The sequence below is a fragment of the Micromonospora sp. NPDC047707 genome (assembly GCF_040704235.1).
GTDB lineage: Bacteria > Actinomycetota > Actinomycetes > Mycobacteriales > Micromonosporaceae > Micromonospora.
In genome coordinates this window covers 1-55,473 of sequence record NZ_JBEYSU010000032.1, presented here as the reverse complement: position 1 = coordinate 55,473, position 55,473 = coordinate 1, and the positions used below count along the sequence as shown (strand labels likewise).

At 73.8% G+C, this 55,473-nt stretch carries 58 protein-coding genes (1 of these 58 only partly in view); 17 read left to right on the top strand and 41 right to left on the bottom strand.

The window, feature by feature from the left end:
- The 3 genes in view from AB0873_RS26025 to AB0873_RS26015 are tightly spaced (at most 3 nt apart) and all read right to left on the bottom strand, a layout consistent with a single transcriptional unit that may run on beyond the window.
- Window positions 1–727: the 5' portion of a carbohydrate ABC transporter permease gene (locus AB0873_RS26025; RefSeq protein WP_366602836.1), read on the bottom strand. It extends 95 nt beyond the left edge of the window; only the first 727 of its 822 coding nucleotides appear in the window; the start codon lies at window positions 725–727; its stop codon lies off the left edge, out of view.
- Window positions 724–1,668: a sugar ABC transporter permease gene (locus AB0873_RS26020; RefSeq protein WP_366602834.1), complete on the bottom strand. Its 945-nt coding sequence runs from the start codon at window positions 1,666–1,668 to the stop codon at window positions 724–726. The genes AB0873_RS26025 and AB0873_RS26020 overlap by 4 nt, the downstream gene beginning before the upstream one ends.
- A 3-nt stretch (window positions 1,669–1,671) precedes the next feature.
- The gene (locus AB0873_RS26015; RefSeq protein WP_155331926.1) at window positions 1,672–2,970 is read right to left on the bottom strand and encodes an extracellular solute-binding protein; all 1,299 of its coding nucleotides are present in this window, start codon (window positions 2,968–2,970) and stop codon (window positions 1,672–1,674) included.
- Window positions 2,971–3,183: 213 nt separating this feature from the next.
- Here AB0873_RS26015 and AB0873_RS26010 point away from each other — a divergent pair, with 213 nt between their 5' ends.
- Entirely contained in the window at window positions 3,184–4,206 is a 1,023-nt protein-coding gene (locus tag AB0873_RS26010) for a LacI family DNA-binding transcriptional regulator (protein ID WP_155331925.1), read from the top strand.
- A 53-nt stretch (window positions 4,207–4,259) separates the two neighbouring features.
- Here AB0873_RS26010 and AB0873_RS26005 read toward each other — a convergent pair whose 3' ends face one another.
- From AB0873_RS26005 to AB0873_RS25970, 8 genes are all read right to left on the bottom strand, one after another.
- Window positions 4,260–5,510, bottom strand: coding sequence for a serine hydrolase (locus tag AB0873_RS26005; protein WP_366602832.1), 1,251 nt, complete (start codon window positions 5,508–5,510; stop codon window positions 4,260–4,262).
- A 78-nt stretch (window positions 5,511–5,588) separates the two neighbouring features.
- Window positions 5,589–6,527 (bottom strand): TerC family protein, encoded by a 939-nt coding sequence (locus tag AB0873_RS26000; RefSeq protein ID WP_366602856.1) that lies wholly within the window; start codon window positions 6,525–6,527, stop codon window positions 5,589–5,591.
- Between the two features lie 213 nt (window positions 6,528–6,740).
- On the bottom strand, window positions 6,741–7,019 hold the full coding sequence (locus AB0873_RS25995; protein WP_366602830.1) for a hypothetical protein: 279 nt from the start codon (window positions 7,017–7,019) through the stop codon (window positions 6,741–6,743).
- Window positions 7,020–7,086: 67 nt separating this feature from the next.
- The gene (locus tag AB0873_RS25990; RefSeq protein ID WP_366602855.1) at window positions 7,087–8,460 is read right to left on the bottom strand and encodes a PLP-dependent aminotransferase family protein; all 1,374 of its coding nucleotides are present in this window, start codon (window positions 8,458–8,460) and stop codon (window positions 7,087–7,089) included.
- A complete protein-coding gene (locus AB0873_RS25985) occupies window positions 8,403–9,536 on the bottom strand; it encodes an alpha-hydroxy acid oxidase (protein ID WP_366602828.1) in 1,134 nt (377 codons plus the stop codon). Before AB0873_RS25985 ends, AB0873_RS25990 begins: the two co-directional genes overlap by 58 nt.
- Window positions 9,529–10,500, bottom strand: a complete 972-nt coding sequence (locus AB0873_RS25980; RefSeq protein ID WP_366602827.1) for an alpha/beta hydrolase — start codon at window positions 10,498–10,500, stop codon at window positions 9,529–9,531. Before AB0873_RS25980 ends, AB0873_RS25985 begins: the two co-directional genes overlap by 8 nt.
- The gene (locus AB0873_RS25975) at window positions 10,497–11,723 is read right to left on the bottom strand and encodes a cytochrome P450 (protein ID WP_366602825.1); all 1,227 of its coding nucleotides are present in this window, start codon (window positions 11,721–11,723) and stop codon (window positions 10,497–10,499) included. Before AB0873_RS25975 ends, AB0873_RS25980 begins: the two co-directional genes overlap by 4 nt.
- 63 nt (window positions 11,724–11,786) lie before the next feature.
- Window positions 11,787–13,085 carry an SGNH/GDSL hydrolase family protein gene (locus AB0873_RS25970; RefSeq protein ID WP_366602823.1) on the bottom strand — a complete coding sequence of 433 codons (1,299 nt, stop codon included), beginning with the start codon at window positions 13,083–13,085 and terminating at the stop codon, window positions 11,787–11,789.
- A 261-nt stretch (window positions 13,086–13,346) separates the two neighbouring features.
- Between AB0873_RS25970 and AB0873_RS25965 the strand changes: the two genes are divergently transcribed.
- Complete coding sequence (locus AB0873_RS25965) at window positions 13,347–14,918, top strand: AMP-binding protein (RefSeq protein WP_366602821.1); 1,572 nt, start codon at window positions 13,347–13,349, stop codon at window positions 14,916–14,918.
- A complete protein-coding gene (locus tag AB0873_RS25960) occupies window positions 14,915–16,129 on the top strand; it encodes an MFS transporter (protein WP_366602819.1) in 1,215 nt (404 codons plus the stop codon). The genes AB0873_RS25965 and AB0873_RS25960 overlap by 4 nt, the downstream gene beginning before the upstream one ends.
- A gap of 168 nt (window positions 16,130–16,297) precedes the next feature.
- Here the strand turns inward: AB0873_RS25960 and AB0873_RS25955 are convergent, their stop codons facing one another.
- Window positions 16,298–16,825 carry a hypothetical protein gene (locus tag AB0873_RS25955; RefSeq protein ID WP_366602817.1) on the bottom strand — a complete coding sequence of 176 codons (528 nt, stop codon included), beginning with the start codon at window positions 16,823–16,825 and terminating at the stop codon, window positions 16,298–16,300.
- A gap of 150 nt (window positions 16,826–16,975) precedes the next feature.
- Between AB0873_RS25955 and AB0873_RS25950 the strand changes: the two genes are divergently transcribed.
- The gene (locus tag AB0873_RS25950) at window positions 16,976–17,362 is read left to right on the top strand and encodes a VOC family protein (RefSeq protein ID WP_155331027.1); all 387 of its coding nucleotides are present in this window, start codon (window positions 16,976–16,978) and stop codon (window positions 17,360–17,362) included.
- A gap of 128 nt (window positions 17,363–17,490) precedes the next feature.
- Here the strand turns inward: AB0873_RS25950 and AB0873_RS25945 are convergent, their stop codons facing one another.
- Window positions 17,491–17,925 carry a VOC family protein gene (locus AB0873_RS25945; protein WP_155331028.1) on the bottom strand — a complete coding sequence of 145 codons (435 nt, stop codon included), beginning with the start codon at window positions 17,923–17,925 and terminating at the stop codon, window positions 17,491–17,493.
- Between the two features lie 118 nt (window positions 17,926–18,043).
- On the opposite strand from AB0873_RS25945, the gene AB0873_RS25940 reads away from it, so the two are divergent.
- Both AB0873_RS25940 and AB0873_RS25935 read left to right on the top strand, forming a co-directional pair.
- Entirely contained in the window at window positions 18,044–18,265 is a 222-nt protein-coding gene (locus AB0873_RS25940; RefSeq protein WP_366602853.1) for a VOC family protein, read from the top strand.
- Window positions 18,266–18,273: 8 nt separating this feature from the next.
- Window positions 18,274–18,564 (top strand): DUF1905 domain-containing protein, encoded by a 291-nt coding sequence (locus AB0873_RS25935; protein WP_155334109.1) that lies wholly within the window; start codon window positions 18,274–18,276, stop codon window positions 18,562–18,564.
- 190 nt (window positions 18,565–18,754) lie between these two features.
- Here AB0873_RS25935 and AB0873_RS25930 read toward each other — a convergent pair whose 3' ends face one another.
- The gene (locus AB0873_RS25930) at window positions 18,755–19,453 is read right to left on the bottom strand and encodes a methyltransferase domain-containing protein (protein WP_155331030.1); all 699 of its coding nucleotides are present in this window, start codon (window positions 19,451–19,453) and stop codon (window positions 18,755–18,757) included.
- Between the two features lie 512 nt (window positions 19,454–19,965).
- On the opposite strand from AB0873_RS25930, the gene AB0873_RS25925 reads away from it, so the two are divergent.
- Window positions 19,966–20,334 carry a VOC family protein gene (locus AB0873_RS25925; RefSeq protein WP_366602851.1) on the top strand — a complete coding sequence of 123 codons (369 nt, stop codon included), beginning with the start codon at window positions 19,966–19,968 and terminating at the stop codon, window positions 20,332–20,334.
- 166 nt (window positions 20,335–20,500) lie between these two features.
- Here AB0873_RS25925 and AB0873_RS25920 read toward each other — a convergent pair whose 3' ends face one another.
- Complete coding sequence (locus AB0873_RS25920) at window positions 20,501–21,454, bottom strand: alpha/beta fold hydrolase (protein ID WP_366602814.1); 954 nt, start codon at window positions 21,452–21,454, stop codon at window positions 20,501–20,503.
- A 112-nt stretch (window positions 21,455–21,566) separates the two neighbouring features.
- Here AB0873_RS25920 and AB0873_RS25915 point away from each other — a divergent pair, with 112 nt between their 5' ends.
- Window positions 21,567–21,968, top strand: coding sequence for an MmcQ/YjbR family DNA-binding protein (locus tag AB0873_RS25915; protein ID WP_366602813.1), 402 nt, complete (start codon window positions 21,567–21,569; stop codon window positions 21,966–21,968).
- Window positions 21,969–21,993: 25 nt separating this feature from the next.
- The gene (locus tag AB0873_RS25910; protein WP_366602811.1) at window positions 21,994–22,635 is read left to right on the top strand and encodes an HAD family hydrolase; all 642 of its coding nucleotides are present in this window, start codon (window positions 21,994–21,996) and stop codon (window positions 22,633–22,635) included.
- A gap of 61 nt (window positions 22,636–22,696) precedes the next feature.
- On the opposite strand, the gene AB0873_RS25905 is transcribed toward AB0873_RS25910, so the two are convergent.
- Window positions 22,697–23,164, bottom strand: coding sequence for a dethiobiotin synthetase (locus AB0873_RS25905; protein WP_366602809.1), 468 nt, complete (start codon window positions 23,162–23,164; stop codon window positions 22,697–22,699).
- Between the two features lie 60 nt (window positions 23,165–23,224).
- Between AB0873_RS25905 and AB0873_RS25900 the strand changes: the two genes are divergently transcribed.
- Entirely contained in the window at window positions 23,225–23,968 is a 744-nt protein-coding gene (locus AB0873_RS25900) for an SGNH/GDSL hydrolase family protein (protein ID WP_366602807.1), read from the top strand.
- A 28-nt stretch (window positions 23,969–23,996) separates the two neighbouring features.
- Here the strand turns inward: AB0873_RS25900 and AB0873_RS25895 are convergent, their stop codons facing one another.
- The 12 genes from AB0873_RS25895 to AB0873_RS25840 all read right to left on the bottom strand — a co-directional run bounded on the left by AB0873_RS25895 (window position 23,997) and on the right by AB0873_RS25840 (window position 35,245).
- A complete protein-coding gene (locus AB0873_RS25895; protein WP_366602805.1) occupies window positions 23,997–25,355 on the bottom strand; it encodes a hypothetical protein in 1,359 nt (452 codons plus the stop codon).
- Window positions 25,356–25,358: 3 nt separating this feature from the next.
- Window positions 25,359–26,330, bottom strand: coding sequence for a transketolase C-terminal domain-containing protein (locus AB0873_RS25890; protein WP_366602803.1), 972 nt, complete (start codon window positions 26,328–26,330; stop codon window positions 25,359–25,361).
- Complete coding sequence (locus AB0873_RS25885; protein ID WP_155334201.1) at window positions 26,331–27,332, bottom strand: thiamine pyrophosphate-dependent dehydrogenase E1 component subunit alpha; 1,002 nt, start codon at window positions 27,330–27,332, stop codon at window positions 26,331–26,333.
- A complete protein-coding gene (locus AB0873_RS25880; protein WP_366602801.1) occupies window positions 27,293–28,084 on the bottom strand; it encodes a DUF3050 domain-containing protein in 792 nt (263 codons plus the stop codon). Before AB0873_RS25880 ends, AB0873_RS25885 begins: the two co-directional genes overlap by 40 nt.
- 3 nt (window positions 28,085–28,087) lie before the next feature.
- Complete coding sequence (locus AB0873_RS25875; RefSeq protein ID WP_366602799.1) at window positions 28,088–29,017, bottom strand: phytanoyl-CoA dioxygenase family protein; 930 nt, start codon at window positions 29,015–29,017, stop codon at window positions 28,088–28,090.
- The gene (gene hppD / locus AB0873_RS25870) at window positions 29,014–30,126 is read right to left on the bottom strand and encodes a 4-hydroxyphenylpyruvate dioxygenase (protein ID WP_366602797.1); all 1,113 of its coding nucleotides are present in this window, start codon (window positions 30,124–30,126) and stop codon (window positions 29,014–29,016) included. The genes AB0873_RS25875 and hppD overlap by 4 nt, the downstream gene beginning before the upstream one ends.
- Window positions 30,127–30,197: 71 nt before the next feature.
- Window positions 30,198–31,436: a beta-ketoacyl-[acyl-carrier-protein] synthase family protein gene (locus tag AB0873_RS25865; RefSeq protein WP_155331903.1), complete on the bottom strand. Its 1,239-nt coding sequence runs from the start codon at window positions 31,434–31,436 to the stop codon at window positions 30,198–30,200.
- A 55-nt stretch (window positions 31,437–31,491) separates the two neighbouring features.
- Window positions 31,492–33,108, bottom strand: coding sequence for a class I adenylate-forming enzyme family protein (locus tag AB0873_RS25860; protein WP_366602795.1), 1,617 nt, complete (start codon window positions 33,106–33,108; stop codon window positions 31,492–31,494).
- The gene (locus AB0873_RS25855; RefSeq protein ID WP_366602793.1) at window positions 33,105–33,665 is read right to left on the bottom strand and encodes a beta-ketoacyl synthase chain length factor; all 561 of its coding nucleotides are present in this window, start codon (window positions 33,663–33,665) and stop codon (window positions 33,105–33,107) included. Before AB0873_RS25855 ends, AB0873_RS25860 begins: the two co-directional genes overlap by 4 nt.
- Window positions 33,662–34,741, bottom strand: coding sequence for a beta-ketoacyl synthase N-terminal-like domain-containing protein (locus AB0873_RS25850; RefSeq protein WP_366602791.1), 1,080 nt, complete (start codon window positions 34,739–34,741; stop codon window positions 33,662–33,664). Before AB0873_RS25850 ends, AB0873_RS25855 begins: the two co-directional genes overlap by 4 nt.
- Entirely contained in the window at window positions 34,734–34,979 is a 246-nt protein-coding gene (locus AB0873_RS25845; protein WP_155331900.1) for an acyl carrier protein, read from the bottom strand. Before AB0873_RS25845 ends, AB0873_RS25850 begins: the two co-directional genes overlap by 8 nt.
- The gene (locus tag AB0873_RS25840) at window positions 34,979–35,245 is read right to left on the bottom strand and encodes an acyl carrier protein (RefSeq protein ID WP_155331899.1); all 267 of its coding nucleotides are present in this window, start codon (window positions 35,243–35,245) and stop codon (window positions 34,979–34,981) included. The genes AB0873_RS25845 and AB0873_RS25840 overlap by 1 nt, the downstream gene beginning before the upstream one ends.
- Before the next feature lie 15 nt (window positions 35,246–35,260).
- On the opposite strand from AB0873_RS25840, the gene AB0873_RS25835 reads away from it, so the two are divergent.
- Window positions 35,261–36,010, top strand: a complete 750-nt coding sequence (locus tag AB0873_RS25835; RefSeq protein ID WP_366602789.1) for a 4'-phosphopantetheinyl transferase superfamily protein — start codon at window positions 35,261–35,263, stop codon at window positions 36,008–36,010.
- Here AB0873_RS25835 and AB0873_RS25830 read toward each other — a convergent pair.
- The 10 genes from AB0873_RS25830 to AB0873_RS25785 form a co-directional block, all read right to left on the bottom strand.
- Window positions 35,938–37,338, bottom strand: a complete 1,401-nt coding sequence (locus AB0873_RS25830; RefSeq protein WP_366602787.1) for a class I adenylate-forming enzyme family protein — start codon at window positions 37,336–37,338, stop codon at window positions 35,938–35,940. The two genes, AB0873_RS25835 and AB0873_RS25830, sit on opposite strands and share 73 nt — an antisense overlap.
- Before the next feature lie 306 nt (window positions 37,339–37,644).
- Window positions 37,645–37,977 carry an antibiotic biosynthesis monooxygenase family protein gene (locus AB0873_RS25825; protein WP_155331896.1) on the bottom strand — a complete coding sequence of 111 codons (333 nt, stop codon included), beginning with the start codon at window positions 37,975–37,977 and terminating at the stop codon, window positions 37,645–37,647.
- Window positions 37,974–39,218, bottom strand: a complete 1,245-nt coding sequence (locus AB0873_RS25820) for a beta-ketoacyl synthase N-terminal-like domain-containing protein (RefSeq protein WP_366602785.1) — start codon at window positions 39,216–39,218, stop codon at window positions 37,974–37,976. Before AB0873_RS25820 ends, AB0873_RS25825 begins: the two co-directional genes overlap by 4 nt.
- Window positions 39,215–40,477 (bottom strand): beta-ketoacyl-[acyl-carrier-protein] synthase family protein, encoded by a 1,263-nt coding sequence (locus tag AB0873_RS25815; protein ID WP_366602783.1) that lies wholly within the window; start codon window positions 40,475–40,477, stop codon window positions 39,215–39,217. The genes AB0873_RS25820 and AB0873_RS25815 overlap by 4 nt, the downstream gene beginning before the upstream one ends.
- Window positions 40,474–40,878, bottom strand: a complete 405-nt coding sequence (locus AB0873_RS25810) for a cupin domain-containing protein (RefSeq protein ID WP_366602781.1) — start codon at window positions 40,876–40,878, stop codon at window positions 40,474–40,476. Before AB0873_RS25810 ends, AB0873_RS25815 begins: the two co-directional genes overlap by 4 nt.
- Window positions 40,871–41,578, bottom strand: a complete 708-nt coding sequence (locus AB0873_RS25805) for an SRPBCC family protein (protein WP_366602780.1) — start codon at window positions 41,576–41,578, stop codon at window positions 40,871–40,873. The genes AB0873_RS25810 and AB0873_RS25805 overlap by 8 nt, the downstream gene beginning before the upstream one ends.
- The gene (locus AB0873_RS25800) at window positions 41,575–42,951 is read right to left on the bottom strand and encodes an acetyl-CoA carboxylase biotin carboxylase subunit (protein WP_155331891.1); all 1,377 of its coding nucleotides are present in this window, start codon (window positions 42,949–42,951) and stop codon (window positions 41,575–41,577) included. The genes AB0873_RS25805 and AB0873_RS25800 overlap by 4 nt, the downstream gene beginning before the upstream one ends.
- A 10-nt stretch (window positions 42,952–42,961) precedes the next feature.
- Entirely contained in the window at window positions 42,962–43,630 is a 669-nt protein-coding gene (accB, locus tag AB0873_RS25795; RefSeq protein ID WP_366602778.1) for an acetyl-CoA carboxylase biotin carboxyl carrier protein, read from the bottom strand.
- A complete protein-coding gene (locus tag AB0873_RS25790; RefSeq protein ID WP_366602776.1) occupies window positions 43,627–45,333 on the bottom strand; it encodes an acetyl-CoA carboxylase carboxyltransferase subunit alpha in 1,707 nt (568 codons plus the stop codon). Before AB0873_RS25790 ends, accB begins: the two co-directional genes overlap by 4 nt.
- Window positions 45,330–45,662, bottom strand: coding sequence for a TcmI family type II polyketide cyclase (locus AB0873_RS25785; RefSeq protein WP_155331889.1), 333 nt, complete (start codon window positions 45,660–45,662; stop codon window positions 45,330–45,332). Before AB0873_RS25785 ends, AB0873_RS25790 begins: the two co-directional genes overlap by 4 nt.
- Window positions 45,663–46,066: 404 nt before the next feature.
- Here AB0873_RS25785 and AB0873_RS25780 point away from each other — a divergent pair, with 404 nt between their 5' ends.
- The 5 genes from AB0873_RS25780 (at window position 46,067) to AB0873_RS25760 (ending at window position 51,193) form a co-directional block, all read left to right on the top strand.
- Entirely contained in the window at window positions 46,067–46,870 is an 804-nt protein-coding gene (locus tag AB0873_RS25780) for a BTAD domain-containing putative transcriptional regulator (RefSeq protein WP_366602774.1), read from the top strand.
- A gap of 111 nt (window positions 46,871–46,981) precedes the next feature.
- The gene (locus AB0873_RS25775; protein ID WP_155331887.1) at window positions 46,982–47,329 is read left to right on the top strand and encodes a TcmI family type II polyketide cyclase; all 348 of its coding nucleotides are present in this window, start codon (window positions 46,982–46,984) and stop codon (window positions 47,327–47,329) included.
- A gap of 15 nt (window positions 47,330–47,344) precedes the next feature.
- Window positions 47,345–48,694 (top strand): NAD(P)/FAD-dependent oxidoreductase, encoded by a 1,350-nt coding sequence (locus AB0873_RS25770; protein WP_366602772.1) that lies wholly within the window; start codon window positions 47,345–47,347, stop codon window positions 48,692–48,694.
- 237 nt (window positions 48,695–48,931) lie between these two features.
- Entirely contained in the window at window positions 48,932–49,852 is a 921-nt protein-coding gene (locus tag AB0873_RS25765; RefSeq protein WP_366602770.1) for a helix-hairpin-helix domain-containing protein, read from the top strand.
- Between the two features lie 135 nt (window positions 49,853–49,987).
- Window positions 49,988–51,193, top strand: a complete 1,206-nt coding sequence (locus AB0873_RS25760) for a low temperature requirement protein A (RefSeq protein WP_366602768.1) — start codon at window positions 49,988–49,990, stop codon at window positions 51,191–51,193.
- A gap of 2 nt (window positions 51,194–51,195) precedes the next feature.
- Here the strand turns inward: AB0873_RS25760 and AB0873_RS25755 are convergent, their stop codons facing one another.
- Entirely contained in the window at window positions 51,196–52,023 is an 828-nt protein-coding gene (locus AB0873_RS25755; protein WP_366602766.1) for a hypothetical protein, read from the bottom strand.
- A 332-nt stretch (window positions 52,024–52,355) separates the two neighbouring features.
- Here AB0873_RS25755 and AB0873_RS25750 point away from each other — a divergent pair, with 332 nt between their 5' ends.
- Window positions 52,356–52,562, top strand: a complete 207-nt coding sequence (locus AB0873_RS25750) for a hypothetical protein (RefSeq protein ID WP_366602764.1) — start codon at window positions 52,356–52,358, stop codon at window positions 52,560–52,562.
- Between the two features lie 237 nt (window positions 52,563–52,799).
- Here AB0873_RS25750 and AB0873_RS25745 read toward each other — a convergent pair whose 3' ends face one another.
- Together AB0873_RS25745 and AB0873_RS25740 are read right to left on the bottom strand one after the other, a co-directional pair.
- The gene (locus AB0873_RS25745) at window positions 52,800–54,365 is read right to left on the bottom strand and encodes a hypothetical protein (RefSeq protein ID WP_366602762.1); all 1,566 of its coding nucleotides are present in this window, start codon (window positions 54,363–54,365) and stop codon (window positions 52,800–52,802) included.
- A 209-nt stretch (window positions 54,366–54,574) separates the two neighbouring features.
- The gene (locus AB0873_RS25740) at window positions 54,575–54,967 is read right to left on the bottom strand and encodes a hypothetical protein (RefSeq protein WP_366602760.1); all 393 of its coding nucleotides are present in this window, start codon (window positions 54,965–54,967) and stop codon (window positions 54,575–54,577) included.
- Window positions 54,968–55,473 lie beyond the last annotated feature (506 nt).

Here is a 55,473-nt window from a genome sequence, read left to right as displayed (position 1 = left end):
CCATCAGCCCGGGGATGTCGATGCCGTACTGCGTCTGGAAGTTGTACAGGCCAAGGGTGATGACCTTGGTCGAGTCGGACTGGGTGAGCACGAGCGGGAAGAGGAAGCCGTTCCACGCCTGGAGGGCGGAGAAGACGGCGATGGTGGAGATGCCGCCCCGGGACAGGGGCAGCACCAGGCGCAGGAAGACCCGGGTCGGCGTCGCGCCGTCGATGGCCATCGCCTCGTACAGGTCCGGGGTGATGTCCCGCATGGCGCCGCTGAGGATCAGCGCGCAGATCGGCAGGGCGAACGCGGCCGTGGGCAGGATGACGCCGAGCAGGTTGTCGTAGAGGCCGGTCGTGCTGATCAGGTAGAAGATCGGTACGACGACCGCGTGCGCGGGGATCGCCAGGCCGAGCAGGAACAGCCGGAACACGTGCCCGGTCAGGCGGCTGCGGCTGCGCACGATGGCGTACGCGAGCGGCGTGACGAGCAGCAGCACGATCGCCACCACGCTGGCGGTCACCACGATGGTGTTCAGGAAGTAGCGCCCGAAGCCCTGGGCGAACACCCCGGTGTAGTTGGCGAGGGTGAAGGTGTCCGGCAGGGAGATCGGGCCGTTGTCGCCGTAACCCTCGCGGGTCTGCACGGTGATCGACAGCATGACGTAGATCGGCACGCCGACGACGAGCAGCCAGGCGACCGCGCCGATCCCGGCCAGCCAGTTCGGACGGTGCCGCGTCACAGCCCCTCCAAGGTGGAGCGCATCTTGTCGTAGCCGGAGGCCCGGACCATGATCAGCGAGATGACCGTGGCCGACACGACCAGCAGCAGGGCGATGGCGGCGCCGGCGCCGAAGTCGAAGCTGCGGAACGCCTGCTGGTACATGTAGTAGGCGGTGATGGTGGTGTCGGTGCCCGGCCCGCCCTGGGTGAGGATGAGGACCGTCTCGAAGGTGGTCAGTCCGCCGACCACCATGATGACCAGCGAGGTGATCATCGCGTTGCGCAGTTGGGGCAGCGTGACGTGCCAGAACTGGTGCCACCGTCCGGCCCCGTCGATCTCGGCCGCCTGGTAGAGCACGGCCGGGATGGTGCGGGCCGCGCCCTGGTAGATCAGCGCGTGGAACGGGATGTACTGCCAGCTGGCCACGAAGACCAGGACGGCGAGCGCACCGGCCCGGCTGCCGAAGAGGTTGCCGTCGCCGAAGAGCCAGCGCGCCTGGCCGGGCACGCCGAAGTTCGGGTCGAGCAGTGCCCGCCACAGCACCGACACGGCGGTGGCGGACAGCAGCAGCGGCAGGAAGAAGATCGCCGACAGCACCGCCCGGTTGCGCTGCTGGCCTGCGGCCCAGACGCCGATGAGCAGGCTGAGCGGGGTCTGTACGGCCACGCCGAGGGCGGTGAGCAGCAGGCTGAGCCAGAGGCTGTCGATCATCACCGGGTCGTCGGCCAACCGCCGCCAGTTGGCGAGGCCCACGTACTCGACGTCGCCGATGCCGGCCCAGCTGGTGAAGGACAGGACGACCACCAGGACCAGCGGGACGAGCGCGAAGAAGGCGAAGAACAGCGTGGCGGGCAGGGCCCAGGCGAAGCCCGGGCGGGCGAGCATCACCCCGCCGCCCGGGCGTCGCACGGCCCGCCGCTCCCCGGTGGTGGCCCGGGGCGCGAGGGTGGTGGCGGCCATCCGTCAGCCGGCCTGGAGCGACTGCATGGCCTTGATGAAGCCGTCGGCGTCCATCCGCCCGTTGGTGTACTGCTGCACCGCCTGGTGGATGGTGGTGGTGGCGGCCGGCGGGTACGCCTGGTCCCAGGAGAGCTGGAACGACGGCGCCTGCTTCACCAACTCGAACTGGAACTTCGAGTACTCCGGGTTCCCCGCGGTGTCGAGGAACTTCTCGGTGTTGACGGTGGTGGGCAGGTTGCCGATGCCGAGCTGCGCCTGGACGAACTCGTCGGAGTACATGAGCTTGAGGAACTCGGCCACGGCCTCCGGGTGCTTGGTCTTCTTCAGCACCGAGTAGAAGTTGTTGGTGTTGCCCGCCACGTTGCGCGGGTCGCCCTTGCCGCCGGGGATGCTGGGGAAGGCGGTCCACCCGAGGTCGTTCTTGGCGAACTCCGGCTTGGAGTCCTGGTGGGTGGAGTACGCCCACGAGCCCATCAGCTCGAAACCGGCCTTGCCGGTGGCCAGCAGGGTCGGCGAGCCCTGGTCGGTCCACTTCACCGAGTCGAAGTTGGTGCCGAAGGCGCCGGCGTCGGTGAGCTGGCGCATTAGGTCGAGGGCCCGGCGGCTCTCGGCGCTCTCCCAGACGCTCTTGTCACCGCCGAGCGCCGAGCGGAACAGCTCGGGACCGGCCACCCGGTCGTAGAGGTACTGGTACCACATCTGGGTCGGCCACCGGTCGCCGCCGCCGAGCGCGATCGGGGTGATCTTCTTGGCCTTGAGGACGTTGACCGCGTTGAGCAGGTCGTCCCAGGTCTTCGGCGGCGTGAGACCCGCGTCGGCGAGGACCTTCTTGTTGTGGAAGAGCAGCACCGGCTGCGTGCCCCGCATCGGGATCCCGTACGCCTTGCCGTCGACCACGGCGCTGTCGAACACCGAGGGCAGGAAGTTCTCCTTCAGACCCGGGTCCTTGGCGATCATGTCGTCGAGCGGTAGGAGCAGGTCGGCCTTGACGAACGGCGCGATGCTGCCGCCGCCCCAGTTGAAGAACACGTCCGGCGCCTGGTTGGTGTTGATGATCGTCTGGAGCTTCGTCTGGTAGTCGGCGCCGGGGATGGTGTCCAGGACGGCCTTGACCTTCGAGGTCTTGTTGAACGTCTCGACGATCTGCGTCTCCACCTTGTTGGTGGCGTCGCCGTACACCAGGATGCGGATCTGGTCCGCTTCACCGCCCGCGTCGTCGCCACCGCAGGCGGCCAGCGGCAGTGTCAGGGCGAGGGCGGCGCCGACCGCGACGGCGCGGGCGAGCCGCGATCGTAGTCTCATATCGAGGCCTTTCGTTGGTGGGGGTTGGGGGTGGGCGGACCGAAAGGTGTCCGATAAACTTCCGGAACGTTTCCGTAACTTGCTCGCACGCTAGAACCGCCCCGGCATGTCGTCAACCCCCATCCGTGGGGCAAGATGACCGTGGGACGGGCGAGCCGTTCCGGAGCTGCGGTGATGCCTGGCCGGTCTTCCCGGTCGGTGAAGGAGGCGCGGGTGGACACGGACGAGGGACGCAGGGTGACCATCACCGCGATCGCGCGGGAGGCCGGCGTCTCGGTGCCGACCGTCTCCCGGGTGCTCAACGGACGGTCCGACGTGGCACCGGAGACCCGGGAGCGCGTCGAGGAACTGCTGCGCCATCACGGCTACCGGCGGCCGGGCAACCGCACCGTGCACCGCGCCGGCCTGCTCGACCTGGTCTTCAACGACCTGGACAGCCCCTGGGCCGTGGAGATCATCCGGGGTGTCGAGGACGTCGGGCACGGCGCCGGCGTCGGCACCGTCGTCTCGGCGATCCACCGCCAGCCGGCATCCGCCCGGCAGTGGTTGCAGAACCTGCGGGCCCGGGCCACCGACGGCGTCATCTTCGTGACCTCGCACCTGAGCCCGCCGCTGCACGCCCAACTGCGCCGGCTCAACGTGCCGGTGGTGGTGGTCGACCCGGCCGGTGTTCCGGCCACCGACGTGCCGACGGTCGGCGCGACCAACTGGGCGGGCGGGCTCGCCGCCACCGAGCACCTGCTCTCCCTGGGGCACCGGCGGATCGGCTTCGTCGCCGGCCCGCCGCACCTGCTGTGCAGCCGGGCCCGCCTGGACGGGCACCGCGCCGCGCTGGAGGCGGCCGGGGTGGCGGTGGACGACCGCCTGGTACGGCCCGGGGACTTCTACCACGCCTCCGGGTTCGCCGCCGGGACGGCCCTGCTCGACCTCGACGACCCGCCAACGGCGATCTTCGCGGCCAGCGACCAGATGGCGTTCGGGGTGTACGAGGCGATCCGCCGCCGGGGCCGGCGCGTGCCGGACGACGTCAGCGTGGTCGGCTTCGACGACCTGCCCGAGGCCCGGTGGGCGTCGCCGCCGCTGACCACCGTCCGCCAGCCCCTCGTCGAGATGGGACGGCTGGCGGCGCGGACGGCGCTGCGGCTGGCGCAGGGCGAGACCATCGACTCACCCCGGGTGGAGCTCGCCACCGAGCTCGTCGTCCGGGACAGCTCCGCCCCTCCACCGGGTTCCTGAGCCCTCCCCACCCCGCCGGAACGCTTCCGGTAGAGCGACGGAACTTTCGGCGGTCAGGCGCGGCGCCGGCCCCGGCGGCGTCTCCGGGGTGACCGGGCCGAGCGCACCACCAGCGTCAGCAGGCCGGCCACCCCGGCCACCGCCGCGACGATCAGCGGCCCCGGCCCGGTCAGCCCCTCCGGGAGCGGATCACCGGCGGCCACCCGACGGGCGGCGTCCCCGGCGGCCGGTGGCGCGGCGGACGCCGCGGCGTCCAGCTCACCCGGCTCGACCAGCCGGCCGACGGCGGCGTCCCGGGGCAGGGCGAAGCCCCAGTCGAGCAGGGCGGCACCCTGCTCCCAGCCCCGGGCGGGTCGGGACTCGGCGCCCAGCAACGTGACGACCAGCCGCCGGCCGTTCCGCTCGGCCGCTCCCACGTACGTGTGGCGGGCCAGGTCGGTGAAGCCCGTCTTGCCGCCGAGGGCACCCGGGTAGCGGCGGATGAGCGGGTTCTCGTTCTGGATCTGGAAACCCTTGGTGCGGGGCCGGCTCTGCGCGGGGATCTGGTGCGTCCCGGTCAGCGCGTACCGCCGGAAGGTGGGGTCGGCGAAGCAGACCCGGGCGATCAGGGCGAGGTCGTACGCGCTGGTGAACTGCCCCCGCCCGTCCAGTCCGGACGGGGTGACCGCATGCGTCTGCCGGGCGCCCAGGTGGCGGGCGAATTCGTTCATCGCCCGGACCCCGCCGGCCCGGCCGTCGGCGCCGCCGCCGAGGCGGGCGAGCACGTTCGCCGCCTCGTTCCCGGACTGGAGCAGCAGGCCGAGCCAGACCGTCTCGACCCGGTAACGCCCGCCGACGACCAGGCCGACCGCCGAGGAGCCCGGTTCGATGTCGAGGTCCTCCCGGGTCACGGTGACGACCTGCTCCGGATCGAGGCGCGGCAGCACGGCGGCGGCCAGCAGCAACTTCTGCACGCTCGCCGGGGTGGCGTGCTCGTGCGGGCCGCAGGCGCCCAGCACCTGTCCCGTGTCCAGGTCGGCGACGAGCCACGACGTCGCGGTCACGCCCGGCGGCCGGGGCGCGCCGGACGGGACGACGAGGCCCTCGGTGGCCAGCGCAGCCCCGCCCACCGCCCGGTCCTCGGCGACCGCCGGGGGCGGCGTCGGGCGGGGCGGACGCGACGGCGCGGGCGCCGGCACGGCGACGCGCGGGCACGGCACATCGGGGGCGACGGCGGTACGCCCCGGCGCGGCCGCGGCCGCCGTGGGGACCGCGACCGGCAGGAGAAGGATGCTCGCAGCAGCCGCCAGCAGCCGAACTCTCATGTCCTCCGACTCCCTCGTCGACAAGATCACGTCAGACCCTAGTTGACACGGCCGCCGGCCGGGAGAGGTTCAGCCGGGTCACCGATCGGCGCCCACCGGCCGCGCGTCGCGGGTGGCGACGAGGCTCCACCCGATCGACACGGCGAGGGTCACCACGATGACGCCGAGGGTCACCGGGATGGGCAGCTTGCCGACCGGCGTCTCGGAGAGGATCAGCTTCACGCCGGCGAAGGCGAGCAGCACCGCCAGCCCGTAGTGCAGCTTGGTGAACCGGCGCAGCAGCCCGGCCAGGCAGAAGTAGAGGCTGCGCAGGCCCAGCACGGCGAAGGCGTTCGCGGTCCAGACGATGAACGTGCTGGTGGTGATGGCGAGGACGGCGGCGACCGAGTCGATGGCGAAGATGAGGTCGGTTGCCTCGACCGCGATCAGGACGACGAACAGCAGGGTGGCGACACGCCGGCCGTCGACGCGGATGAAGAACCGCTCCCCGTGGTAGCGGGGATCGGTCGGGATCAGCCGGCGGACCAGCCGCACCACCAGGTTGCGCTCGGGGTGGACCTCCTCGTCGTGGCGGAAGGCCATCTTCCAGCCGGTCCAGACGAGGAACGCGCCGAAGACGTACGCGGTCCAGAAGAACGTCTCCAGCAGTTCGGCGCCGACGAAGATGAACACCAGCCGGAATCCGAGCGCGCCGATCACGCCCCAGAAGAGCACCTTGTGCTGGTACGCGGCCGGGACCGCGAAGTACGTGAAGACGAGCGCGAAGACGAAGACGTTGTCGACCGAGAGCGCCTTTTCGATCAGGTAACCCGCGTAGTAGGCGCCGGCCGCCTCGTCGCCCTGCCACCACCACAGCAGGACGCCGAAGGCGAGGCCGGCCGCGACCCAGACGGCGGACCAGACCGCGGCCTCGCGGAACTCGATGACGTGGTTGTCCCGGTGCAGGAACAGGTCGACCGCGAGCATCAGCGCGATGCCGGCGGTCAGCGCCAGCCAGGCCCACCACGGTACGGACAGGGACATCCCGACTCCCCTCGACCGGCCGGCGCGGATCGCCGGCGTTCCGGCCGACGGTCTCCCCGGACCGCCGGCGCGGCGGCCCGCGCCGCCGGGGCCGCCAGCCCCGTGGCACGGCACGGAACGGGCGGCGCCGTACTGACGACGGCGCGTCGGTGTCGGGTACTCCCCATCGAACTACGCATCATTATTCACGAAACATAGTTCGCTTGTCTAGCGTCCGGACGGGGCCTCCGCCGACGGGCGCTTCAGGTGGTAGCGGTGCACCTCGGTGCTGCCCTGCACGTTGTTCACGTCCTCGGCCGCGGAGACCAGCTCCCACCCCTCACGCCCGACGCGGTTGAGGTGCGCGATCGCGGTGTCGCCGTACGCCGTGACGTCCCGGCGCGTCCCGTCGGGGGCGTACCAGATGAAGCTGACGTGGAAATTGCGGCCCTGCCCCTGATAGCGGCGGACCAGAAGGGCGTACTCCCAGGCGACCATGGCCATCATTATGAGTGTCCACCGAGGACGGCGGAACGCGGGCGGTAGCGTATTGCCGTGCGGTGAACGCGGTGTGTCAACCGACCGGGACGGAGACGCCCCGGCGGGCCGTCTCGTCGGCGACGAGCGCGGCCAACCGGTCCAGGCCGGCGTCGATCTCGGCCGGGGTGACGGCGCTGACCGACAACCGCAGCGCGTGGACCGGCGTGCCGGAGTCGTAGAAGTGCGCCATCGGCGTCCACAGCACCCCGTACTCGCGGGCCGAGCGGTGCAGCAGCGCGTCGTCGACCGGGAACGGCACGGTCACCACCACGAAGAAGCCGCCGGTGGGCACGGTCCACCGGACCGGCGACCCGGCCGGGAAGCGCCGCCCCAGGCCGTCGACCAAATGATGGAGGTTCCGGGTGTACGCGGCCCGCTCCCGGACGGTGGCGGCGACCAGGCTGCACCCGTGCTCCAACAGCGCACCCCCGACCACCGCCTGGGCGATCGGCGAGGTGTTCACCGTGACCATGCTCTTGATCTTGGCGAGCTGGTCGGCGAACAGGCCCACCGTGCCGTCCGCACCGGCCACCCGCTGGTCGGCCACCACGTAGCCCACCCGCGCGCCGGGCAGCACCGTCTTCGCGAACGAGCCCAGGTAGACCACCCGGCGGGCGGTGTCGAGCGCCTTGAGCGTGGGCAGCCGCCGGGCGTCCCCCGCCGGGAAGAGACCGTACGGGTTGTCCTCGACCAGCAGCAGGTCCTCCTCGGCGGCCAGGTCCAGCAACGCGCGCCGCCCGGCCACGCCGACGCTCGTCCCCGAGGGGTTGGCGAAGTCCGGCATCAGGTAGCAGGCGCGCGGGCGCAGCCCCTCGGCCCGGGCGCGCCGCACCTCGGCACGCAGGTCACCCGCGTCCACCCCGGACGGCCCGCTGGCCACCGGGCGCACCGGCAGGTCCAGCAGCCGCGCCGCGCCGGTGAGCCCCACGTACGTCGGTGCGACGGCGAGCACCACGTCGTCCGGGCCGGCGCGCAGGGCCCGCAGCACCAGGAACATCGCCTCCTGGCACCCGACCGTCACGACGAGGGCCTCCGGGTCGACCGTCAGCCCCTCGTCGACGGCGAGGTTGCGGGCGACCAGGTGGTGGACGATCCCCTTGGTCCGCCCGTACTGGAGCAGGGTGCGGTGGACCTGCTCCGGGGTCTGCCCGAGGTCGTCGGCGAGGTGCCGGCGGAAGGTGTCCAGGTGCCGGTGCAGCGCCGCGACGTCGAAGAACTCCTCGTACGGCCGCCCGGCGGCGAGCGACACCGCATCCGGGTAGTGCTGCGCCACCTCGTTGAGGAAGTTCATCGAGTTCAGCGCGGCGTCGTCGAGGGCCGGGTGCAGGTCGGCCACGTGCAGGTCCACGGTCATGCGCACTCCACCGTCGTCGTCCGCAGGTCCCGGGCCTCGGCCGGGTCGGCGCAGCCGGCCAGCGCGAGCGCGTCCCGGAACTCGCCGGCCAGCAGCGACAGTGCGGTCTCGGCGCCGGAGCGGCCCCCGGCGGCGAGCGCCCAGAGCATCGGGCGGCCCACCAGCACGCCGTGCGCGCCGAGGGCGAGCGCGCGCAACACGTCGACGCCGCCCCGGACACCGCTGTCGAGCAACACCTCGCACCGGCCGGCAACCGCCTCGACCACCCCGGGCAGCGCGGCGACACTCGCCGGTGCGCCGTCGAGCTGCCGCCCGCCGTGGTTGGAGACCACCACCGCGTCCACCCCGGCCTCCGCCGCGCGGACGGCGTCGCGCGGGTCGAGGACGCCCTTCACCACCAGCGGGACCGGAGTACGCTCGCGCAGCCAGTCCAGGTCGGCCCAGGTCACCGCCGGCGCGAAGACCTCGCCGGTGTGGGCGGCGACGGCGGACACGCCCGGGGTGGCGGCGTGCGCCAGGTCGTCCCGGCCGGCGGGCAGGTTCGCGGCGATGACGTGCGGCGGGATGGCGAACGAGTTGCGCACGTCGCGCAGCCGGCGGCCGAGGATCGGCACGTCCACGGTGAGCACCAGCGCGGCGCAGCCCGCCGCCCGGGCCCGGTCCAGCAGGTCCGTGACGAGACCCCGGTCGCGCAGCCAGTAGAGCTGGAACCAGACCGTCCCGCCGGCGGCGGCGATCTCCTCGATCGGCGCGCTGCTCAACGTGCTCGCCACGTACGGGACGCCGGCGGCACCGGCCGCGCCGGCGAGCGCGGTCTCCCCGTCGGGATGCACCAGCCGCTGGTACGCCATCGGTGCGACCGCCACCGGCAGCGCGTGGGTGGCGCCGAGCAGCCGAGCCTCGGTGCGCGGGGTGGCCACGCCGCGCAGCACGCGGGGCAGCACGCCGACCCGGTCCAGGGCGCGACGGTTCGCCGCGAGCGTGGTCTCGGCGCCGCTGCCGCCGTCGACGAAGTCCCACACCTCCGGCGGTAGCACCGCCCGCGCCAGGTCCGCGAAGTCGGCCAGTCCGGCGGGGGCGGGTGGCTCGCCCAGCGGCACGTCCGGCTTCGACAGGGACGTCTCAGACATCGCCGGTCACCGTCCCGGCCGGGGCCGGCACCGCCGGTTCCGTGAGCCCGAACCGCTCGCGCAGGAACGCGGCGGCCTCGTCCTGGGCGCGCCGGCCGTCGTCGAAGGTGCCGGGCATCGCGAAGAAACCGTGGACCATCCCGGCGTACCGGGTGCGGGTCGTCGGCACCCCGGCGTCGCGGAGCCGGTCGGCGTACCGCTCGCCCTCGTCCCGCAGCGGGTCGTGCTCGGCGGTCACCACCAGCGCCGGCGGCAGCCCGCCCAGGTCGTCGGCGAGCAGGGGCGAGGCGAGCGGGTCCCGGGCGTCGGCCGGGTCGGCCAGGTAGTGCGACCGGTACCAGGCGACCGAGCGCCGGTTGAACAGCAGCGGGTCGTCGTCACCGGCCGGCTCCGCGGTCTGGTCGGTGTTCGGGTAGACCAGCAGCTGCGCCGCCAGCCGGGGACCGGTGTCGCGGGCCAGCAGGGTGACCGCGGCGGCGAGGTTCCCGCCCGCGCTGTCCCCGCCGACGGCGAGGCGTTCCGGGTCGGCGCCGAACTCCGCCGGGTGCGCGGCGACGAAACGGAGCGCCGCGTGGCAGTCATGCACGGCCGCCGGGAACGGGGCCTCGGGGGCGAGCCGGTAGCCGACGGTGACCACCTGGCACGGCACGGCGTTGGCCAGCCGCCGGCAGATCCCGTCGGCGGTGTCGACGCTGCCCAGCGTCCACCCGCCGCCGAAGAACCAGAGCAGGGTGGGCAGCGGTCCCGGGCCGGCCGGGCGGTGGATCCGGACCGGCACGTCGCCCGCCGGGCCGGGAACGTGCGTGTCGCGTACCTCGTGCACCGGTTCGACCACGCCGGAGCCGGCGCGGATCGCGGCGAGGTCGGCGGCGCGCGCCTCGGCGAGGGTCTGGGTGTACAGCGGTGGCGTGCCGGCGGCCGCCCGGGCGGCCCGGTACGCCACGGCCTGGGGATGCAGGCTCACGGTCGCTCCTCTCCCCCGGTGTCGACCAGGAGCTTGTCGATGCCGCGCAGGAACAGGCTGCCGCTGTAGGTCGGTGGCTCCTCGACGCGCAGCCGGGGGAAGCGGGACAGCAGCCGCGGCAGCGCCAGCCGCCCCTCCAGGCGGGACACGGCGGCGCCGAGGCAGTAGTGCGGGCCGATGCCGAACGCCAGCGACGGTGGGCCGGGGCGGCGCGGGTCGAAGCGGTCCGGGTCGGCAAACCGGGCCGGGTCGCGGTTGGCCGCGGCGAGGACGAGCAGGACGTTCTGATCGCGGGCGATCGGCACGCCGCCGAGTACGGCGTCGCGCGGAGCGGCCCGGGCCAGGAAGTGCACCGGCGCCTCCAGCCGCAGGATCTCGTCGACGGCGCCCGCGGTCAGCTCCGGGTCGCCGGGCAGCGCGGCGGCCACCTCGGGGTGGGCCAGCAGCAGCGGCAGGCCGTTGCTGAACATGTAGACGGTGGTGACGAAGCTGGCGTTGAACAGCACGATCAGGTTGCTGATCAGCTCGTCCTCGGTCAACTCGACACCGCCGGCGTCGACCGCCTCCACGAGCCCGCTGATCAGGTCATCCCCCGGGTTGCGACGGCGGTGGGCCAGCAGGCCCGCGTAGAAGGCGCGCAGCTCGGCGCCGGCGGTGTTGGCGGCGGCGAGCCGCTGCGGGGTCTTGCCGGCCACGTCCAGGAACTCGTCGATCCGGTCGACCCGCTCCCGGTACCAGGACAGGTCGGCCTCGGGGATGCCGATGAACTCCGCCATCACCCGGGCCGGCAACGGGTACGCGAAGTCGGCGACGAAGTCGGTTCCGCCGGCCCCGGCGTCGGCCATGCCGTCCAGCAGTTCGTCGGCGACCCGGAGGATCACCGGTTCGAGCGCGCCGAGCCGGCGCGGGGTGAAGGCGCCGGCGAACACGTGCCGCATCCGGCCGTGGTCCGGCGGGTTGACGAACATCATCGAGGTCTGGAAGGTCCGCAGGATCTCCTGGTCCTCCCAGCCCGGCGGGGGCTGCTTGTACCACTCCGGGTCCCGCAGGACCGCGTCGACGAGGTCGTAGCCGACCGCCACGGCGGCGATCGCCCGGTGCTCCGGGCGGGGCGGCAGCGCGGTGATCGGCCCCAGCCCGTGCAGCCCGGCGTAGGTGGGATACGGGTCCTGCCGGCCCTCGTCGCTGTAGAGACGGGTCAGCAGCTGCTGGACGTCCACCATGGATGCTCCTTGCCAGGATGCGGTGGTGCGGGCGGCGGGCTCCCCCGCCGCCCGCACCGGGGGTCACAGGCCGAGCAGCCGCAACGGCACGGCGTTCGCCATCGCCTGGTTGCCGGCGTCGTTCGGGTGGATGTGATCCCCCGAGTCGTACGCGGGCAGCAGCCGGCTGGGCTGCGCCGGGTCGCGCAGCACCTGGTCGAAGTCCAGCAGCCCGTCGAACTCGGTGCTGCTTCGCAGGTACGCGTTCACCGCCTGCCGGGTCGCCTCCTTCTCCGGCGTCCACACGCCCGGGTTGCCGTGGCCCTCGTACGGGGTGAGGGTGGCCACGAGGCTGCGCAGCCCGCGCGCCTTCACCTGCTGGTTGATCTGCCGCAGCGAGGCGATGACCGCGTCGGCGGAGTCGCCCGACATCCAGATGTCGTTGATTCCCAGGTGGGTGATCACCGTCCGGGCGTCGGTCTGGGCGAACACGTCCTCGTCGAGCCGGGCCAGCGCGTTCGGCCCCAGCTCGTGGTAGCCGGGGAAGCCGCCGGCGCCCGGCTCCGGGCCCTCGTGGTTGAGCCGGTTGCCGGCGAGGCTGGCGTTCAGCACGCCCGGGGTGCGGACGTCGGGGCGGGCGTCGATGAGCCGGTCGGCGAGCAGGTCCGGCCAGCGCTTGTTGGCGTTGACGGTGCTGCCGTTGCCGTCGGCGATCGAGTCACCGAAGACCACCACCGAGCCGGGGCTGTGCCGGCGTTGCACGTCGATGCCGGACAGGAAGAACCAGCAGCAGTTCGGCCGGATGGTGAAGCCGGCGCCGTCGGCGGCCGACGTGAGGTCGGTGGCGCCGATGAAGTTGGTCTGCCGGGACTGACCGTGGAAGGTCACCGGGCCGGTCGGGGTCGGGAAGTGGACGGTGAGCACCAGGTCCTGCTGATCCCCGATCGGGAAGGCGACCGGGTCGCTGAGCAGCTCGGCGCCGCGGTTCATGGTCGCCGAGGTGGCGCCGCCGAAGGTCAGCTCGCGCAGCGTCGCGGGGTCGATGTCGGACACGTCGTCGGGGGTGCCGGTGTTCGGGCGGGCGATGGTCGCGCGGCCGACCTTGACGGCCTGCTCGCCGTACATGTTGCTGAGCCGGACCCGCAGGACCGGCCCACCGACGGTGGTGTGCACGACCATGCGGACGCTCTGGTTGTTGAGGCCGGTGTTGGTCAGGCCGGTCGCGTTGCCGCGGGTTACCGCGGTCGCCCAACTGGCCGCCCAGGTCGTCCGGCCGCGCTCCGTCCCGGCGGACGGACCGGCGCTGGCCACCACGGCGGGGGTGCCCGCCACCAGCAGCGCCGCCGCGGCGGTGACGACATGCCATCTCTTCGGGGTCGACATTGAACCTCCATCGTCGGCAGCCCAGAACCCCGTCCGTCGACGGCGTTCACCTGGGCGATGGTCCGGAACCTAGCCGCCGCCGCTGACGGGCGTCAATCGACCTGATCGACGTGATCAAATGTCCCGCCGGGGCCCGCCGGAGGCCCCTTCGGCTCCTGTCCGTCCTCGCCCGGTCACCCTAGGCTGCGGGTGGCGGCGCGGTCGCCGCAGCCGCGCACGCCGTTTCCGCACCACGCGGCGTGCGAGGATGGGGGCGTCCGGATGACCGACCGACCACAGCCGGGGTACGTGCACCGCGCACTGGACCTGTTCGCCGGGTACGGCGACCGCGAGGCCCTCGTCGGCGGCGGGCGCCGGCTCACCTACACCGACGTGCACGCCGCGGTACGCGGGTTCGCCGCCATGCTGGTCCGGCACGGCGTACGCCCCGGCGACGCGGTGCTCGTGTCGCTCGGCAACCCGGTCGAGGCACCGCTGGTCCAACTCGCCCTGCACCTGCTGGGCTGCCGGACGATGTGGGTCGCCCCGGTCACCTCCCGCCGGGAGATCGACGAGTTCGTCCGGCTGGCCCGCCCCGACGCCCTCGTCCACGACCCCCGCGACCCGGCGAACGTGGGCGGCGAGCTGGCCGCCGGGCTGGCGGGCGTACCCGTGCTGGGCCTCGGCGTCGACCTGAACCTGACGGCCGGCCCCGACGCGTCCGCGCTTCCCGTCGACGTGCCGGTGCCGGAGTCGTTCCTCCAGACCTCCGGCACCACCGGCACCCCGAAACTGGTGCACCACCGGGAGAGCTTCTACGCGCAGATCCTCGCCCTCGCCGCCGACTTCCGGGCCGCCGGGTTCCCGCTGCTGCGGCACCTGTCGTACTCGCCGATGTGGCTGGCCAGCGGCCAGATCACGACACTGTTCAACCTGTTCACCGGCGGCGTGCTGTTCCCGCGGGACGGGTGGGACGCGACGGCGTTCGTCCGCACCGTCCCGGCCGAGCGGATCACCTCCACCTTCGTCACCCCGCCGATGCTGTACGAGGTGCTCGACCACCCCGACCTGCCCGGCGCCGACTTCTCGTCGATGTTCATGTTCAACGTGGGCGCCGGGCCCGCCGCCCCCGCCCGGCTGCGGCAGGCGATCGCGCGCTTCGGCCCGGTGCTGCGCATCGTGTACGGCCTCAGCGAGGCGGTCGTCGTCAGCGCCCAGCAGGGGCTCACCGAGGACCCGGCCCATCCGGAGCGGCTGCGCTCGTGCGGGAAGCCGTACGGCGACGTACGGATCGAGATCCGGGCCGAGGACGGCACGGTGCTGCCCACCGGTGTGGACGGCGAGGTGTGGGTGCACACGGCGCTGCGCTTCGCCGGCTACCACGGGCAGCCCGAGCTGACCGCCGACACGCTGGTCGACGGCTGGGTCCGCACCCGCGACATCGGGCACCTCGACGCCGACGGCTACCTCTACCTGGTCGACCGCCTCCAGGACCGGATCCTCACCCGGCAGCGCAGCTGGCCGATCTACTCCCGGCCGATCGAGGACGCGCTCGCCGCGCACCCCGCCGTCCGCGCCGCCGCGGTGATCGGCGTGCCCGACGAGGTGGCCGGCGAACTGCCGTACGCGTACGTCGTGCCCGCGCCCGGCGCGGCGGTGACCGGCGCCGAGCTGATCGACCTGGTCACCGCGACGCTCAGCGACACCTGGGCGCCGGGTGGCGTGGCGTTCGTCGACGCGCTGCCGCTGAACCGGTCGAACAAGGTGGACAAGCGGGCGCTGCGCGCCCGGTACGCGGCGGAGCACCCGTCGGCCGTCGAGCATCCGGAGGCCTCGATCGGCAGCCGCGCGTGACCGCCCGGCGGGAGCTGGTCGCCCTAGTCGGCGCCGACCTGCTGTCCAACCTGGGCAGCCGGATCTCGGTCGTCGCCATCCCCTGGCTGGTGCTGGAGACGACCGGCAGCCCGACGAAGATGGGGCTGGTCGCGGCGGCCGAGACGCTGCCGTATCTGCTCTCCAGCGCGCTCGGGCCGCCGCTGGCCGACCGGATCGGGCTGCGCCGCACGTCGATCCTCGCGGACGTGGGCAGCGCCGGCCTGATGGTGGCCGTGGCACTCACCCCCTGGATCGGCTTCGGCGCCCTGGTCGCCCTGGTCGCCGTGGTGGGCACGCTGCGCGGCGTCGGCGACCGGATCAAGCACGTCATGTTCCGCCCGGTCGCCGAGGCCGCCGGGGTGAAGCTGATCCGGCTGACCTCGGTCTACGACGGGCTGGGCCGGGTGGTCACCCTGCTCGGGGCCGGCCTGGGCGGGCTGCTCATCTGGTGGTTCGGGGTGACCTGGGCGATCCTCATCGACGCGGCGAGCTTCGCCGTCTGCGCGCTGATCGTGGCGGCGCTGGTCCGCCCGCCGGCACCGGCCGGCGCCCCGGCCACCGCCACCCAGGGCTACCTACGGGCGCTCGGCGGCGGCTTCCGCTACCTCGGGCGGGACCACACGCTGCTCGGCATGCTGCTGGTGATCTCGGCACTCAACATGGTGGTGAACGCGAGCATCGCCGTGTACATCCCGCTGTGGGTGGCCGACGTGCTGGGCACCCCGGCCGGGCTGGGGCTGGTGCTCGGGGCGTTCTCGGCCGGCGCGCTGCTGGGGAACCTCCTGTTCACCGCGCTCGGTTCCCGGCTGCGCCGCGACCTGACGTTCGCGGTCGGTGCGGCCGTCAGCGGCCCACCCCGGCTGCTGGTGCTGGCGCTCAGCGACGACCTGTCGGTGGTGCTCGCCGTGACGTTCGTGTCCGGCATCGGCATCGCCGTGGTCAACCCGCTGCTCGGGGTGGCGCTGTACGAGCGGCCCCCGGCCGACCTGCAGACCCGGGTGATCGGGCTGGCCGGTTCGCTGGCGTTCGCCGGGCTGCCGCTGGGCGCTCTGCTCGGCGGCTGGTCGGTCACCGCCCTGGGCCTCGGGCCGGCGCTGATGGCGGCGGCGCTGTTCACGCTCGTCGTCACGGCCGTGCCCCTGGCGACCGCGCTCCGCCCGCAACCCCGCCCCGCGCCTGCCGAGGTGTGAGGAGTCGGCCACCCGCGTCCAGTTACGCCAGTCCCCCTGGCGGTGTCTTGTGGCCAACACCGCGAACGAGAGAGGGACAGCATGACGGAGAACATCAAGGTGCGGCGCGGCGGTGCACTCTTCGTGCAGAAGGCGAGGGGTTATCGGCCGCGTGTGGATGGGCGGCTGCTAGCGGTTACCTCGGCGCGCAGGGCCGCCGTAAAGATGGACACGGTTGTCGACATCGCAGTCCGGTTCGCCGCTCAGAAACCGGTCGTGTGCAACATCGCCGTTGCTCACATGGAGCACCCAGTCCTCGTAGTACCAGCTGGGGTCGCACGCGCAGTCGGTGAACCGGAACCGGAAGTTGGCTCTATACCTGCCGACCTGCCCGTGCGTGAGGGTGAACAGCTGAGTCGACACTCCCGTCCGGGGAAACGCCGCCCCGCCGGGCAGGCGCTCGACGGTTACCGCCGAGCCGTCGAAGGTGAGCCACAGAGCGAGGCTGCGGGCGATGCTCACGCCGCCGGCCAGTACGTCGGCGCGTCGTGCGTAGCTGGCGGCCTCATCAGCCAGGACGTCATGGACCACAACATCGCCTGTTGGCAACGGCGCAGTAAGTATCAACGGGCGGTTGAGTCCTCGACGGGCGTCGGCCTGTGGCGCACCGCGCCCAGTCGCGCTCCATCGCACGCGCACCCGCTGGATGACGATCACGCCCAGACCATGGCTCACGGGCTGCACGTCGCGCCAGCCGATATCCGCTTATGCGGCGATCCGATCGTTACAGATCGTTACGGTGGCAGGCGCCGCTAAGCGCACGATCATGCCGATGACAGGGTGTCCTGGCGCGCGTACGTTGACGCCATGGCGACCCACTGGACCCTGGGGTGCGATGCCGACGATCCCCAGCGGATCGCTGCTTTCTGGGCGCTTGCTCTCGGCTATGTCAGGGAACCTGGTTTCGATGAGCCTGACAACGCGTCCATCGTCGACCCAGATGGCAGGGGGCCCGCCATTGGTTTCCTGAAGGTGCCTGAGGGGAGAGTTCGTGAACCAAGAGACGACGATCCCGAATCGGTGCGGCGACACAACCGGCTGCACTTCGACATTCGGGTCGGGGCCGAGAACCACCCTGAGGTGGTCGCGAAGCTGATCGCTCGTGGTGCGATGAAGCTGTGGGATGGCCGGCAGGGGCCACATACATGGGTCACGATGGCCGACCCGGAAGGCAACGAATTCTGCGTCGCCTGATCCTCGGGCTTCCTCGATTCAACAATCCCTGAAATCGCGCTTGCCGGACCGGAGACTGTCGGATTCCGCACCCGGATCTCGCGATGGCGAACTGCACCGGTTGACTGCGAAGCCGGCATGTGCGGCACTCAGTCGAGGCAGAACTCGTTGCCTTCGATGTCCTGCAGCGTGTAGCACGACTCGTTTTCCTCATCGGCATGCTGCAGCAGCACAGGTGTCGCGCCGAGCGCGATCAGCCGTGCGCCTTCGGCCTCAAGTACGGCCAGACGCTCGGCGCCCACGAGCCCGGCGCCGGTCCGCACATCGAGATGCAGCCGATTTTTTACGACTTTGCCTTCTGGGACGCGCTGAAAGAACAGTCGCGGGCCGACGCCGGTGGGGTCGATGCAGGCCGACCATGCGTCCCGCTGCTCGGACGGCAGGGCGAGGTTGTAGTCCTCCCAGCTGGCAAACCCCTTCGGTGGTGGCGGCAAGACGTACCCCAACACCTCGCACCAGAATCGAGCGACGCGCCCAGGCTCCTTGCAGTCGAAAGTGACCTGGAACTTCTTGATCGACTTCATGGCTTCACCCTAAAGCAGGCTCTTCCGCCGCCATAGGCCGCCCCGAGACCAATACCGATCGGTACTTGGTTTCCGAAGGCCGCCCTGACCAACTCGGGCAAGATGTCCTTTTCTTTCCATATGCCCCGAGGGCAAGTCCGCCAAGAATCGGATGCATGTTGACGTCCGGGTGGCGGGCCCGGGCCCCTGCGACATGGCCGAGCGCGCACGACTGATCCGGCAGAAGGTGCCCGAGTTGGTGGACGCCGGCGCGACGGTGGTCCGCGAGGAGTGGTACGGCGACGCCTTGGGACACGTCGTCATGCAGGACCCCGAGGGCAACGAGTTCTGCGTCGCCTGATTGCCGTGATGGAGTGCGAGTTCGAGGGCGTGGTGTGGGATTGGCGAGGGCCGTCGCCGTACCACTTCGTGACGGTCCCGCGCGAGTGGGCCGACGTAGTGCGCCAGTTGGCGTCGGGGGTCACCTATGGCTGGGGCATGGTGCCCGTCGAGGTTCGGCTCGGGCGGAGCCGATGGCGGACCGCGTTGTTCCCCAAGGACGGCGGTTACGTGCTCCCGCTGCGGGACTCGGTGCGCAACAAAGAGGAGATCGAACTCAACGACGTCGTGCACGTCCGCCTGGTCGTCCGTGCGGGATAACACTCCCGCCGATCGTCCCGCCACGGAGTCAGCTGCCCGCCGCTCAGCGGAACCCGCAACTGCCGTCGATCGGGCGTCACGTTCGGTAAGTGACCGCAGCGCCGAGACCGTCCGGTCGTGCCGATGACAGGGTGGCTACTGTAGTGCGCATGCTGATTGAGCGGCGTGCGGCGGCAGCTTGGACTCCGACTCAGCGCGCTTCGAGGACGAAGAAGATGAAGGAGAGAAACGCCGTGCGGTCCACGAGGTTTGGAGGCAGGAGCTCGCGCGGAGTATCGGGAGACATGGGGGGCTCGCTGATGACCGAGATTCGGAAGCCCGCGTCGGTGAACGCATCCGTCATCGCGTGCAGCGGCCGGTGCCAGTAGGTTAGCTCTGTGCGGTGCCCGTCGAACGTGCACTCCTCCGACCAGCGCGCGAGGGCGAAGTAGTCGCCGTCCGGGTTCACTACCTCGTAGGCGATCGGGTGTTTCACCGACAGGAGGAGGCGGCCGCCTGGCCTCAAGACCCGGCGCAGCTCAGCCAGGGGCGCAGTCCAGTCCTTCAGGTAGTGCAGGACCAGGGACGCTACGACGTCGTCGAACGCAGCGTCGGCGAAGGGCAGCGGCTCGCTGAGGTCGGCCACCAGCAGCGTGGCATCCTCACCCAGCCGCCGTTCGGCCAGCTTGACCATCGCGGGGCTGGAGTCGAAACCAGTAACGATGGCCCCTCGCTCGCGAAGAGCTGCGGACAAGGGACCTGAACCGCAGCCGGCATCGAGGATCCGTCGACCGTTCACGTCCCCGGCGAGTTTGATCATCGCGGGCCGCTCGTAGTAGCCGTTCATCAGGTTGGATTCGTTAGCCGCGGAGTAGCGCTCGGCGAAACTGTCGTAGTGGTCGGCCTTCACCAGGCTGTCTCCTAAGCATGCTCCAAGGTCGAGCGCACGATCCTGCCATGGAAGCCGACGTACCTCTACCCCGGCCGCAGGCGGCGCAGTCGGACGCGCTCATGCCGGGAACCCGCGTCAAGGAGCACGGGGGTGACTGCGGGGGACGTGCGGATGACAGTGCACCCGCCGGCGCGCGGCTGCGGAGGCGGGCGCGATCAGCACAGCGGTGAGCGGTACAGCGCTTCGACGTACCTGATCTCGTCGTGGACTCGCAGCCGCCCGACCTGCTCAGCCAGCCGTATCCCACCTTCGGCCGTGAGCGCCGCCGCGAGTTCGGCGGTAAAGACCGGCCCCCTGGCAGAGAGGCCCGGTGGTTCTTCACCTGCGCGATGCCGTGGGCCACACTCTTTTGCCGCGAAGCGCTCGTCACCCAAGTGCCGTCGGCGCCGGTCGCTGGAATACGAATGTGCCGATGATCGGGCGTCCAGAGAGAATCGGGCATGCCCCACGCCACGATCGCAACGGTGACGATGAAGACACACATGCCCTCCGAGGTCGCCCGATTCTGGCGAGACCTCCTCGGCTATCGGCTCGCACCGAACCACAGCAACTCAGTACTGCTGGTCAGCGATGACGGGCCGGCCCTGCTGATCCAGCCTTCTGTCGAGCAGGTCGAGCCCGGCGCGATCCACCTGGATCTTCGCCCGGAGGATCAAGCGGCCTGTGTGGCGCGTGCGGTCCAATTGGGCGCCGCGCACGTCGGCATCGGGCAGACCGGTGATGAAGGCTGGGTGGTCATGGTGGACCCTGGCGGCAACTTGTTCTGCGTCCTCCAGTCGCGAGCGGACTACCTCCACTCACTCGCGGAGGACCCCGGGACCCCCACCCGGGTCGGGTGACCAAGCGCTCGCTCATGCCGCTGACCGCGTGCATGAGGGCATCCCGGTGGCCCAGCGCCCCGGGCTGAGTAGTCACTCGGTGCAACAGCGGCGGTCACCTGGTCAGCGGGGCGTTCGCACCCCGGGGGGGCCGGCAGCCCCTTCTGCTGAGCTGACCGCTCCGATGTCAGCCAGGCGGCCGCGGGTGGGCGCGGAGGAAGTCCACCACCTGCCGCGCGAAGCCGGCGCTGAGGACCGGCAGGTGGCTGCCGCCCGCGACGGTCCAGAGTTCGACGTGCCCACCCGGCCGGCAACCCGCCGCGTAGGCCAGGGTCCGGGTCTCCGCCACGTCGGGACGCCGGGGTGTCGACTCATCCGTGACGACCAGGTCACGGGCCGGGCCCGGCTGTCCGGGCACGGCGCACCCGTTACGGCGGGCCCAGTCCTCCACCGTTCGCACCGCCCCCGGGTATCCGCCGCCCATCTCGCCACCCTCGTACCGCACGGACGTGTCGGCGTCGCCGTGAACCTGCAGCACCGCCACCGGTCGGGCCGGGCGGCAGTCCGCCGCCGTCAGCGGCCCGGCGCCGGCGATGCTGACCACGGCCGCCACCAGGTCGGCGTGGTCGCACGCCATCCGGTGGGCCATGAAGCCCCCGTTGGAGAAGCCGACCACGAAGATCCGCCCGGGATCGACGGTGTAGTGCCGGCGGACCTCCTCGACGATCCCGCGCAGGTACGCCGAGTCGTCCACACCGGTGCCGTCCCGGTCACAACAGGCGGCGAAGGCGTTCCAGAAGTGCTGGCCTCGGCGGTCGCGCCGCCCCTCGGGCCGCGCGTACAGCATTCCCTCGGCCTCCGCGACCGGCCCGAGAGCGAGGTAGTTCTCGTCCTGGTCCGGGCTACCGCCGAACCCGTGCAGCATGATCAGCAGCGGTGCCGGCCGGCCCGGGTGGTACCCCGGTGGTACGGCCATCCGCACCGGCCGGTCGCCGCCGATCGCGGGTCCGGTCGGCGTGGCGACGCTCGCGGGAGCGGCCGGCGGCGTCGCGGTCCCGGCCGGCGCCGCCGGTGGGCCGGAGCAGGCGGCCAGCACGGTGGCGCTGACCAACAGCGGCAACAGCCGCGCTGAACCCCGCATCGGCGCATGTTAGCCGCGCGAGACCCGGGCGGCCCATCCTCCGAGCAGGTGCCCCCGCTCGACGGCCGGCGAGGAGCCCGCGCGGCTGGTTCGGGCGCGTATGGTCAGGCGCATGGCCACCTGGGACGACGTGCGCCGGATCGCGCTGGCCCTGCCGGAGACGACCGAGGCGCCCTCGTACGACGGGTTGCCCGCCTGGAAGGTGCGGGGCAAGGCCTTCGTGTGGGAACGGCCGCTGCGCCGGGCGGACCTCGACGCGCTCGGCGACGACGCGCCGGAGGGGCCGATCCTCGGGGCACAGGTCCCGGACGTGGGCGCCAAGGAGGCCCTGCTCGCCGACGACCCGACCGTCTACTTCACCACCCCGCACTTCGACGGGTACCCGGCCGTCCTGGTCCGGCTGGACCGCATCGGTGTCGCCGAGCTGACCGAGCTGATCGTGGAGGCCTGGTACGTCCGCGCCCCGAAACGCCTGGCCGCCGCCCACCGTGCCGCCGGTCCCACACCGTCCTGACGTGCCCCTCCGCTAACCTCGACCCGTGGCACTCGCGGGGGTCCCGGTGGCGGGGCTGGTCTTCGACATGGACGGGACGCTGATCGAGTCGCACGCCGCGGTCCCCGCCGCGTACCGGGCGGCGGTCGTCGCCGGCGGCGGTCGCGAGCACACCGACGAGGAGATCATCGGCGGGTACTCGATCGGTTCTCCGGCTGACCTGCTCACCGCATTGCTCGGCCGGCCCGCGACCGCCGCCGACCTCGCCCGGTACCACGACGAACTCGCCTCGGTCGCCGACCGGGTGACCGTCTACGACGGGGTGGCGGCCCTGCTGGCGGAGGCCGCCCGGCGGGTGCCGGTGGGCCTGTTCACCGGCGCGAGCCACGCCGCCGCGGAGATCCTGCTCGACCGCACCGGCCTGGCGGGGCACTTCACGGTCGTCCTCGGCGGTGACGAGGTCGACCGGCCCAAGCCGGACCCGGCGGGTGTGCTGCTCGCCTGCCGGCGGCTCGGCGTCGAACCGGGGCGGAGCGCGTACGTCGGTGACTCGCCGCTGGACCTGCGGGCCGCCCGGTCCGCGGGTGCCCGGTCCGTCGCGGCGGGGTGGGGCCACCAGTACGACCCGTCGGTCCCCACCGACCTGACCGCCGCCCACCCCCGCGACCTGCTGGCCCTGCTGCCCTGACACTCCCGTCAGCTGGAAGGCCTGGATCGAAGATGGCCATTCTCGATCCAGACTCGCGAACCTAGACCCCGATCGCGCCGATCGCCTCTTCCGGTGTCGTCACGTGACGTACGCCGGGCACGGGGGTGCCGGTGGCGTCGACGATCCGCCAGCCGCCGAGCGCCACCACGGGAATGCTGCCACGGCGCATCGCCAGCGCCACCTCGCTCACCGTCCCCCAGGAGCCGCCGACGGCGATCACCGCGTCCGCGCTCCACACCAGGATCGCGTTGCGGGCCTGCCCCATGTTGGTGACGACCGTGGCGCTGACGTCGGCGGCCGGCCCGGGGGCGGTACCGTCGTCGGGGCGTACGCCGATCACCAGGCCGCCGCGGGAGCGCGCGCCGGCGGCGACCGCGGCCATCACCCCGCCACCGCCTCCGCAGAGGACGGTCACGCCGCCCTCGGCGAGCAGCTCCCCCACCCGGCGGGCGTGCGCCAGCTCGACGTCGGTCGCCGCCGCCGGCCCGCACACCGCCACCTGAACCACGGACCCATCATGCCGCCACGGCTGTTATCGAGGGGCCCTTCCGTGCGCTAGCGTCCCGGCATGACATCGACGTTGACCGAGGCGACGGATCCGTACTGTCTGCGGGAGGGCGAGAGCGCAGCGCTGCTGCGCGGGCACCCGTGGCGGCGCTTCGCGGTGCTCGGCGACAGCGTGGCCGAGGGGCTGTGCGAGCCGGTCGACGGCTATCCGGACGTGCAGTGGGCCGATCGGATCGCCGCCGAGCTGCGTGCCGCCGCGCCTCAGCTCGCGTACCTCAACCTCGGCCTGCGCGGGTTGCGGGCGCACGAGGTCCGGGCCACCCAGCTCGGCCCCGCGCTGGACTTTCGGCCCGATCTCGCGCTGGTCGTGTGCGGTGGCAACGACGCGTTCCGGCCCGCGTACGACGCCGACGCGGTGGACGGTGAGTTGGCCGCGATGGTCGAGGCGTTGCGGGGGGCCGGGGCGGACGTCATCACGGTGGGCATGTTCGACGTGTCGCACAGCCCCGCCGTGCCGGAGCAGCACCGCGCCGGCCTCGGCCGGCGGATGCGCCGCCTGGCCGCGCACACCCGCGCCCTGGCGGGGCGCCTGGGCACGATCCACGTGCACCTGACCGACCACCCGCTGACCGCCGACCCGTCGATCTACAGCGGCGACGGCCGCCACGGCAGCGCCCGCAGCGACGCGATAGCCGCGGCGGAGACGATCCGCCGCCTGTCGCACCACCTCCGCCCCGGACCTCCCCCGCCCAGCAGGGTTGATCATGAGGTTGGCGGGGCGACACGCCGTACCGGAGCCCGCTAACCTCATGATCAACCCGGGTGGAGGGGCGTCAGTCCACCACCAGGAGGCCGGAGAGGAGGACGCCGCGGGCCAGGTTGAGCACCCCGTCGCAGCCGGGGAAGCCGGTGCGGATGCAGGCGCCGGCCGGCCGGCGGCCGAACAGGTACGGCGCGACGCTGTACGGCACGTCCGCGGAGACCGTCTCCCCGGTCTCGATGTGCACGAAGTCGAGCGGCACGTCGTCGGCCTTGACGTAGCTCTGCAGGACGAACCCGCCCCGCGCGGCGAACCGGCCCACCCCGTCGCGCCAGGTGTCGGCGTCGGTTTCGCGGCCGATCAGCACGTCCACCCCGGCGGAGCCGTCGGCGGGCTTGGCCACCAGGTCGTGCCGGTCGGCCACCGCCCGGTCCACCAGGTCCGACGTGAGGCTCCAGGTGCGCGGCACGTAGCGGTGGACCAGGTCCCGGTCCGCCGCCGGCAGGTCGTCGGCGTCGTCCCAGAGCCACGCGAACACCTGCTTGTTCGCGATCAGCCAGGCCGCGGCCGACACCCACATCGGTACGCTGCCCGCCCGCACCGCCGCCTCCAGGGCGTCCACGCCGGCGCTCGGGGTCACCCGGTTGGGCACGAAGAGCCGGAACACCCCGTCGACCGGGGCGCCCCGCGCGACCAGCCGGCCCGAGGAGTCCCGCGTCACCTGCGACACCGGTGTGATGACCAGGTCCAGCCCGTGCACGGCGGCCCGCTCCACCACCGGCGACAGGAGCCGGAAGAACCGCTCCGGGTCGTCCAGCCCCGGGTACTCGGCGTCGAAGTCGATGAGCATCGCCACCCGGGCCCCGTCGGGCAGGGCCAGGCCGGAGCGGATGGCGGCGAACCGCAGGTCGACGGCCGAGGGGGCCGGTTCCAGCCGGGCGCGGTCGGTGAGCCCACGCCGCCGGTAGACGTCGACGAACCGCCGGACGGTCGTGTCGGCGTCGAACGCGCCGCCGAGGCTGCTGTCGATGTTGTACTCGACCACCCGCGGCACCCCGTCGCTGAGCAGCACGTCGGGCCGGAACGCGGCCAGCAGCCGGTCGCTCAGCGGCTCGGCGTCGTCGAGGAGCCGGGTCTCGCCGTCGGGGACGCCGAGCAGCCGGCGCAGTTCCCCCGCCGTGCCGGCCCGCCGCCGGCCGGCCTCGAACAGGAGCTGGGCCAGCCGGTCGCAGATCGCGTTGAGCACGCCGAGGGTGGTCTCGTCCATCACCGGCGGGCGGGCCAACCGCCACTGCTTGTTGTACGTGGCCCGGCCGTCGAAGATCTCCCGCCAGGATCCGGCCCCGGCGGCCACCAGGTCGGCCCGCAGGTCGGCGGGCAGGTCCAGCCACGCCTGCGCGGCGGACGGCCAGCGGTAGTCGACGTCGGTCATGTGTCATCCGTCCTTCATGACGTGTTGGATGGCGGATCGCAGGTGCTCGCGGCCCGGCTGCACGGCCCGGTCCAGCGCCGGGGCGAAGGGCAGCACCGCCCCGTCGGGGCGGGTGACCCGCCGTGGGGGCGCGTCCAACCGGACCCGCTCGACCACCGTGGCGATGACCTCCCCGGCGATGCCGCAGGACCGGTTGGAGTCGTCGACGACCACCAGCCGCCCGGTGCGGGACACCGACGCGAGCAGGCCGTCCCAGTCGAACGGGTACAGCGTGCGCGGGTCGAACACCTCCACCGACACCTGGTCGGCCAGGTCGTCGGCGACCGCCAGGGCGTCGTGCACCAGGTGCCCGACGGCGACCACGGTGACGTCGTCGCCGGGCCGGCGTACGACGCCCCGACCGAGGGGCACCGGCTGCAACGAAGCGGCGTCCACGTCCGCCCGGACCTCCATCGCCCCGGCCGGGGCGAACACCACCACCGGGTCGTCGCAGCGGATCGCCGACACCAGCAGCCCGTACGCGTCCGCCGGGGTGGCCGGCACCACGGTGGTCACCCCGACGTGGGCGAACAGGCTGTACGGGTGGTCGGAGTGCTGCCCCGCCCACCCGGTACGCGACCCCGAGCCGGGCACCAGGTAGGTGACCGGCACGGCGCACTGCCCGCCGGTCATCAGCGGGAACTTGTGCGCGTGGTTGACGATCTGCTCGAAGACCAGGAACAGCAGCGACGGGATCTGGAACTCCACCACCGGTCGCGCCCCGGCGAGGGCCGCGCCGGTCGCGAAGCTGGTGAACGCCTGCTCCGACAGCGGGGTGTCGCGGACCCGCTCGGGACCGAAGCGCTTCAGCAGCCCGGCGGTGACGTTCGACGCGGCGACCCGGATGTCCTCCCCGAGCAGGAAGACCTCCTCGTCGCGGGCCAACTCGTCGGCCAGCGCCCGGTTGAGCGCCTTGCGGTACGACAGCCTCGGCATCTACCCACCTCCGGCGCGGGCGGTGAGCCCGCTGGCGTACAGGTGCTCCAACGCGCCGGCCGGGTCGGGCTCGGGGCCGGCCAGGGCGAACGCCACCGCGGCGTCCAGCTCCGCCTCCACCGACGCGTCCACCTCGGCGCGCCGGTCGGGGGGCAGCCGGGAGCCGGCGATGTCCACCGGGTCCCGGGACCGGCCCCGGGCCACCTCCTCCGGCGGTCGGTAGTCGAGGCGTACCGCGTGCTCGAAGGTGTGGTGGGCGTCGAAGCGGTAGGTACGGGCCTCGAGGAACTCGGGGCCGCCCGCGGCGCGCATGCGGGCGACGGCGGCCGCGGTGGCGGCCCGGACCGCCTCCGGGTCCTGACCGTCCACCACGGACGCCGGGATCCCGAACGCCTCGGCCCGGCCGGTGATGCTGCCGGCCACCGCGCCGGCCACCGGCATCGTGGTGGCGTAGCCGTTGTTCTCGCAGACGAACAGCACCGGCACCTGCCACAGCGCGGCCAGGTTGAACGCCTCCAGCAGCATGCCCTCGTTGACCGCGCCGTCGCCGAGGAAGCTGACCCCGACCAGGTCCTCGCCGCGGCGGCGACGCGCCCAGACGGCGCCGGTGACGATCGCGCCGCCGGCACCGACGATGGCGTTCGCGCCGAGCACGCCGACGGCGAAGTCGGCGGCGTGCATGGACCCGCCCCGGCCCCGGTTGAGGCCGGTGGCGCGGCCGCACAGCTCCGCCATCATCCGGGCCGGGTCGGCACCCTTGGCGAGCACGTGCCCGTGCCCGCGGTGGGTGCCGGCCACCACGTCGCCGGGGCGCAGCGCCGCGCACACCCCGGCGGCGACGCCCTCCTGACCCAGGTACGGGTGGATGCCCCCGACGACGTGGCCGGAGCGGACGAGCTCGATCGCCCGCTCCTCGAACCGGCGGATCAGCCGCACGGTCCGGTAGAGCCGGACCGGGTCGGTCACGCGGACCCCTTGATCACCGTCAGGATGTCGTCCCAGAGGCGAGCCCGGGCGGCCAGGGCGGTGTTGACGGTGTCGGCGCACTCCTGCCACTTCGCGTCGTCGTCGCCGCACAGGTCGGCGAGCATCTGCATCGCCATCGGGGTGTGCTGCTCGCCGTCGACCTCGATGTGCCGCTCCAGGTAGTCGACGAACCTGTGCAGCCGGTGCGTCCGCTCGTTGACGGCGACGACCTGGGTGAACATCTCGGGGATCAGGTCCTCCCGCCCGAACGCGAACGCGGCGGCCTGGCAGTGCACCGGGGTCGTCTCGATGATCCGCCAGGTGGTGGCGGCGAACGCCGCCGAGGGGCCGGGCACCCCGGCCTCCACCAGCGCCTCGGTGACGGGGCGGCCGGCGCGCAGCAGGTCGACCAGCCGCTCCACCGGCCCGGTGTCGGCGCCGGCCTCCCGCATGCCCTGCACGTACAGCTCGAAGTGGCTGATGTAGCCGTCGCCCAACTCGTCGCTCTCCTCCACCATGACGATGTCGTTGATGAGGCGGCGGCTGCCGGTGGGGCCGGTCGGGATCCACGGCACCGTCACGCAGGTGAGCTGCCGCTGCAGGGACTTCAGCAGGGACATGAAGTCCCACACCGCGAAGACGTGGTGCTCCATGAAGGTGACGAGGGCCTCGTGGGTGTCCAGGTTGGCGTAGAGCGGGTGCCGCACCACCACGTCCCGGCTGGCGGTCACCGCCTTCTCCAGCCGCTCGATGCCCGGGTGCGTCTTCCCCCAGTCGTAGCGTGACATGACTCAGCCTCCCTGCTGGGCGCGGTGGCGCCAGATGACCGGGCAGTATTCGGGGTCCGCGTAGTCCGGCCGCCCGTCGTGGGTGCGGCGGACCAGCACGTCGTGGTTGTACGCGGCGAGGGTGCCGTCGGAGAGCGGGTACGCCCGCCACGCGTTGTCGCCGTCCTGCAGGTGCAGCGAGACGGCCTGCCGGGGCCGTCCGCTGACGTTCGCACCGCTGCCGTGGTAGGTGCGGCAGTGGTGAAAGCTCATGTGTCCCTTGGGGATCACCATGGGGATCTTGCGGATCTCGGCGCCGTTGTAGGCGGCGTTCTCGGCGAGCATCTCCTCCAGCTGGTCGCGGTCGCGCTCGGCGAAGTGCCGCACCACCGTGTCGTCAGCGCCGATCTCCCGCCAGCGGTGCGAGCCGTCGACCATCGTGATCGTGCCCATCTCCTGCCCGCAGTCGTGGAAGGGGATGAACGCGGTGAGCATCCGCTCCGACGACGAGGACGCCCAGTAGTGCTTGTCGAAGTGCCAGGGCACGATGTTGGACGGCTCACCGTCGATGGGTGGCTTGTAGATCAGCGTGGACTGGAACACCCGGATCTCGTCGGCCTGCGCCAGCCGGGCGGCGACCGCCCCGATCAGCGGCTTGCGCAGGATCGCCCCGAGGCCGTCGTGTTCGTGGTGGACGTAGTCGTTGTGCCGCTGCACCGGCCCCTTCGCCGGGTCCCAGTAGGCGAGCTTCGGCGGCCGGACCGGCAGGCGGCGGTCCCGCTCCCCGCCGTAGTACCGGTCGGCGGCCGCGGCGAGGGCGTCCACCTCGTCGTCGGTGAGCAGCTTCTTCGACAGGTACCAGCCGTGCTCGGCGTAGAACGCCACGTCCTCGTCGGACGGGAGCAGCGCCTCCTCCTCGGCGGTCAGCGTCGGGTCGAACTCGGTCGTGGTCATGCCGTCACCCCCTGGGCTGTGGCGGCCGCGACGGCGGGGGTCGCCCCCGCCGCGGCCAGCTCCCGTTCCTTGGCCTCGTAGAGCGCCTTGATGTTGCCGCTGCCGAACGTCCGCGCCCCGCGCCGCTCGATCAGTTCGAGGAAGAGCGTGCGGCGCACGTGCATGGATTCGGTGAAGATCTGCAGCAGCTGGCCGCCGTGGTCGCGGTCGACCAGCACGCCCAGTTCGCGCAGCCGCTCCAGCGGCGCGTCGACCCGGCCCACCCGGGCCTCCAGGGCGTCGTAGTAGCTGCCCGGGGTGCCGGCGAAGCGCACCCCGCGCCGGCGCAGCGTCTCCACCGCGCCGACGATGTCGTCGGTGCGCAGCCCGAGGTGCTGCACCCCGGCGCCGGTGTGCTGGTCGAGGAACGCGTCGATCTGCCCGGCCCGCCGGGCGGTGTCCGGTTCCAGCAGCACCAGCGTCACCCGCTCCGACGGGCTCTGCACCACCGTCGAGTTCATCGCCTGGCCGGCGACCTCGATGTACTCGTGGAAGATCTCGGCAAAGCCGAACACCTCCCGGTACCGCCGGACCGTCCCGGCGAGCTGCCCCGCCGGCACGCACACCGCCAGGTGGTCGATCTCGGCGAGCAGTTCCTCGCCGGCGTCGTCCTCCGGCGGCAGCATCTCGACCAGGCCCGGCAGGAACTCCCGCCGGTCCCCGCGCCGCTCGACCAGCCGGTGCACCACGTCGCCGAAGCCGTCCACCTCGGCGACGACGACCTCGGCGTCCGCGCCGGTGACGGTGGTCGGCGGCAGCACGCCGGTCGCGCCCCGGGCCAGCAGCTCGGCGTACGCCCCGACGGCGTCGTCGACCTCCAGCGCCACCACCGCGATGCCGTCGCCGTGCCGCTGCACGTACCGCGACGCCGGGTGCTCGGCGGTCAGCCCGGAGGTGAGCACCATCCGGATGTCGGCGTGCCGCAGCAGCAGCGACCGCTGCCCGGCCAGCCCGGTCTCCGGGCCGCCCTGGCCGCAGAGGTGGAGCCCCACCGCCCGGCCGAAGTAGAAGGCGGCCTGCCGGGCGTCCCCCACGTAGAGTTCGATGTGGTCTATCCCACGGATGTCCATGTCCCAGCCCTTCGCACAGTTCCCCCCGTGACTGCCGTACGGGCGTTCCCCGCCCGCTGATTCGTGTGCCGTCACCGCCGCGGCCGGGCGGCCCGCGCGAGCAGGAGGCTCACGTTCTGGCCGCCGAAGCCGAAGGAGTTGGTGAGCGCGTACCCGCTCTCGGTCGCCCGGGGCTCCTTGCGGATGTGGTCGGCCGGGCAGGCCGGATCCGGGTCGTCGAGGTTCCAGGTGGGCGGTAGCAGGCCCCGCCCGAGCGCCAGCGCCGTGGCCGCCGCCTCCAGCGCGCCGGAGGCGCCGAGCAGATGGCCGGTGAGCGCCTTGGTGGAGCTGACCGGCACGCCGTGCTCACCGAAGACCTCGGCCAGCGCCGTGGTCTCGGCGACGTCGCCCAGCTTGGTGCCGGTGCCGTGCGCGTTGACGTAGCCGACCTGCGCCGCCGGCACCCCGCCGCCGGCCAGCGCCCGCCGCATGCACTCCGCCGCGCCGGCGCCGTCCGGCCGCGGCGCGGTCGGGTGGTACGCGTCGGTCGTCACGCCGTAGCCGGCGACCTCGGCGTACCCGCTCGCGCCGCGCGCCGCGGCGTGCTCGGCGCTCTCCAGCACCAGCAGCGCCGCCCCCTCGGCGAGCACGAACCCGTTACGGCGGGTGTCGAACGGGCGGCTCGCGGCCGCCGGGTCGTCCCAGCCCCGGGCGAGTGCCCGGGCGTTGCCGAAGGTGTCGGCGAACGTCGGGAACAGCGGCGCCTCGCTGGCCCCGCAGAGCACCACGTCGGCCTCGCCGGCCCGGATCAGCCGCACCCCGTCGGCGACGGCCTGCGCGCCGGAGGCGCAGGCGGTGCCGACCGACGAGCTGTACCCGCGGATGCCGTACCGGATGGCGATCCGCGCCGACGGCATGTTCGGCAGGATCCCGGTCAGCAGGTACGGGTTGACGGCGGCCCGGCCCCGGGCGGCCCGGGCGAGCACCTGGGCCTCCAGGGTGGCCATCCCGCCGACCCCGCCGACGATCACCGCCGTCCGCTCCGGGGCGACGTCCCGGCCCACCTCGATGCCGGCGTCGGCGAGCGCGTCGGCGGCGGTGAGCAGGGCCAGCACCACGATCCGGTCGAGCACCTTCGTGTCCGGCCCGGACGACACCGTCCTCGGGTCGATGTCGGGCAGCACCCCGGCGACCTCCAGCGAGCCCTCCGCCGGGTGCCCCTCGGGCGGCCGGACCAGGCCGGAGCGGCCGGTGCACAGGGCGTCGAAGGTGGCCTCCACGCCGCGTCCCACCGGTGTGAACAGGCCCATCCCGGTGATGACCGCGGTCACGGCAGCTCCTCGGTTCGCGACTGCGGGGCTCGCAACCCCGGCTCACTCCTCGCGCTCACGAGGCCGCCTCGCTGAGGTAGCGCTCCCGCAGGGCGACCTTGCGGACCTTGCCGGTGACGGTGACCGGGATGTCGTCGGAGCGGACCGGCACCACCCGGCGCAGGGTCGCGCCGACGTCGGCGCCGAGCGCGGCCCGGACCCGCTCGGTGCGGTCCTCGGCCCCGTCCGCGCCGGCCGCCAGTTCCAGCAGCACGTCGGTGACGACCCGCCCGTCCTCGGCGACGATGACCACCGTGCAGTCGGTGACGTCGGGGCAGGCGGCGAGGATCCGCTCCTCCGACAGCGCGGTGTAGAAGCGCTTCCCGTCGCCGGCGTCGACCGAGTCCACCGCGCGGTCCAGGTGGTAGTAGCGGCCGTCGGCGTCGGCGTACACCAGGTCGCCGGTCAGGTACCAGCCGCGCTGCCGGAACCGGTACGTGGTCGCCGAGTCGTTCCAGTACCCGCGGAACAGCGACGGCGAGTCGATGCCCAGCCAGCCCACCTCGCCGGTGGGCACCGGGTCGCCGTTCGCGTCCAGCACCGCGACCTTCGTGAAGTGGTACGGGCGGCCGATGCACCGGCCGTACCGGTCGGTGTCGCGGGTGTGGGTGACGTGGAACATCGAGTGCCCCATCTCGGACGAGCCGAGGCCGTCGATGAACACCGACCCCGGCACCCGGGTGACGCCCGCGCGGGTCATCACGTCCCGCGAGCCGACCGCCACCAGGCGGCGGATGTGCGGCTCGTGCGACGAGTCGCCGGTGTTGAACCACAGCCGCACCGACTCCAGGTCGTACCCGGACAGGTCGAACCGGGCCAGCTCCGCCCACGTGACGGAGAAGCCGAACACCCCGTCCGGGCGCCAGCGCTGGATCGCGTCGAGCACCCGCTCACCGCCCTGGTCGGACAGGAGGAACATCTCCGCCCGGTTGCCGAGGGCCTGGTTGACCATGAGCACGGTGGCGGTGTGCGGGGCGGGCAGCGCGTTGAGGATCCGGCTGGTGCCCTGCGCCTGTGGCATGGAGAGCAGGTGCCGCGTCGCGGCGAACAGGCTGGCGTGCGAGTGCAGCACCGCCTTCGGCACTCCGGTGGTGCCGGAGGTGTGGGTGACGACGACCGGGTCGTCGGCATGGTGCCGGTAGTGGGCGGGCGCCGCCGCCGGGTCGCCGGTGCCGGCGTCGGCGGGCGTGCCGAGCACCGGCACGCCGAGGTCGTGCCCGGCGAGCAGCGCGGTGTGCACGTCGTCGGCGAGCACCGCGACGCCGCGCAGCCGGCGGATGTACTCGGCGGCGATCTCCGGCCGCAGCCGGCCGTTCATCAGCGCCGGGATGGCGCCGAGCCGGGTCAGCGCGAGGTAGCTCAGCACCATGTCGGCGGCGGCGGTGGCCCACACGGCCACCGGATCCCGCGGGCCGATCCCGCGCTCGTGCAGCCACGCGGCGCGGGCCGCGACCCGCTCGTCGAGCCGCCCCAGAGTCAGTGGCGTCTCGGCGGGGTGCCCGTCCACCGCGGTGTCGAACGTCAGGCCCGGCCCGTCCGGGTCGGCGCCGTGCGCCAGCACCCGGCCCAGGACGTTGCCCGCGCCGATCAGCTCGTCGGCGGCGAGCACGCCGCGTAGTCCTCTGGTCCTCATGATTCTCCTCCCCCCAGCAACATCGCGACGGCTGAGTCCGCACCGCCGTCCGATGCCGTCTCGATCAGGACCAGCAACGCCGCGTCGGCGTCGCCGTCGTGCAGCAGCAGGTCGGCCTCGGCGAGCCCGGCGGCACGCGGGTCGCCGGCCGGCGCGAGGCAGACCACCGGCCCGCCCAGCCCCCAGCGGGCGGCCACGTGCCCGGCCACGCTGTTCGGCACCGACTGGAAGAAGAACAACGGTCCGGGCCGCCCGCCGCCGGCCACGGTGGCGCGCACGTGACCGGCGCTGGCCTCGTCGCCGGTCGCGCTGACCAGCACCACCGCGGTCCGCTCGCCGTCCGGCGCCGGTGCCCGCCCGTACGCCCGGGTCAGGCACCGGTCCGCGACGGCCGCGACCAGCGGGTTGAACGCCGAGTGGACGAACCCCGGCAGCGGCGGCGGCGCGCCGTCCCCGGGCTCGGGCCAGGCCGCCTCGGCGCGCACGGCCGGCGCGGGACGTGTCGTCCCGCCGGGCACCGGCGCCGCACCGGCCCCGCGGCCGGTCGCTCCGGTCATGCGGCACCCACCAGCAGGGCGGTGTTGGCGCCGCCGAAGGCGGCGTTGAGGGTGAGCGCGTACCGGGTGGCGGCCGGGCGTGGCGCGTCCCGGATGACGTCCAGCGGGCAGTCCGGGTCGGGACCGAGCCAGCCGGCGTTGACCGGTAGCTTGCCGTGCCGCACCGCCAGCACGGTCACCACCAGCTCCAGCAGCCCGGAGGCCTCCAGGGCGTGCCCGTGCAGGGCTTTGGTGGAGCTGACCGGTGTCCCTTCCGCCGCCGGGCCCAGCGCGGCCCGCAGCGCCGCCGCCTCCGCGGCGTCGCTGTACCCGGTGCCGGTGGCGTTGGCGTTGACGTATCCGATGTCGTCGGCCGACAGCCCCGCCCGGTTCAGCGCGGCGGTGACCGCGCGGGCCAGGCCGCGCCCGGTCGGCTCCGGCTGGCACGGGTGGAAGGCGTCACCGGCGCGGCCCCAGCCGAGCAGGTCCGCCACCGGTCGCCGGGCCACGTCGGCGCGTTCCAGGACGACCGCCGCGACGCCGTCGCCGAGCAGGAGCCCGGTGCGTCCGGCACTGAACGGGCGGACCGCCGTGTCGGTGGCGAGGGCCCGGCCGGCGTCGAAGAGCGCGTACTGGTCGGGCTCGACCAGGTAGCCCGCGGCGACCACGGCCCGGTCGACGTCGCCGCGCCGGATCAGCGCCGCCGCGTCGGCCACCGCGCTGGTCGCCGACACGCAGGCCGTGGTGTACGTCCGCACGTCCGGGAACCCGGTGGCGGTGGCGAGGTCGGTCGCCAGCGCCGGCACGTCCGCCCCGCCGTGCACCGCGAGCAGCAGGGCCGCCCCGGCACGCCGGCCGGTGTCGAGCCCGGCGGACCGGCACGCCGTCTCCACCGCCTCGGCCAGTTCGTCGGCGAGGTCGCCGGCGTCGGGCAGCGTGGCGGCGGCGTCGACCCGGCGCGGCCCGGTGTCGAACCGGCGTACCGGGCGGAACGCGGGGACGCCCGCGAGCACGCCGGCCAACTGCGCTTCGGCGCCCCTGCCGAGGGCGCTGGTGGCGTGCACGGCGGTGATCCGGACGTGGGCCGGCTCAGCCATCGGCGGCGACGGTCAGGGAGGTCCGGAAGACCGCCAGGGCGTCGTCGACGGTGCGGATCCCGGCGAGCTGGTCGTCGGTGAGGTCGAGCCGCCGGTCGTAGCGCTGCTCGACCAGGTGCACGAGCCAGGCCAGCTCCATCGAGCCGATACGCTCGGGCACGTCGGTGGCCGGTCGGCCGGTGAGTTCGGCGAGCATGGTCACCAGGTCAGCTCGCCCCAGGTCGGGCTGACCGGCCATCAGGACTGGTCGCTCGTCGCCCCGGCGACCCGGTCGGCGACCATCGTGGTGAACTCGCCGACCGTCATCAGGGCCAGCTTCTCCGACTCGTCGTCGGCGAACTTCAGCCCGTACCGGTCCTCGACCCGGACGGCCAGGTCGGCGAGGGCGAGGGACTCCAGGTCCACCCCGGACGGGCCGAGGGTGGTGTCGTCGTCGATGTCCTCCACGTCGTAGTTCATGTCGGCGAGCTGCTCGATGACGAAGGCGCGGACCTCGGTCCTCATGGTTAACCTCTCTCCGTGAGCCAGTTACCGGTGCCCGGTCGGGACACCGTGTACGTGTGGGTCGGCGGGGACGCCGGCGGTCGGCCGGCCCCCGCCGGGCGGCTGCTGCGCCGGGCCGCCGCCGCGCTGCTCGGCCGCCCCGAGGCGGAGTTCGTGGTGGGTCGCCGGCCGGACGGAGGGCCGTCGGTCCGCTCGTCGTCCGCCGGGGACGGCGGTTCCGGGCCGGTCGAGGTGCCGGCCAGCGTGAGCCGCACCGACGGGGTCGTGGTGGTCGCCGTGCGGGCGGGCGGGCCGGTCGGCGTGGACGCCGAGTGGTGCCGGCCGCTGCCCGCGCTGGGCCTCGCCGGCCGCTGGTACGACCCCGCCGAGGCGGCCTGGCTCGCCGGCCGGCTCCCGTGCGGACGGGAGCGGGACTTCCTGCGGTTGTGGACCGCGAAGGAGGCCGTCGGGAAGGCGCTCGGCACCGGGCTGCGCGGCGGTGGCCTGCGCCGGCGCATGCCCGCCCCCGACGGTGCCGGGCCGCTGCTGCGGCCGGTGCCGGGAATCCCCACCGTCCGGGTCGGTCATCCGTGCGCCGGCACCGGCCTCGTGCTGGCGGTCGCGGCCGCCGGCGTGCAGGGTCCGGTGGAGGTCGTCGTCGAGGAGACGGTCGGGCGGGACGGGCAGGTCGTCGGGGCGGTGCAGCGGGCCGGTCACGGCGTCGCCGCCGTCCGCAGCGCGTCCGTCGACCGGACCAGCTTGCCGGTGGTGGTGCGCGGCAGCTGATCGAGCAGGCGCAGGGTACGCGGGCGCTTGTAGCCGGCCAGCCGCTCGGCGAGCAGCTTGTCCAGCACCTCTTCCGACAGCGGCCCGTCCGGTTGCACGTACGCGGTGATGCCGTCGTCCCAGACCACCACGGCGGCGGCGACACCGGGCAGGTCGGCGACGGCTGCCTCCACCTCGGTCAGGTCGACCTTCATGCCGCCGACGGAGACCTGCGAGTCGAGCCGGCCCCGCACGGTGACCAGGCCGGTGTCGGCGTCGACGGTGCCGGCGTCCCGGGTGTGCAGCCACCCGTCGGACCAGCGGGTGGGGTCGGTGAGCCCGACGTACGGGGAGGCGGGGCAGCTCACCCACAGCTCGCCGGCCACCTCGCGCACCTCGATGCCGGGGGCCGGCGCGATCGACGGCCGGTGCCGCCCGTACAGGTCGGTGCCGATGACGCCGACCTCGGTCATCCCGTACATGTTGCCCAGCGGCACGCCGAACCGGTCGGTGAAGGCGCGGGCCACGGCCGCCGGCACCAGTTCCCCGCCGGTGGTCATCCGCTTGAACTGCGGCAGTGGGCGGTCCGGCCGGGTGGAGGCGACCAGTCCGATGTGGAACGGCACGCCGAGCACGGTGGCCGGGGTGTCGCCGGCGGCGATCGCGGCGAGCACGGCGTCGCCGCTGAGCCGCTCCGGCGGGACCAGTTCGACGCCCGCGTGCAGCCCGTAGAGCAGGCCGCCGACGAGTCCGAGCACGTGGACCATCGACGGGAGCAGGATGATCCGCTCGCCGGGCAGCGCCACCCCGTCGATGCGGGTGTACCGGTGCACCTCGGCGACCAGGTCGGCGGCGGTGCGGCCGATCACCTTGGACGGGCCGGTGGAGCCGGAGCTGAGCTGGATCACCGCGTGGCCGCTGACCGCCGGGCGGTCGGCGTACGGGGTGACGCCCTCGGTGACGTCGACGAAGACCCGCAGCGCGCCCCCGCCGGTGCGGACCGGCGCCACGACCACCTGCGGGGTGAGCCGCTCCAGCGCGCGGCCCACTTCGTGGTCGGTGAGCCGGTGGTCGAGCAGGATCGCCTGTGCCCCGCTGCGCCACGCGGCGAGCAGGTTCACCACGTACGCCAGCGACGGCGGCATCCGCAGCGCGGCGGCGCCACCGGGACGCAGCCCGGCAGCGGCGAGGCGGCCCTGCGCCTCGGTGACGAGCCGACGCAGCGTGCCCCGGTCGACGGGGTCGGGCAGACGTAGACAAACGTCGGTCGGCCGACCGGTGAACAGAATGTCATCGACCCATCCAGGGTCTGTCGCCTTAGGATCGTCGGTCGAGGGGTCCACGCTCACTGCCGTTCACCGCCCAGCACAAAATTGGGCATCTCTGCCCAAAAGAAGCAATCGTCGGGGTGCTGCGGCAGACCCTACGGCAGGCCTCAGATCCATTGCTAGATGCAAATGGCTAGATCAGAAAGGGCGGGCGGCCGGATTGCCGACAGCCACTTCGCGGGGCAGGATCGGGCGCGTACGCCCGCACAGCGTAACCAACGGATGACACCTCGTGCGTACGGCGTGCCCGGCCAACCGGATGGCCGATGGCGCCGGGCGGTTGCCGAGCACCCGGCCGGCGCCGCGGGACGGGACGTGGCCGCAGGGTCAGGCGGAGGCCAGGGTGGGAGTCTGGGCGTGGATGTGGAAGCGCAGCGAACGGGCGTCGGTGAAGCACTCCCGCATCGGGCGCACCAGGTCCCGGTGCTCGGGGCTGCGTTCCCACGCCTCGAAGTCCGCGAGGCTCACCCACTCGCTGGTGATCAGCCACTGCTCCGGGTCGGTCGCCGACCGGCAGACCTGGTCGACCAGGTGCCCCGGCACCCCGCCCGCGACCAGGTGCCGCACCGCCTCGTACGCGGCCAGGAACGCCGCCGTCCGCTCCTGCGGCACCCGCACCAGGAAGACCACCCGCGCCCGACGCTCGCCGTGCTCGCTCATGCGTCCCCCTCCGTCGGCGCGGCCCCGCGCAGGACCAGCGCGCTGTTGAATCCGTCGAAGCCGCGCGCGCAGACCAGCGCGACCCGGCTGCGGGGCCGCCGGCACGCCCGCAGGAAGTCCAGCTCGCAGCCCGGCGCCACCTGGTCCGGCCCGGCGGACGCCGGCAGCGTGTCGTGGGCGAAGGCGAGCAGCGCGGTCGCCACGTCCAGCGCCGCCCCGCCCTGGTGGGCCCGCCCGGTCAGCGGCTTGGCCGTCGTGACCGGGGGCGGCCGGTCGGCGAAGACCGCGCGCAGGGCGGCCGCCTCGCTGCGGTCGTACCGGGCGACGCCGAGCGCGTCGGGCAGCACCACGTCCACCGCGTCGGCGCCGACACCCGCCCGGTCCAGGGCCAGTCGCATCGCCCGGGCGTACTGCACCGGGTCGCCGGCGCTGTCCGGTCCGGTGTGCACGGCGTCGTGGGTGGCGCCCCACCCGGTCACCTCGCCGTAGACCCGGGCGCCGCGCGCCAGCGCGTGCCCCAGCTCCTCCACCACGAAGACCGCGCCGCCCTCGGCCGGCAGGTAGCCGCTCGCCGCGGCGTCGAACGGCCGGTAGGCCCGCTCCGGGTCCGCTACGTCGCTCAGCATCCCGGACGCCAGCTGGCAGGCGAGGGCGTACGGGCTCAGCGGACACTCGGTCGCGCCGGCGATCACCACCGGGGTGCCCCGGCGGACCGCCCGGGCGGCGTGCGCCAGGCTGTCCAGCCCGCCCGCGGTCTCGGCGACCAGCACCCCGCACGGTCCCTTGAACTGGTGGTGGATGGAGAGCTGGCCGACGCTCGCCGCGTAGAACCAGGCGATCGACTGGTACGCCCCGACCGTGCGGGTGGGCCCGCCCCACAGCCGTTGCAGCTCCCGCTGCCCGAACAGGTTCCCGCCCGACGAGCTGGCCAGGGTGACCGCGTAGCCGTACGGGTCGGGGGCCCGGTCGGGCAGCCCGGCGTCGGCCAGGGCGAGCCGGGTCGCCGCGAAGCCCAGGTGGGTCCACCGGTCGGTCTGGACGAGCCGGCGGTTGTCGGCGTACGCGGCGGCGTCGAACCCGGGCACCTCTCCGCCGTACCGGGTCGGGTAGCCGGTCGGGTCGAACAGCGTGATCGGGCCGGTGCGGCGGGCGCCGGCGAGCACCGTCCGCCAGTGCGCGTCGGCGCCGATCCCGCTGGGCGCGACCACGCCGATCCCGGTCACCACCGCCCGCGCGGTCACCGTGGCACCCGGCGGAACACCATGGCCGACTGGAAGCCGCCGAACCCGCTGCCCACCGACAGCGCCACGTCGACCGGTAGCTCGCGGGCCTCGTTGGGGACGTAGTCCAGGTCGCACTCGGGGTCGCGGGTGGCCCAGTTCGCCGTCGGCGGCACCACGCCGAACTCGATCGCGAGGGCGCACGCGGCCATCTCGATCGAGCCGATCGCCCCGAGCGAGTGCCCGACCATCGACTTGATCGAGCTGACCGGCACCCGGTACGCGTCCTCGCCGAGCGCCCGCTTGAACGCGGCGGTCTCGTGCCGGTCGTTCTGCCGGGTGCCGGAGCCGTGCGCGCTGATGTAGGACACCTGGTCGGGGCGGACTCGGCCCTGCTTGAGGGCGGCGGTGATGGCCAGCCCCATCTCCAGCCCGTCGGGGCGCAGGCCGGTCATGTGGTAGCCGTTGCTGCGGCTGGCGTACCCGGCCACCTCGCAGTAGACGTGCGCGCCGCGCCGCCGGGCGTGCTCCGCCTCCTCGACGACCAGCACCGCGGCGCCCTCGGCGAGGACGAAGCCGTGCCGGTCGGCGTCGAACGGGCGGGAGGCGTGGGCCGGGTCGTCGTTGTCCGGGCTGGTCGCCTGGATCGCGTCGAAGGAGGCGACGGTGACCGGGGAGATGGGTGAGTCGGCGGCGCCCGCGAGCACCAGGTCGGCCTCACCGTCGGCGATGAGCTGGTGGGCGTACCCGATGGCGTCGATGCCGGACGTGCAGCCGGTGGAGACCACCTGGGCCGGGCCGTGCAGGCCGTACCGGCACGCCACGTCGGCGGCGAGGCTGCTCGGCACCAGCGCCTGGTAGAGGTACGGGCCGCCGCGGGCCGCGTCGACCAGCCAGCGCCGTCCGCCGTCGCTGACCGTGACGTACTCCTGTTCCAGCGCCATCGTGCCGCCCACCGCCGTGCCGAGCACCACGCCGGTGCGGTCGCGCTGCGCGTCGGTCAGGTCGAGGCCCGCGTCGGCGACGGCTTCGGCGGCGCAGGCGAGCGCGAACTGCACGTACCGGTCGGCGCGGCGGCGCTCGGCCTCGGTGAGGCCGGCGGCCTGCGGGTCGAAGTCGCACTCGGCGGCGATCTGGGAGCGGAACGGCGACGGGTCGAAGAACGTGATCCGCCGGGTCGCGGTACGCCCCTCGGTGATCGCCTTCCAGAACCGGTCCCGGCTGGCGCCGCCGGGGGCGACCACCCCGACACCGGTCACCACCGAGCGGCGCCCGGTCACGACCCGCCCCGCTGCGCGACCAGCTCGGTGTCGACGTGACCGAGTTCCGGGCGGGGGGCGAGGGGACCCAGGTGGAAGACGACCTCGGCGTCCTCGGTGCCGGTGTTGCGCAGCCGGTGCCGGACGTTGACCGGGACGAACAGGGCCTCGCCGGCGGCCAGCGGCACCGCCTCGTCGTCGAGGTCGACGGTGATGGCGCCGCGCGCCACGTACAGGAACTCCTCGCTGTAGGGGTGGTAGTGCTCGGCGATGCGCTCACCGGGGCGCAGCGTGGCGACGCCCATGAAGCCGGAGGTGCTGCCGACGGTACGGGGGCCGAGCAGCACCCGCAGCTCCCCACCGCGGCGGGTGTCGGCGGGCACGTCGGCGGCGGCGACCAGTCCCTGGACCTGCTCACTCATCGTGGCCCCCCGCGATCCGCTCGATCTTCTCCTTGATGACCGCGAGCTGCACCGCGCTGTTGGCGTTGATCCGGTCGGTCATCTCGGCGTTGCCGACCGGCGCGGTGGGCCGCATCGCGAAGTCCTGCACCCATGTCATCCGGGTGCCGCCCGGCTCCTCGGTGTAGCGCCAGTGGATCCGCATGTACTCGAACGGGCCCGGCTCGACCCGGTGCGCCCGCACCTCGCGGGTGACCGGGTCGGCGGTGCGTTCGCTGACCCAGCTCCACGCGATGCCGTTCTCGTCCGGGTGCATCGTGAGCCGGAACCGCACGGTGTCCCCGTCGCGGTGCAGGATGTCGGCCACCGCGTACTCGGTGAACAGCCGCGGCCAGCCGGCCACGTCGTTGGTGACGTCCCAGACCAGCGGTAGCGGCGCGGCGATGACGATGCTGTTCTCGGTGTGGCCGGGTGGCTCGGCGCGCCGCGCGACCAGTTCCGCCACGGCGGCGATGCTGAGCTGGCCGGTCTGCTCGGGGATCCGCACCTGCCAGCGGTCGGCCACCACGGCGGACAGTTCGAGCAGGGCGAGCGAGTCCATGCCCAGCTCCTCCAGGGAGGCGGCCGGGGCGCGGGCGGCGGCCTCGGCGTCGAGCCCGCAGTGCGTCACCAGGATGTGGGTGATGTCGTCGGTGAGCGGACGGCCGTGGGTGACGGTCATGGGTTCCTCCTCGGTGCGACGGGCGGGACGGCGAGCAGCTGGTCGACCAGGCCGGTGCAGTAGCGCCCCTTGCGGAAGCCGGCGTGGTCGAGCACGCGGCGGACGAACGGGATGGTGGTGCGGACTCCGGGGCCGGCGACGTCGAACTCGTCGAGCGCGCGTTCCAGCCGGTTCAGCGCCAGTTCCCGGTCCGGCGCCCAGACGGCCACCTTCGCCAGCAGCGAGTCGTAGTGGGGGCCGACGAGGTAGCCGGGGCGTCCGTGGGTGTCGACCCGGGTGAACGGCCCGCCCGGTGGTACGAATCGCTCCAGCCGGCCCGGGGTCGGCGCGAAGTCCCGGTCCGGGTCCTCGACGTTGACCCGGCACTCGATCGCGACGCCGTTCGGGCGGATGTCCTCCTGCCGCCAGCGCAGCGGGACGCCGGCGGCCACGTGCAACTGCTCGTGCACCAGGTCGATGCCGGTGATCATCTCGGTGACCGGGTGTTCGACCTGGATCCGGCAGTTGATCTCCAGGAAGTGGAAGCGTTCCTCCGCGTCGACGAGGAACTCCACGGTGCCGGCGCCGGTGAAGCCGACGTCCAGCGCGCCGCGCAGGGCGCAGTCGGCGATCGCGTCCAGGGTGCCGGCCGACAGCGACGGGGCCGGCGCCTCCTCGACGAGCTTCTGGTGGCGACGCTGCACCGAGCAGTCCCGGGTGCCCAGGTGCACCCCGTTGCCGTGGGCGTCGCAGAGCACCTGCACCTCCACGTGCCGGGCGCCGGTGAGGTAACGCTCGACGTACACCCGGTCGTCGCCGAAGGCGACCTGGGCGGCGGCGCGGGTCCGCGCGTACGCCCGGGGCAGGTCGGCGGGGGTGTGCACGACGGTCATCCCGCGCCCGCCCCCACCGGCGGCCGCCTTGACGATCACCGGGTAGCCGACCTCGGCGGCCACCCGTGCGGCGTCGGCGGCGGTCGGCGCCGGCGCCACGCTGCCCGGCGGCAGGGGCAGCCCGGCCCGCCGCATCAGCGCCCGGGCCGACGACTTGTCGGCCAGCGCGGACATCACGTGCGGGGGCGGGCCGACGAACGTCAGCCCGTTGTCGGCGCATATCTCGGCGAAGTCGGCGTCCTCGGAGAGGAACCCGTACCCGGGGTGCACGGCCTGCGCGCCGACCAGGCGGGCGGCCTCGACGATCGCGGCGGCGTTGAGGTAGCTGCGCCGGCTCGCCGCCGGTCCGATCCGGACGGCCTCGTCGGCGAGGCGCACCGCGGCCGAGTCGGCGTCTGCCGTGGAGTAGACGACCGCGGTCCGGATGCCCAGCTCGCGGCAGGCGCGCAGGACCCGCAGGGCGATCTCGCCCCGGTTGGCGATGAGCACCTTCCCGAACATCGCCACCACCTCAGGCCGGGTCCAGCGCGAGCAGCGGCTGGTCGTACTCGACCGGTTGACCGTCGGCGGCGATGATCTCGGCCACCCGCCCGGCCCGGTCCGCAGTCACCTCGTTCATGAGCTTCATCGCCTCGACGATCCCGACGACCTGGCCCGGGTGGACCCGGTCGCCGACGGCGACGAACGGCGCCGCGCCCGGCTCCGGCGCACGGTAGAAGGTGCCGACGATGGGCGAGCGCACCGCGTGCCGGGCCGGCCCGGCAGCCGGGGGCTGGGACGCCGGCGGGACGGTCGCCGACACCTCGACCGTGGACGGCAGCGACGCCGGGGGCGGCCGGACGCTCTCCGCCGGCGGGTGCCACTCCACCTCCAGCACCGTGTCGCCGCTGCGCAGCATGACCCGCCGCACCGACCCGTCCAGGTCGGCCACGAGCTCCCGGACGTGCCGGCGCAGCGCGGCCACCGCGCCGGCCGGGGCCGTGTCGACTGCGGCCGTGGTGCCCGTCGGGGCCGCGGCGGCGGTGCCGGCGGCGACCGGGCCGGCCGAGGGTCCGCCGGCGGAGGGGGCGCCGGTGCCGGCCGAGACCCTGGTGCCAGAGGGCCGGCCGGCACCGGCGGGTCCGTCGCCCGCACCGCCGTTCGTCGCGGGCACGCCGACCGGCGCCGTCCCGGCGGTCACCGGGCACCCACCCGGGTGCCGAGGCGCGCGGCACCGAAGCGGCGGAACCGCTGCCGGCGCCGGCGGACCAGGGTGGCGGTGGGCACGTCCAGCAGCGGCAGCAGGTGCGCCAGCACCGCCTCCCGCACCGCCCGCACGGCCGCCGACGGATCCTGGTGCGCGGCCGGCGCCGGCTCGGCCACCAGGGCGTCGACCACGCCGAGGCGGTGCAGGTCCGCACTGGTCAGCCGCAACGCCCGGGCGGCCTGCGGCGCCGCGGACCGGTCCGGCCAGAGGATCGCGGCGCAGCCCTCGGGGCTGATCACCGAGTAGACGGCGTGTTCCAGCATCAGCACCCGGTCGGCGACCGCCAGGGCCAGGGCGCCGCCGCTGCCGCCCTCGCCGGTGACGACGGCGACGACGGGCGTGGGGAGCGTGGTGAGGGTGAGGATGTTCTCCGCGATCGCGGCCGCCTGGCCCTGCTCCTCGGCGCCCACCCCCGGGTCGGCGCCCGGGGTGTCGACAAGGGTGACCACGGGCAGGCCCCACCGGGCGGCGAGGCGCATCAGCCGCAGCGCCTTCCGGTGCCCGGCCGGGCTGGCCATCCCGAAGTTGCGGGCCATCAGCTCGGCCGTGGTGTGTCCCTTCTGGTGGCCGATCACCATGACCGGCCGGCCGCCGAGGTGGGCGGGGCCGCCGACGACCGCCGGGCAGTCCGCGCCCAACCGGTCGCCGTGCAGCTCGACGAAGCCGTCGAACGCCGACTCCAGGTAGTCCAGGGTGGTCGGCCGGCCCGGATGCCGCGCCAGCCGGACCGTCTCCCAGGCGTCCCGTTCGCCGCCGTGGGGCACGCCGGCCGGTGTCGCGTCGACCGGTGGGCGTTCCGGCCGGGGTACGCGGCGACGTGCCCCGCGCTGCTCGCCCCCACCGGTGGTGGCGAGCAGCGCCGCGAGCCGGCCGCGCAGGGCGTGCCGGGGCACCACCATGTCCACCTGGCCGTGCCGCAGCAGGAACTCGGCGGTCTGGAAACCCTCGGGCAGGTCCCGGCCGGTGACCTGGCGGATCACCCGGGGGCCGGCGAAGCCCATCCGGGCGCCGCTCTCGGCGATGACCACGTCGGTGTTGGTGGCGAAGGAGGCGGCGACCCCGCCGTACGTCGGGTCGGTGAGGACGCTGACGCTGGGCACACCGGCCTCCCGCAGCGCCGCGATGGCCTGGCTGACGGTGGCCATCTGCATCAGCGACAGGACGCCCTCCTGCATCCGGGCGCCACCGGAGGCGGTGACGAGGACCAGGGGGACCCGCTCGGCGAGGGCCCGTTCGGCGGTCCGGGTGATCAGCTCCCCGACCGCGCAACCCAGGCTGCCGCCGAGGAACCGGAAGTCCATCACCGCCAGCGCGCACGGGTGGCCACCGACGGCGCCGGTGCCGCAGACGACCGCCTCGGCCAGCCCGGTGCCGGCCCGCGCCGCGGCGAGGCGGCGCGGGTACGGCAGGACGTCGACGAAGCCGATCGGGTCCACCGCGGCGGCGCGGTCCGGCAGGGCGGCGAACGACCCCGGATCGACCAGCTGCGCCAGCCGTACGGGCGCATCGAGCCGGGCGTGCGTGCCGCACTCGGGGCAGACGTCCAGGTTGCGCCGCAGCCGCTTGCGGTAGAGCAGGCTGGCGCAGCCGGCGCAGCGCGACCAGAGCTGCTCGTCGCCGGGCGCCGTGGCGGTCACGATCCCGCCCCGGGGGCGTCGAACCGGTAGAAGCAGCGGGCCATCGCGTCGCGCGGTTCCCGCCACGTCGGCAGGTACGGCGAGACGTACGGGCGCAGCCGGTCGCTGACCCGGGCGAACTCGGGGTGGCCCCGGGCCGCCGCCACCGCGCCCTCCCCCGGCAGCTCGGTCTCGAGCAGGTGCACGTACAGGTCGTGCAGCCGGTACAGCGACCGGTGCCGGACCCCGGCCAGGCGGGGCAGCTCGGTCGCGTCGGACTCGGCGAAGATCTCCGCGACGCGCGCCTCGGCGGTCGGGTCGACCTTCGCGACGATCAACGAACGGTCCATGGATGGGCCTCCCCCCACGGCGTCGGGCGCCATTCGCGCCGGGCGCCGACCGAGCCGGACGACTGGCGTCACCCTGTCCCCATCGGCGTCACCGCCGCGTCACCGTCCGGCGCCAAAGCTCGCGCTTCGGTGACGGTGCGTTGACGCTAGCTGTGCATCTGCTGTGGAGTGATCGCGACCGGAGGCGACTATGCGCAGTTCAGAACGGGTTTCGCAGCTGTCGACACCACGACCAGTCCATTGACTCAGAGTGACCGTGATTGATAATCTTCGTCACGGTCAGCCCGGCGGCCGTGACGCGCGACGCCGTGCCGCGGCACAGGGCCCCGACACCGGGGTATGGGCAGCCGCGCCGGGAACACCAGTCGAGGACTCTCCGACGAGCGTTCCGCAGGGGGTACGCCGTGGCCGTCGATCCGTCCATGCCGACCGCCGGGCACCGCGCGGCGGCGCCCATCCGGCTGCACCTGCTGGGCGGGTTCCGGCTGCTGCACGGCGACACCCCGGTGGTGGTGCCGCGCGGCCTGCAACGCGTCCTCGCGCTGGTCGGCCTGCGCCCCGGCGCCACCCGCAGCCATCTGGCCGGGTTGCTGTGGCCGGACGCCCCCGAGGAACGCGCCCTGTCGTCCCTGCGCACCGCCCTGTGGCGGCTGCGGCAGGACCCCTGCTGCCCGCTGATCACCAGCGGCGACACGGTACGGCTCGACCCGGTGGTCCGGGTCGACGTCGACGCGCTCGTCGGCACCGCCGCCCGGGTCCGCGACGGCGACGACCCGTGCACCGCCGCCGCGCTCGCCGCCGGCCGCCACGACCTGCTCCCCGGCTGGTACGACGACTGGGTGCTGGCCGAACGCGAGCGGCTGCGGCAGCTACGGCTGCACATGCTGGAGGGGCTGGCCGACCACTACCTCGCCGCGGGCCGGCACGGCGAGGCCCTCGAAGCGGCGCTGGAGGCGATGGCCGCCGAGCCGCTGCGGGAGACACCGCACCGCCTGGTGGTGCGCATCCACCTCGCCGAGGGCAACGCGTTCGAAGCCGTGCACGCGTTCTACGTCTACCGGGACCTGCTGCGGCGGGAACTGCGGCTGGAGCCGTCCGCCACGATGACCGCCCTGCTCGACGAGACACTCGGGCCGATCCGGCAGGCCAGCCGGGACACCCCGGTACGCCGGCCGGCGGCCGAGCGGGCGGCGCCCCGCGCCCGCTGACCCGCGTCACCGGGCCGGAAGCCGATGTGACGGGCAGGTGACAGCCGTCCGGGCAGCGTGGACCGCACCACCCGGCCCACCGGACCGGGCACCACCGGCGGAAGGAAGACCATGAGCCGTCTCGTCATCGTCAGCAGGATCATCCCGGGCGCGGAGGGCCGCGTGGCGCAGATCTTCGCCGAGTCCGACGCGACCGAACTGCCGAGCCTGACCGGGGTGACGCACCGGTCCCTGTACTGCCTGCACGACCTGTGCGTCCACCTGATGGAGACCGCGGACGTCGACCCGGACGCCCTCGCCGGCGCCCGCAACCACCCGCTCTACCGGCAGGTCAACGAGCGGCTCTCCGCGCACACCACCCCGTACCTGCCGACCTGGCGCTCGCCCCGCGACGCGATCGCGGGCTGCTTCTACCGTTGGGACGCCGCGGACGCCGCCGCGCCCCGCGTGGCCGGCTGACCCGGGACGCGCGTCGTGTCCACCAGCGGACCGCACGTCCTGGTCGTCGGCGCCGGCACCGGCGGGTTGTGCCTGGCGCAGGGGTTGCGCCGCGCGGGGATCAGCGTGTCCGTCCACGAGCGGTACCGCACCCGCGGCGAGGGACTGCTCGGCTACCGGGTCGGCATCGGGCCGACCGGCAGCCGGGCGCTACGGGAGTGCCTCCCGCCGGAGCTGTTCCGCACCTACCTCGCGACGTGCGCCCGCTCCCCCCGCTACTTCAACGTCATCACCCAGCGGATGCGGCAGACCGCGTCGTTCCCGCTGCGGCCGGACACCGACCCGGTGAACACCGAACGGTCCGTCGCCCGGATGACGCTGCGCCAGGTCCTGCTCACCGGCCTGGAGGACGTCGTGCACTTCGACAAGGCCCTCACCCGGTACGAGCAGCGCGACGACGGCACCGTCACCGCGTACTTCGCCGACGGCAGCAGCGCCGACGGCGACCTGCTGGTGGCCGCGGACGGCACCCACTCGGCGGTCCGCCGCCAGTACCTGCCGCACGCCGTCACCAGGGACGCCGGCACGATCAACATCGCCACCCGGATCCCGCTGACCGACGAGGTGCGGGCGCTGCTGCCCGAACGCGTCGAGAAGGGCATCTCCCTCATCTTCGGCACCGGCGGCATGATGGGCGTCCTGCACGTCATGGAGTTCCCGTGGGACCGCGACGGCAGGCTCAAGGCGGGGCTCGACCCGGCCGACGCGGCGCTGCTCGACGGGTGGCCGGGGCGGGCCCACGACAGTACCCGGGACAACGTCAACCTGGTCATCTGGAGCACCGCCCGGCGGTTCCCGCCCGACGTCATGCAGCGCCGCGGCGAGGAACTGACCGGGCTCGCCCTGGACCTCACCCGCAACTGGCACCCGCACCTGCGGCGCCTGCTGGCCAGCGCCGACCCCGACAGCGCCCTGCCGATCAAGGTGGCCACCAGCGAGCCGGTTCCACCGTGGAAGAGCAGCACCGTCACCCTGCTCGGCGACGCCATCCACACCATGACACCCGGCCGCGGGGTCGGCGCGAACACCGCCCTGCGGGACGCCGCGCTGCTCCGCCGGCAGCTACGCCTCGCCGCCGCCGGGGAGAAGACGCTGGTGCAGGCGGTCGCCGACTACGAGGCGGTGATGGTGCCGTACGGGTTCGCGCGGGTGGCCGACTCCCTGAACCGCAGCGGCACCAGCGGCGACGACCGCATGTACAAGCCGGTCGTCGGGCGGCTGGCTCTGCTCGGGGCGCGGGGCTACTTCGGCGTCACCAGCCGCGTGCCCCGGCTGGCCCGCCGGTTCGTCGACGACTTCTACACCTACCGGGGCGAGGAGGACTAACACCCCGCGTCGCGTGCGGACCCCGGTCCGGTACCGGGGTCCGCACCTGTGCGCCCGGCGGCGTCCGCCGCCCCCCCCCGGTCCGGCGACGGTGCGTCGCGCCACCGGCACCCCGCGTACAACCCGTCCCACCAGCAGGGCCAGCCGTCGAGCCGTGCTGTCGTACCGACCCACGCATGTGGCAAGCTGCGGCGAGTTTTTGTCGACTGACTCGCGAATCGATAGGGAGGGTCCGCCGTGGCGTGGTCGGACTGGCTGATACTTGTCGTGGCTCTGGCGGTGGGCGTCGCCGCCGGGTGGGCCGTCTTCAGGCGGCGGGGGGCCGCGCCGGCCCCGTCCACGGTGGACGGTGAGCCGACCACCGCCACGACCGCCGTCGTGCACGAGCCCACGCCCGCCGCCACCGCCGACACCGCACGTCCGGACGCGACCGTCGACCCGGCGCCCACGGCGGTCGCCGATCCCACCGTCGACGTGGCGCCCGACGGACGCGCCGACGACGAGCCCGCGCCGGCCCCGGCGTCCACCGCGGTCGCGGACCCGGTCGGCCACGCCGACATGGCGCTGACCGGTGACCCGGTGCCGGCGCCCGAGCACGCCGCGCCGGCCGCCGACGACACCGCGTCGACCGCGCCCGCCGCCGACGGGGCGGAGGTGGCGGTGGTCGCCCCGCGCCCGGTCCCCGAGGCCGAGGACGACACCCGCGACGACGCCGCGCCGGCCCGCCCGGAGGCGACGGTCGCCGCGGCGGCCGCCGAGGCCACGCCCCGGGAGCCGGTCGCGGAGAAGCCCGCCGAGGTCACGCCCGAACCGGCGGTCGCGACGCCGGAGCCGGCGGCCGTGCCGGCGGCTCGCGGCCCGGTGGCCACCCCGCCGGTCCGGCCGAGGGCCGACGCGGAGGCCGACGCGGAGGCCGCCGACGACTTCCGGCGCATCCAGGGCATCGGGCCGAAGATGGCCGCCGCGCTGCACGCGGCCGGCATTCGGACGTACGAGCAGCTCGCCGCCCTGGACGAGGCGGCGCTGCGGGAGACCATCCGCGCCGCGGGCCTGCGGGCCGCGCCGGGCCTCGCGACGTGGCCGCAGCAGGCGCGGGTCCTGGCGGGCGCGCCCGACGCGGCGAGCGTCCTGCCCGCCGGCGACGGCGAGGACGCCTGACCGACGGCGATGCCCGGCGGTCCCGAACGGGACCGCCGGGCATTTCGCCCATATATCACTTAACGCGGCACAGCTCTCGATACCGTCGGACGAAAGCGGCCGGCCGGCCGCCGATCCCGGTACACAGGAGCAGCCGTGCAGTCCGCCTCGCCGGGGCCGGCCCCGCGCCGGGGCGGCCCGCCGCTACGGCACGACGAGTCGCCGCGCCGCGTGACGCTGCTGGAGCTGTTCTTCGACCTCGTCTACGTGGTCGCGCTCGCCCTCATCTCGCGCGGCCTCGTCGAGGAACTCGACTGGCACCGGGCCGGCCAGGCGCTGGTCATCCTGGCCGCCGTCTGGTGGACCTGGGCCATCACCACGCTGGTCACCGACATGTACGACCCCGAACGCCCCGAGATCAAACTGCTGATCGCGGCGGTCATGTTCGGCGCGCTGCTGATGACCACCGCCATCCCGGAGGCGTTCGGCGCCCGCGGCCTCGTCTTCGCGGGGACGTACGTCGCCATCCACCTCGGCCGGGGTCTGTTCCTCATGCCGGCCGTCCGCCACGACCGGAAGACCCAGAAGCGGGCCGCCCGCATCTTCATCTGGTTCGCCGTCTCGGCGGTGCCGTGGATCGGGGGCGCCTTCGTCTCCGGCGACGGCCGTCTGTTCCTGTGGGCCGGCGCGCTCGCCATCGACTACCTGGGCTTCCGGCTCGCCTACCCGGTGCCCGGGCTCGGCGCGGTCCCCAGCACCCAGCGCAACGTGACCGCCGAACATCTCGCCGAGCGCTACCAGCAGTTCTTCATCATCGCGCTCGGCGACGCCATCCTGACCATCGGCACGATGTTCAGCCTGGAGCACCACGAGGTCGACAACATCGCCGCGTTCGGGGTGTCGTTCGCCACCACGCTGCTGTTCTGGCGGATCTACGTGCACAAGTCCGGTGAACTCCTCCCGCTCGCGATCGCCACCTCGCGAGAACCGAACAAGTTCCTCCACACCGCCCCGTACACGCACCTGCTGATGGTCGCCGGGGTGGTGACCACCGCCGCCGGCTTCGACCTGATCCTGCACGAGCCGGAGGGCCGCACGCCGCCGGCCTGGGCGGCCGTCATCCTGGGCGGTCCGGCGCTCTTCCTGGTCGGCCGCTCGATCTTCGAGTACGAGGTGTTCAGCCGGGTGTCGCTGTCCCGTCCGGCCGGGCTGCTGGCCCTGCTCACCGTCGCGCCGGCGGTGCTGTTCCTGCCGACGTTGTCCGCGGCGGCGGCCGCCATGCTGGTCCTCGCGGGCGTGGCGATCGCCGACCTCCGGCGCAGTTACGGGCGCCCGCCCGAGGCTCCCGCACCGCCGCACTGACGTCACACCAGCACCGCGGCGTACCCCCGTACCCCCAGCCGGCGGCCCGCCGTGGCGCCCAGCCGCACCTGGAGCCCGAGCGGCGCGGCGGCCCTTCGCACATCGTCGACGTGCAGCGAGCCGTGCCGTTCGACGATGAGCACCGGCGGTTCCTCCGGGTCGCCCTCGGGCGCGTGGAACGACAGCACGGTCACCGACGTCGGCAGGTGCCGGGGGTACGCGGCCCGCGCCGCCGCCTCGTCCGGGTGGGCGAGCACCACCAGGTCGGCCGCGTGCGCGAAGTCGGCGGCGATGCCCGCCGCCTTCCAGTGGGCCGGCTCGTCGCCCGCCCCCGGGCGGTGCCGGGAGCGGTTGGCCGAGGTGACGTGCAGGTGATCGGTGCCGGCCTCGGCTACCGCCCGGCGCAGGAACGCGTTCGACGGGCACCGGGCACCCGGCGCGATCACCTGCACGGTGCGCAGTCCGCGGTCGTGACACGTCAGGTGGGCCGGCAGGCGGTCGGCGGCCGGGCCTCGGAAACCGAACGGTCCCGCGTCCCAGAGCGCGTCCATCAACTGCCGGACTCGGCCCACCGGCAGGCGGTACGGCAACCGTGACCAGTCGAACAGGGCCGCGACGCCGTCGGCGGGGGCGGTGATGCTGCCGATCTGCTCCGACGGGCGTCCCTTGACGACGTTGGCTCGGCGGACCGTGGCCGCGTCGGGGCGCGTGACCAGGGCGTAGAAGTTCCCGAAGGCGGCCGCGACGAGGGCACCGCCGGCCACCGCCCGGGCCGCGGCGGCGACGTCCCCCGAGCGGTCGAGGTGCAGGTGCGGTGTCCACACGTCCATCAGTCCTCCAGCGCCGTGCGTTCGGCGGCGGTCGACGCCCCGGCCGGGCTGGGCGTCGAGGCACCGCGTAGGGCCTGTCTCGGTGGCTCACCCGAGTGAGCCGAGGCCCAGCCGGGCATGGTCTCGTGGAACAGGCCCTAGCACGTTCTACGCCGGCCGGTGTGCCGGATGGCCCGCTCGGTCGTCGATCCGATAGCAACCGGTGCCGGGCGGCACCCGCGGGGTGCTGTCGCGCACCCACCCGCGGCTGGTCGCCGGCACCGTTAGCCGGGTAACCCGATTGGGTACAAGGGCTCCACCTCGAAACCACCACATCCCTTCGGAGGCACGCGATGCGTGGAACGTCGATATTCGGAGTCCTGGTCGTCATCTGGCTGCTCATCGGCGCGATCGCCGCCGGTCAGCGCGGCTACTACGCGGGTGACGACACCAACTGCGCCGAGGCCGGCACCATCCTGGTGACCATCGTTGCGGGGCCGCTGAACTACATCGGCGCCAACCCGAAGGTCGACTGCGAGCTGCCCGAGCCGTCCGAGTAGGACACCGAGCCTCCGGGCCCGCGCCGATCCGGCGCGGGCCCGTTCCATGTCCGGCACGGACGGCACCACGTGGACCGGGCGCGATCGGCGTCGGCGGACCGGTTCGTGCTCGCTGTCGATCCGGGACAGCGACGACCTGTGGCGCCCAGGTCACATCGCATAGTGCTTCCTAGGAGGCTGGGTCATGCGGGTTCGCGCCGGGAGACGTCGTCTCCCGGCGCGGATCCCTGATCGTGCCTACCGGAAGCAGTGGGCGACCGGCACCTTGCTCCCCACGCAGTTGGTGGGATTGTTGCCCGAGATCACGGTCTCCCCGTCGACCTTGGCCTGGGTCTTGTCGGCGTGGATGCCGCCGGCCGGCACCCGCGACCGGTTGTCCACGACGGTGCTGCGGTAGATGGCGAGCCGGCCCATGCTGACCGAGACGCCGCCACCCGTCGATTTCGCCTCGACGGCGTGGTTCCGCGTCACGGCGCTCTCCCGCACCAGCAGGTTCGACTTCACGGCGTGGATGCCGCCGCCGTGGCCGTGGGCGGTGTTGCCCGCCACCACGCTGTCGTCGAGCGGCACCAACCCCTGGAAGGTGGAGATGCCGCCGCCGTTTCCGGTGGCGGTGTTGTCCCGGACCTCCAGGCCGCGCAGGTAGATCAGCGCGTCCGAGTTCGCGATCCCCCCGCCGGTCTGCGCGCTGTTCCCGACGACCTTCGAGTCGGCGACCCGGGTACGGGCCGAGAAGCTCGCCAGCCCGCCGCCCTGCCCCGCCGTGTTGTGGGCGAACGTGCTCGTGCGCACCTCCGCCGCCCCGCGGTAGTTGCCCAGCCCACCGCCGTACGCCACGGCGCTGTTGTCCTTGAACGTCGACGAGTGGACGGCCAGCACGCCGCCGTTGAGCAGGCCCCCGCCCTTGCCCACGGCACCGGCCGCGTGGTTGTCGATGAACGTGCTGTCCCGCACGACCATGTTGCCGTCGTTGAACAGGGCGCCACCGCCCCCCTCCTTCGAGAAGGACCTGCTGCGCACGACGGTGACCCGCTCGATGACCGCCGACGCCCCGTGCACGACGTGCACCGCGCCGCCCTCGGCGGCGGACCGCCCGTTGACCAGCTCGACGTCGCGCAGCGTCAGCTCCCCGCCGTCGCGCACGGTGAAGAACCGGAACACCTCGGCGTGCGTGGCGCGCTCGATCGTCGCGCCCGCCCCCTCGATGGTCACCGGGTGGTAGATCACCGGCAGCCCCGCCTTGTCGTCGGCCGGGTTGCGCGGCGGCGCCTCGGCGTCGCCCGGGTTCTCCGCCGAGTCCGCCGCCTCCCGCGCGTCGCGGATGCCGCCGTCGTAGTCGTCGGGCTGCTGGAACGCCCCGGTGAGCGTGTACGTGCACTTCGGGGCGAGCCGCAGGGCGCCACCGCCCTCGGCGTTGACCCGCACCAGCGCACCGATCAGCTTCTTGGTGTCGCATGGAACGGAGACAGCGTCGCGACCGCGGCCGGGGCCGTCCCCCTCCCTCGCGCCCTGCTCGTCCCGGCCGTCCCCGTGGCGGCCGGTCCCGTCCCGGCCCGTCGCCTCCCCGCCGACCGGCTCGCGGCCCGCCCCGTCGCGGCCGCCCTCCTCGTGGGCCCGCTCGTTCCGGACGGTCGACGCGTTCCCGCCGGAGTGCGGCAGGTCCTCGGCCCCGACCGGACCGGCCATGCCGACGAGGCCCGCAGCGCCGGCGACGAGGCTGCCGGCCACCAGCCCACCGGCGAGGAGCCTCCGGGACCGCCGCCGGGACCGCGATGGTCGGCGGCTGACGTGATACGTGGACATCGAGCTTTCCTGCCTCTCCCTCGTGCCTGACACGGCCGTCCCGATTCGGGCGGCGGGGTGTCGACCACGCGGTCGGCACCGAACCTCACGGTACGGGCAGGAAGCGGGCAGAGTGGCGTGGAAGTGAATGAATCACCTATTCGCCTTCATGTTGCGCTCCCGGGTGGATACCGGGCAGAAGCACCGTCCGGCGGGGGCGGAGAAGGCCGTCAGGCGCCGGCGAGCAGCCGGACCAGCGCATCCGGATCGGTGACCGTCACCGTCAACCCCGGATGCCGCGGCCAGCCGCCCGGCAACAGGGCGGGCACCGGCTCGGCGAAGCGGACGCAGACACCGGCGACCGTGCTGCTGCCGAAGGTGACACCGGCATCGGCGAACGACAGGTGGGGCCCGATCGCCCGCCACCAGCGGTACGGCCCGGCCCGTTCGGCGCCGGTCACGTTCCGCCGTGGGGTCCGCAGCCGCCACGGGCCGAACCGCACGGCCAGTTCGTCGTCGTCCACCCGCAGCCAGGCAGTCGCCGGCCGGACGCCGAGCAGCGCCAGCGCCGGGCGGAACCGCCGGTCGAAGCGGAACGGAAAGCGGTGGACCGGGCCCGTCACGTGCGGCCGTCCCGGCCGGTGCGGCGGCTGTCCCCGGGCCGGGCGGGACGCGGTCGGACGGCGGGTCGGGGTCGAGGTCGGGCGGCGGGCCGCCGGTCCGGGCAGGTCATGGCGCGCACGTACCCGGTGCGGGCCGGCCGACACCCCCCGGGCCGGCCGGCCCACCGCGCCGCTCCCCCACGAGCGGCCGCACCGGGCCCCGTCACCACCGGCCGTTCCCCCGTTGAACGGCCGGGCCCCGTCGTGACCGGGCCTGTCCCACCGGGACGGCTCGGTCCCCCGCGCTCGCGGCCACCGCCCCGCGTCCCGCCGGGCCGGACCGACCGCAAGCCGGACCGCACACCGGCCGCTCCCCTCGGGCGGCCGGATCGCGTCGCCCCCGCCGTGCCGGCGGGCGGGACGCGTGGCCCCCGGCCGGGCCCCCCCCGGGGCGGGGGCCCCCCGCCCCCCCCACGCCGCTGACCCGGACCACCCCGGAGGACTCGTCCGTCTCCACCAGGCAGCGC

Coding starts and splice junctions, on each gene's coding strand:
- AB0873_RS26020 (WP_366602834.1), bottom strand. CDS start 1,668: ATGGCCGCCACCACCCTCGCGCCCCGGGCCACCACCGGGGAGCGGCGG.
- AB0873_RS26015 (WP_155331926.1), bottom strand. CDS start 2,970: ATGAGACTACGATCGCGGCTCGCCCGCGCCGTCGCGGTCGGCGCCGCC.
- AB0873_RS26005 (WP_366602832.1), bottom strand. CDS start 5,510: ATGAGAGTTCGGCTGCTGGCGGCTGCTGCGAGCATCCTTCTCCTGCCG.
- AB0873_RS25995 (WP_366602830.1), bottom strand. CDS start 7,019: ATGATGGCCATGGTCGCCTGGGAGTACGCCCTTCTGGTCCGCCGCTAT.
- AB0873_RS25985 (WP_366602828.1), bottom strand. CDS start 9,536: ATGTCTGAGACGTCCCTGTCGAAGCCGGACGTGCCGCTGGGCGAGCCA.
- AB0873_RS25975 (WP_366602825.1), bottom strand. CDS start 11,723: ATGGTGGACGTCCAGCAGCTGCTGACCCGTCTCTACAGCGACGAGGGC.
- AB0873_RS25970 (WP_366602823.1), bottom strand. CDS start 13,085: ATGTCGACCCCGAAGAGATGGCATGTCGTCACCGCCGCGGCGGCGCTG.
- AB0873_RS25965 (WP_366602821.1), top strand. CDS start 13,347: ATGACCGACCGACCACAGCCGGGGTACGTGCACCGCGCACTGGACCTG.
- AB0873_RS25950 (WP_155331027.1), top strand. CDS start 16,976: ATGGCGACCCACTGGACCCTGGGGTGCGATGCCGACGATCCCCAGCGG.
- AB0873_RS25945 (WP_155331028.1), bottom strand. CDS start 17,925: ATGAAGTCGATCAAGAAGTTCCAGGTCACTTTCGACTGCAAGGAGCCT.
- AB0873_RS25935 (WP_155334109.1), top strand. CDS start 18,274: ATGGAGTGCGAGTTCGAGGGCGTGGTGTGGGATTGGCGAGGGCCGTCG.
- AB0873_RS25925 (WP_366602851.1), top strand. CDS start 19,966: ATGAAGACACACATGCCCTCCGAGGTCGCCCGATTCTGGCGAGACCTC.
- AB0873_RS25920 (WP_366602814.1), bottom strand. CDS start 21,454: ATGCGGGGTTCAGCGCGGCTGTTGCCGCTGTTGGTCAGCGCCACCGTG.
- AB0873_RS25915 (WP_366602813.1), top strand. CDS start 21,567: ATGGCCACCTGGGACGACGTGCGCCGGATCGCGCTGGCCCTGCCGGAG.
- AB0873_RS25900 (WP_366602807.1), top strand. CDS start 23,225: ATGACATCGACGTTGACCGAGGCGACGGATCCGTACTGTCTGCGGGAG.
- AB0873_RS25895 (WP_366602805.1), bottom strand. CDS start 25,355: ATGACCGACGTCGACTACCGCTGGCCGTCCGCCGCGCAGGCGTGGCTG.
- AB0873_RS25890 (WP_366602803.1), bottom strand. CDS start 26,330: ATGCCGAGGCTGTCGTACCGCAAGGCGCTCAACCGGGCGCTGGCCGAC.
- AB0873_RS25880 (WP_366602801.1), bottom strand. CDS start 28,084: ATGTCACGCTACGACTGGGGGAAGACGCACCCGGGCATCGAGCGGCTG.
- AB0873_RS25875 (WP_366602799.1), bottom strand. CDS start 29,017: ATGACCACGACCGAGTTCGACCCGACGCTGACCGCCGAGGAGGAGGCG.
- hppD (WP_366602797.1), bottom strand. CDS start 30,126: ATGGACATCCGTGGGATAGACCACATCGAACTCTACGTGGGGGACGCC.
- AB0873_RS25860 (WP_366602795.1), bottom strand. CDS start 33,108: ATGAGGACCAGAGGACTACGCGGCGTGCTCGCCGCCGACGAGCTGATC.
- AB0873_RS25855 (WP_366602793.1), bottom strand. CDS start 33,665: ATGACCGGAGCGACCGGCCGCGGGGCCGGTGCGGCGCCGGTGCCCGGC.
- AB0873_RS25850 (WP_366602791.1), bottom strand. CDS start 34,741: ATGGCTGAGCCGGCCCACGTCCGGATCACCGCCGTGCACGCCACCAGC.
- AB0873_RS25845 (WP_155331900.1), bottom strand. CDS start 34,979: ATGGCCGGTCAGCCCGACCTGGGGCGAGCTGACCTGGTGACCATGCTC.
- AB0873_RS25840 (WP_155331899.1), bottom strand. CDS start 35,245: ATGAGGACCGAGGTCCGCGCCTTCGTCATCGAGCAGCTCGCCGACATG.
- AB0873_RS25825 (WP_155331896.1), bottom strand. CDS start 37,977: ATGAGCGAGCACGGCGAGCGTCGGGCGCGGGTGGTCTTCCTGGTGCGG.
- AB0873_RS25810 (WP_366602781.1), bottom strand. CDS start 40,878: ATGAGTGAGCAGGTCCAGGGACTGGTCGCCGCCGCCGACGTGCCCGCC.
- AB0873_RS25805 (WP_366602780.1), bottom strand. CDS start 41,578: ATGACCGTCACCCACGGCCGTCCGCTCACCGACGACATCACCCACATC.
- AB0873_RS25800 (WP_155331891.1), bottom strand. CDS start 42,951: ATGTTCGGGAAGGTGCTCATCGCCAACCGGGGCGAGATCGCCCTGCGG.
- AB0873_RS25785 (WP_155331889.1), bottom strand. CDS start 45,662: ATGGACCGTTCGTTGATCGTCGCGAAGGTCGACCCGACCGCCGAGGCG.
- AB0873_RS25775 (WP_155331887.1), top strand. CDS start 46,982: ATGAGCCGTCTCGTCATCGTCAGCAGGATCATCCCGGGCGCGGAGGGC.
- AB0873_RS25755 (WP_366602766.1), bottom strand. CDS start 52,023: ATGGACGTGTGGACACCGCACCTGCACCTCGACCGCTCGGGGGACGTC.
- AB0873_RS25750 (WP_366602764.1), top strand. CDS start 52,356: ATGCGTGGAACGTCGATATTCGGAGTCCTGGTCGTCATCTGGCTGCTC.
- AB0873_RS25745 (WP_366602762.1), bottom strand. CDS start 54,365: ATGTCCACGTATCACGTCAGCCGCCGACCATCGCGGTCCCGGCGGCGG.